Origin of the sequence: Sphingomonas sp. GC_Shp_5, assembly GCF_026540855.1 — a bacterium.
Taxonomy (GTDB): Bacteria; Pseudomonadota; Alphaproteobacteria; order Sphingomonadales; family Sphingomonadaceae; genus Sphingomonas.
Map to the genome: position 1 here is coordinate 1 of NZ_JALNUP010000023.1, position 53,928 is coordinate 53,928.

The following is a 53,928-nucleotide window of genomic DNA, read 5'->3' on the forward strand; positions in this document are numbered from 1 at the left end:
CCGCCGTTGCCACCGAAATCGTCATTGCCGCCGGCCCAATCGTCGCCGCCGCCGCCACCGCCGCGATTACCGCCGGCGCCACCCTGGCCACCGTTCGGGCCATCGAGCATGGTCAGCACCGAATTGAAGCCCTGCAGCGTGATCTCGGTCGAATAGCGGTCCTGGCCCTGCTGATCCTGCCACTTGCGGGTGGTCAGCGCGCCCTCGATGTAGACCTTCGATCCCTTGCGGAGGAACCGCTCGGCGACGTTGGCCAGACCCTCGTTGAACACCTTCACGGTGTGCCACTCGGTCTTTTCCTTGCGCTCGCCGCTGCTCTTGTCCTTCCAGGACTCGCTGGTCGCGATCCGCAGTTCGACGACCTTGCCGCCGTTCTGGAAGCTCCGGCTTTCGGGGTCGCGCCCCAGGTTGCCGACGAGAATGACCTTGTTGACGCTGCCCGCCATGAATGCCTCGAAATCAGAGGCCGGCGAACACCGCCAGCCAGTAGGTTATGCCGGCCATGATGTAGGCGGCGGCGAACAAATAGCCAACCATGAACAGCGGCCACTTCCAGCCGTTGGTCTCGCGGCGGGTCACCGCGATCGTCGAAATGCACTGCGGCGCGAACACGAACCACATCAGGAAGGCGAGTGAGGTCGGCAGCGTCCAGCGGCCGCGGATCTGGTCGGTGATCTTGCTCGTGCCGGCATCGTTGGTGTCGTCGATCGCATAGACGGTGCCGATCGCAGACACCGCCACCTCGCGTGCCGCCATTGCGGGGAGCAGCGCCAGCGCGATGTCGCGGTTGAAGCCGATCGGCTTCACCAGCACCTCGATGCCGCTGCCGATCCGCCCCGCGATCGAATAGCTCACCGGCGAGATGCCTGATCCTTCCGGCGGCTTGGGGAAGCTCAGCAGCAGCCACAGCACCACCGTGGTCAACGCGATGGTGGTGCCGGCGCGCTTGAGGAACACTATCGCGCGCTGCCACAGCCCGATCAGCACATCGCCCGCCCGCGGCCACTGGTATTTGGGCATCTCCATCATGAAGCCGGACGAGACGCCCTTGGTCACCGTCCGCCGCAGCAACAGCGCCGCCACATAGGCGCCGGCGATGCCGATGATCAGCAGCCCGAACATTACCAGCCCTTGCAGGCCCACGCCCGGCAGCACCCGGGTGTTGGGGATCATCGCGCCGATGATCAGCGTGTACACCGGCCAGCGCGCGCTGCACGTCATCAGCGGCGCGATCAGGATGGTGGTCAGCCGGTCCTTCTCATCCTCGATCGTCCGCGTCGCCATGATCCCCGGCACCGCGCAGGCAAAGCTCGACAGCAGCGGGATGAAGGCGCGGCCGGAGAGGCCGACGGTCGCCATCAGCCGGTCCATCAGAAACGCGGCGCGGACCATGTAGCCCGACGATTCGAGCACCAGGATGAACAGGAACAGGATGAGGATCTGCGGCAGGAACACGACCACCGCGCCGACACCGGCGACCAGCCCGTCGGTGATCAGCGAGCGCACGAAGCTGTCGGGCATTGATGCCTTGATCAGCCCTTGCAGGTCGGCAAAGCCGGCGTCGATCAGGTCGGCGGGCACAGTCGCCCAGCTGAACACCGCCTGGAACATCAGGAACAGAATGGCGACCAGCACCAGCGGCCCGGCCACCGGGTGGAGCGCGACCGCGTCGAGCAGATTCGCCCAGCGCCGCCCCGCAGTCTCGGACACGGTCGCCGCCGCGGCGATCTGGCGCGCGCGGCGCTGCAGCCCGGCCATGTCGGCGCCCGCCTCGATCGGCCGCGCCGGGGTGCGTACCACGCCGCCACCGCCGACCGCGTCCGCCACCGCGCCGCGCAGCGCATCGAGCCCGCGCTTGCGCACCGCGACGGTCGGCACCACCGTGACGCCGAGTTCGCGTTCGAGCACCGCGGGATCGAGCACCAGCCCGTCGCGCTCGGCGAGGTCGACCATGTTGAGCGCGACCACCACCGGTATCTCTAGCGCAATCAGCTGGAGGGTGAAGCGCAGGTGATTGTCGAGGTTGGCGGCATCCACCACCACCACCAGCGCATCCGGCCGCCGCTCGAGGCTGCTGGTGCCGGTGACGACGTCGCGGGTGACGCGCTCGTCGGGGCTGGACGGATCGAGGCTGTAGGCGCCGGGCAGGTCGATCAGCTCGACCGGGCGACCGTCATCGAGCACGAGTCGGCCCGAATGCCGCTCGACGGTAACACCGGGATAATTGCCGACCTTCTGGCGGGCGCCGGTCAGGGCATTGAACAGCGCGCTCTTGCCGGCATTGGGATTGCCGACCAGCGCCACCAGCGGTGCTGCGTTCATTCTATCCGGCGAAAGCGACGGTAGCAGCGGGGGTGGCGGGATCGACGTGGATCGCGCTGGCGACCGCGCGGCGCAGCGCCACCGTCATTCGCCCGATCCGGCAGGCGATCGGCCCGTTGCCGAGCGAGGCGCGATGCAGCACCTCCACCGCGACGCCCTCGTCGAAGCCGAACTCGCGCAGCCGGCGCGCCTCGGGCACCGCGAGCAGCGCCCAGTCGATCGCGGCGACGGTCGCCTGCTGTCGACGCGGAAGCGAAACCAGGCTGAGTTCGGGCACGACGTGGCGGGACATATCCATGATGCGACTGATTATCATTTACTGATCGCCGAGTAAATGCATTCTGCCGCATTTGCGGAAGCGCTGAGCGGCAGCGTCGGGTGCCGCCGCGCGCCCTCACACCACTGGGTAGCGCAACCGCCCGATGAACCGCGAGAGGCTCGGCATATGCCCGGTTCGCCGCACGAACCCGGCCTTGGCCTTTTCGAAGCGCATGATCCCGTCGATCCGCCGGGCGAGAAAGGCGCGGGTGTCGGCCCAGTCGTCGCTGTCGTCGTCGAGGAACACCGTCACCGTCGCGGCATAGACGCCGAGCAGGATGGTGCGCTTGGTATAATGGTTATAGTCGGTCGCGGTATCGCCGGCGCGAGCCCAGATCTCGTCCACCGTCCGCCAGCCGAGTCGCGCGCCACGCGCGAGGTGCTGCGGCATGGCGAGGATGGTCAGCGCGCGGCGCAGTGATTCGCGCGAGGTCGCGACCGCGGCGAGGCGGGCTTCCACCAGTGCGGCGATGCGGCCGCGAATCTTCATTGCCGCCAGTTGCTCAGGGGGCAGCGCCGCTGCCATTGCCGCGTCGACGCTGGCGAACCAGGCATCGATCATGTCCACCGCCCCGCCAGGGAACGCGAGCGCCGCGATGCCGCGGTCGATCCCTTTTGCATCGGCGGCCATGTCGCGCGCGGCGTCGCTCCAGCCGTCGAAGGCGGCATTGGCGGCGATCCCCGGCGCGAGCGCCACGCGGATTTCGTCGAGCGTCAGATCCTCGGTCATCACGAATGCTCCTGCGCTTCTCGCGCCGCGGGTGCAACCACCGGTGTCGCCGCGGTGTCGCCGCGCCGCACCAGCACCAGCGCCAGGCAGACGAGGGCGACGCCGATGAAATCGGGGCCGTGCAGCCGCTCGCCATAGTCGATCCAGCCGATCGCGCCTGCCACCACCGGCTGCACCAGCAGCGCGACCCCCACCACCAGCGGCGATGCCTTGCCGAGCGCATAGATCATGCAGCCCTGGCCGATCAGCTGGCTCACCACCGCCAGGCCGATCAGCGGCGTCCAGTCACCGGGCATCACCCGCTCGCCGAGGATCAGCGCGAACACCAGCAGCGGCGCGACGCTGGCCATCGTCGACAGCGCCAGCGCCGGCAGCGGCGCCATGGTCGTGCGCACCCGCGCCATCAGCACGAAATAGAGTGTGTAGAGCAGCCCGGCGAGCACGCAGAGCAGGTCGCCGGCGAGGTTTCGCGGGTCGAGCTGGTACGATCGCCCCATCAGCAGCGCCGCGCCGGCAAAGGCGAGCCCGAGCGCGAGCGCCTGGGTGCGGTTGGGCCAGGCCCGCGCGATCAGGAAGCCGTAGATAGGGAAGATCAGCGTCGCCGAATTGCCAAACAGCGTCGCATTGGCAAGCGTGGTGCGCAGGATGCCGAGGTGCCAGGTGCCAAGGTCGAGCGCGAAGGCGACGCCGCCGGCGGCCAGCATCACCCACATCCACCGGTCCATCCGCCGCGGTCGTGCCCCGCTCGCCAGCGCCAGCACCACCAGGAAGGGCAGGGCGATCGCCATCCGCCAGAAGGCCGCCGCCACCGGCCCGGTATCGGCAAGCCGCACGAACCAGCCCCCGAAGGCGAGCGCGACATTCCCGATCAGCAAGGCGACGAAGGCGCTCGCCGGGGTCGCGGCCGGCACGGCGGCGGTTGGCGGCGGAACAGAATTTATTGGGGGCGTCGCGGCGTGCATGCCGCGGTGTAGCTTCCTATCTGCGATCCGTCAGTGAAACAAAAGTTGGAGCCCTGCATGCCGAGCCTGTTCGATCCCGTTACGCTGGGCGATATTCCTGCCGCCAATCGCGTGCTGATGGCCCCGCTCACCCGCGGCCGCGCCACCGATGGCCACGTCCCTACCGAGATCATGATCGACTATTATCGTCAGCGCGCCGGCGCCGGGCTGATCATCACCGAAGGCACCGGGGTCAGCCGCCAGGGCATGGGCTGGCCGAACGCGCCGGGGCTGTGGACCGAGGAGCAGATCGAGGCGTGGAAGCCGATCACCGCCGCGGTGCACGAGGCGGGCGGGCATATCGTCGCGCAGATCTGGCACATGGGCCGGCTCGCGCGCCCCGACGTCACCGGCGTCACCCCGCTGTCGTCCTCGGCGACCCGCGCGCCCTATCACAAGCCCGAGAACCCCTATGTCGAGGCCCAGGCGGCGACGCTCGACGACATTGCGCGCGCGCAGGACGAATATGCCGAGGCCGCCCGCGCCGCGCTGCGCGCCGGGTTCGACGGTGTCCAGCTCCATGGCGCCAATGGCTATCTGATCGACCAGTTCCTGCGCGATGGCACCAACTTCCGTGATGACGAATATGGCGGCAGCCCGGAAAACCGGGTCCGCTTCATGCGCGAATTGGTCGCGCGGGTGGTCGATGCGATCGGCGCCGGGCGCACCAGCATCCGCCTGTCGCCCAATGGCGAGACCCAGGGTGCGGACGACAGCAACCCCTTGTCCGTCTTCATCCCCGCCGCTCAGGCGCTCGACGATCTCGGCATCGCCTTCCTCGAGCTGCGCGAGCTCGGTCCCGACGGCACCTTCGGCAGCACCGAGGTGCCCAAGCTGTCGCCCGAGATCCGCAAGGTGTTCAGCGGCCCGCTGATCCTCAACCAGGATTATACGCTGGCCGAGGCGCAGGCCGATCTCGACTCGGGGCTCGCCGACGGCATCGCCTTCGGCCGTCCGTTCATCGCCAACCCCGATCTGGTCGAGCGCCTGCGTACTGGCGCGCCGCTTGCCAAGGACGATCAGCCGACCTGGTACAGCAAGGGCCCCGAGGGCTACACCGACTATCCGGCGCTCGAGACCGCGGCGGCGTAACACCGCGAGCGGCGGCCCTCACCCTGCCGGCGGTACGGGTGAGGGCCGCTAGGCGTTTTCCCGATCGACCCGGTCCAGCCACCGGGTCGCCGCCGCGCGCAGCGGCTTGCGGAAACTGCCCTGCAGCAGCGGCACCAGCACCAGCAGCACCCACGGCCAGGCGAGCGCCGCAACCGCCAGCGCCATCCCGAGCACCGCGGCAGCGATCCGCACCCGCGCGATCAGTGCCGCGCTGCCGCCATCGAGCTGCAGCGTCCGCGGGCCCTTGGCGTCGTAGAAGGGATGGGTGGTGAGCGTTCCGCCGCCATCGAACCGGGTCTGCTGCGGCCGCAGCGATTGCAGCGCCCCGGTGAGGCGCCCGGGCCCCGGAGCGGCGTTGCCCGGTAGCTCATGCTGCGCCACCGCCTTGCCGCTCAGCCGGTCGATCACCTCCAGCCGCCGCCCGCGCTCGACCACCTTCCAGCGCGAGGGCGGGACGTCGGTCACCGGATCAGCCGAACCGCGCCGCCAGCGCCATCATCGCCAGCGCCGCCTTGGCCGCGCCGCCGCCCTTGTCGAGCTCGGTCGGCCGCGCCCGGACCAGCGCCTGCGCTTCGTCCTCGGTGGTGAGGATGCCGTTGCCGATCGCCAGACCATCCATGGTCAGCGCCATGATCCCGCGCGCGCTCTCGTTGGCGACGATCTCGAAATGATAGGTCTCGCCGCGGATCACCACGCCCAAGGCGACGAAGGCATCATATTGGCCGCTTTCCGCCGCCATCGCGATCGTGCCCGGCACCTCGAGCGCCCCCGGCACGGTGATCGTCTCGTGGCTGTGGCCCGCGGCCTCGATCGCGGCGCGCGCGCCCGCCACCAGCAGGTCGTTGAGATGGTCGTAGAAGCGCGCTTCGACGATGAGGACGTGGGCCATCAGTTTTCCGTTTCAATGCGGCGCTCGCCGACGATCGACAGGCCATAGCCGTCGAGCCCGATGAGCGTGTGGTGGGTGTTGGTGAGCAGCACCATTTCCTCGACGCCGAGTTCGGTGAGGATCATCGCGCCGACGCCATAGTCGCGCAACTCCTCCATGTCGGTCTCGGCGAGGGTGCCGGCGCGCGATTGCAGCGCCAGGGTGAACTGGTCGGCGCGCGGCTTGTTGATCACCACGATCACCCCCGCGCCCTCCGCGGCGATCATCTCCATCGAGCGGCGCAGCAGCCCGCCGCGGCAGCCGTCCTCGCCGAAGATGTCGGCGAACGGCGACAGCGCATGCATCCGCACCAGCGTCGGCCTGGTCGGGTCCACCTTGCCCTTGACCAGCGCGATCTGCTCGGTGCCGGTCGCCTTGTTCCAATAGGTCAGCGCGGTCCATTCGCCGCCCCAGTCGCTGGTGAACTTGGCCTCGGCGCGCTTTTCGACGAGATGGTCGTAGCGGCGGCGATAGGCGATCAGGTCTCGGATCGTGCCGATCTTGAGGTTGTGGAACTGCGCGAAGGTGACGAGGTCGTCGAGCCGCGCCATCGTCCCGTCCTCGTTCATGATCTCGCAGATCACGCCCGAGGGGTTCAAGCCGGCGAGCCGCGACACGTCCACGGCCGCCTCGGTATGGCCGGTGCGCACCAGCACCCCGCCATCGCGCGCGACCAGCGGGAAGACGTGGCCCGGGGTGACGATCTCGTCCTTGCCCTTGGACGAATCGATCGCCACCGCCACCGTCCGCGCCCGGTCCGCCGCCGAGATGCCGGTGGTCACGCCGTCGCGCGCCTCGATCGAGGTGGTGAAGGCGGTCTCGTAGCGGGTGCCGTTGTTGCGGCTCATCAGCCCCAGGCCGAGCTCCTCGACGCGCTTCTTGGTCAGCGCCAGGCAGATCAGCCCGCGGCCATGCTTGGCCATGAAGTTGATCTTCTCGGGCGTCGCCATCTGCGCTGGGATCACCAGGTCGCCCTCGTTCTCGCGGTCCTCGTCGTCGACCAGGATGAACATCCGGCCGTTCTTGGCCTCGTCGATGATCTCTTCCGGGCTCGACAAAAAGGCGTGGCGCAGGCGCGAGAGCTCGGGCTTAAGCGGCTGGGTGGGCACGATAATGCTCCATGCGTTGGAGGTAGCGGGCGAGCACGTCGATCTCGATGTTGACCGCCTGGCCGGGCTTGATGGCGCCAAGCGTGGTCATCGCCTGCGTGTGGGGAATGATGTTGACCGCGAAATCGGTGCCCTCGGCATGATCGGTCACCGCGTTGACGGTGAGCGACACGCCGTCGACCGTGATCGAGCCCTTGGTGGCAAGGAACGGCGCCAGCGCCGCGGGGACGCGGAAGCCGATCCGCCGCGAGTCGCCGTCCGCCACCAGCTCGGTGACGGTGGCGACACCATCGACATGACCGGTGACGATATGGCCGCCGAGCTCGTCGCCGAGCTTCATCGCGCGCTCGAGGTTCAATCGCTGTCCCTGATGCCACTGGCCCGGCGCGGTGCGGCTCAGCGTCTCGTGGCTGACGTCGACCGCGAACCAGCCCGGCTCGCCGGCGGCGGCCTTGTCGACCACCGTCAGGCACACGCCCGAACAGGCGATCGACGCGCCGAGCTCGATTCCGCCGGTGTCATAGGCGGTGCTGACGACCATCCGCGTGTCGCCGCGCGCCTCCACCGAGGTGATGGTGCCGATATCGGAGATTATGCCGGTAAACATGGCCCGTGCCCGTAGACCTCCAGCCGGTCGCTGCCAAGTTGGCGCGCATCCTCCAGCCACCAGCGGCCATGTGCCAATGCGAGATCGCTAAGCCCGATGTCGCCGAGCGAGCGTCTGCCCGCCCCGATCAGAATCGGCGCGCGGTACAGCAGCAGCCGATCGACTAGTTCTGCGCGCAGGAACGCCGCCGCAGTCTCGGCGCCGCCTTCCACCAGCAGGTGGTCGACGCCGGCGAGTCCGGCGATGGCTTCAGGGGCGGCGATGGTCAGCCAGTCGCCAACTCGATCATACTCGCCATGGCCGTCACCCAAGCGCACGCTGGGGTCTTTCGCGGCTCCATCCGTGTGCGCCTTGACGAGATCCCAGCTTCCGCTGGGATGACTAGTTGAGGCAATCACGTCCTCCTGCGCCACGTCCGCTCCATCCCCGCCGCGCGTCAGCATCACGCGAACCGGGCTGCGCGCTTCCAATCCCGCCAGTCGAACATCCAGCCGCGGCGCATCCGCATCGACCGTGCCGCGCCCGACCAGGATCGCCTCGTGGCGGCTACGCTCGAGATGCGCATGCGCGCGCGCCTCGGGTCCGGTGATCCAGCGACTCGTGCCATCCGCCAGCGCGATGCAGCCGTCGAGCGACGTGGCGAGCTTGAGGGTGACGAACGGCCGCCCCAGGCGCAGCCGGGTCAGGAACCCCGCCATCGATGCCGCCGCCGCGGCCGCGCGCACGCCGGTGGTCACCGCGATCCCGGCGTCGCGCAGCCGTGCGAGTCCCGTGCCATCGGTGCGCGGATCGGGATCACCCATCGCCACCACCACCCGCGCCACCCCGGCCGCGACCAGCAGCGTCGAGCATGCCGGCCCGCGCGGCGAACGATGCGCGCACGGTTCCAGCGTCACATAAGCGGTCGCGCCGCGCGCACCATCACCCGCCTCGGCGAGCGCCATCGCCTCGGCATGCGGCCGTCCGCCGGGCTGAGTCCAGCCGCGGCCGACCACCCGGCCGTCGCGGACGATCACGCAGCCGACATTAGGGTTGGGTGCGGTGCGCCCGCGGCCGCGTGACGCTAGCGCCAGCGCCGTGTCCATCCGGCGACCGTCGTCGGTCACGCCGGCGTGAGGACTGCTCAGAGCCCCCACTTCGACAACGATTGATCGAGCTTGCGATAGTCCGCCTTGACCTTGGCCTCCGCCGCCTTCTGGTCGGCGATGCGCTTGTCCTGGTCCACCTTGTCGATCGCCTGCTGCGCCTTGATCTCGGCATCGGTGCGGTCGGCGCGCCATTGCTGCACATAGATGATGTGCGGCTGATAGACCGGCGGCACATAGTCGCTGCGCATGAACGCGTAGAGGAAGAAGCCGGTGACCGCGAGCGCGGCGGCCAGGAAGCCGAGCTCATAAGGGTGCCGCTGCGCAAGGAAGAAGCGCAGATCCTTATAGGCGCGAACCGGTGACAGGCGGGCGAAGAACTGCATGGCGCCAAGATAGGGAAGCGGGGCGGCCGAAGCCAGCCCCGCCGCAGGCAAGCAGATTCGCGCCTGCTTGACATGTTGGAAAATGTTGCTCAAATGTTCCGGTCGCCCATGGGGAGAGGCGGCATGATCATAGAATCCGAAACTGATCGGCGGCGGCTATTTGCAGCCTGGCTACGCACGGGCAAACTGCCCCCGGTGCGCGGCGCCGACGGGCTCGAACTTAAGTTCAATCCCTATCACGATCCGCGAGACGGGCGGTTCACCTTTGCGCCGGGCGGTGCGCGAGCAACGTACGATGGAGCGTCGGCGAGAGCGCAGACGCAGGCGAGACTTGCGCCAGCGCCCGAACCTCCGGTCGTCGGACGAGGGGGAAACTCACGCGCGTTCGAAGACCCGATGACCCTCCGCCAATCTTTTCCGCAATGGCGTGGCACGCCCGGCGGCGCGGTCTTCGCTGTCGCTGACAATTTGTTCGACCTCACCGGTCCCGCGGAAGCAGCAAAAGCAGAGTTGCTGCAGGGTCATGCCCGGCAGCTCATGGCTCAGATCAAGGCGATGGATCCTGCGTGGCATTATGACGAGATCGTGCCCACGGATGCGACCGGTAACCCGATCCAGACGGTTGCTGGGCTGACGGCCAAGGTGAACGACCTGCGCTTCCAGCGCGCGGCGATGATCGCGCGGATCAAGGGTAATTACGAGCCGCTACAGGTGGAGACGCTGCGCTTCCTACAGGAAAGCGTCGATGTGGCTTATGATCAAGGATTGGTGCTGCTAAGAAATGGTCGGCTTAAAACCAGGCTGTCTAACCAGGAAGCGTTGGGCAATTACATCGACAGACAAGTTCGCACTAACCTTCTAAGGCAGTACAACCGGTTAGGTATCATATCTGACGGAGCGGGACCCGTGCGCGTCAACCGCAGGGAGTATAGCGACACGGATGGAGATCGTACCTATCGGCGGCCAGATGCGCGGGTGGATGACATCGCAATTGACGTGACGCTTACCCGTAAGACACTTGGCACCTCACAGGTGCGAGGGTTCTTCAATGCCGATTTCCGACCGCGGCTCGTGATTATTGTTCGTCCGCGGCAGGTCGGAGCCGATCACGCTTACGCTATTTCACGCCCGGAGAGAACACAATGAGCCAGCCTAGTTCCTATTTCAGTGCGAAGCCTTATGTGCCCTCATCACTGAGCGAGATCTATGACCTGTTGGGTTCGATGATCCTAGGAGCTCCGACTTTTGCGTCCGGCACAAGCTACCTTCCCGGCATCAATATCAATACCGAGTTTACTGCACTGACTGAAGGTTTCGCCGTCGTTCGCAAGAAGCTTGGCGAAGAGCGCTATGCAGCGCTGCTCGATCTCGCGGCCCGCGCCAAACTGCTGTTCGCGGAGGATCAGGACGACACCAACGGCAAGACCGACCAGGGGCGCGCGCTGTTGTTCGAGATCGAGGATCTGCTGAACGACGTGCGCAGACGCCGCGTCGAGGCCAAGCTTCCCGATGAAGAGGGTGAAGTTAACGGCGACTGACCAGCGTGCAGGGCCGTCAGCCTGTCGATGCGGTCACATCGGCTAAGTGATGAAACGTTCGAAGTTGAGAGGTGCATTGTGCATGACAACTTCACTCAACTTGTGCCCGATTCTACCGTAATCGCCGCAGGTTTGCGCGCGACTCGGCTAGCCCTGCAGCCGGGCCACCGCCCGTGTCTCGCCGATCAGCGGCAGCAGCGCCGCCATGTCGGGGCCATGGTCGAGCCCGGTCAGTGCCTGGCGCAGCGGCAGGAACAGCGCCTTGCCCTTGCGACCGGTCTGCTCCTTCAGCCGGCTGGTCAGCGCGTGCCAGGGATCGGCGGACCAGTCGATCGCCGCCGCCGCGGCGGCCGCCTGGGCCAGATAATTCCGCGTCTCGTCGTCGGCGCCGGGTGCCTCGATCGGGCCCTCGATCACCCGCCACCAATCGGCAGCCTCGGCGACTCGCGTCAGGTTGGGCCGCACCGCATCCCATTCCGCCGCGGTCATCCCGGCCGGCAGCCGCTCGGCGACCGCGGCATGGGGCAACTGGTGGACAATCCGCGCGTTGAGCTGCGCGAGCTCCGCCTCGTCGAACCGCGCCGGCGCCCGGCCGAACCGCGCGAAGTCGAAGCCGGCGATCAGCGGCGCGGGCGTCGGCACCGGCTCCACCGGATCGCTGGTCCCGATCCGCGCGAGCAGCGCAATCACCGCCTGCGGCTCGAGGCCCTCCTCGCGGAAGTGATCGACGCCGAGCGACCCCAGCCGCTTGGAAAGCTTGCCCTCGGCGCCGGTGAGCAGCGCCTCATGCGCAAAGCGCGGCGGAGTCGCCCCTATCGCCGCGAACATCTGCAGCTGCAGCGCGGTGTTGGAGACGTGGTCCTCGCCGCGGACCACATGGCTGATCGCCATCTCGGCGTCGTCGATCGCCGAGGGCAGCATATAGAGCCACGAGCCGTCGGCGCGGCGCACCACGGGGTCGCTCATCGTTGCCGCATCGAACTTCTGGGCTCCGCGGATCAGATCGTCCCATGCGATCGGCACGTCATGATCGAGCTTGAAGCGCCAGTGCGGGGCGATGCCTTCGCCCTCCAGGCTGGCCCGCTGCGCGTCGCTCAATGCCAGCGCGGCGCGGTCGTACACCGGCGGCAGCCCGCGGCCCGCGGCGATCTTGCGCTTGAGGTCGAGCTCCTGTGCCGTCTCGTACGCCGGGTAGATCCGCCCCGCCGCGACCAGCGCGTCGAACCGCGCCTGGTACAGCGCGAACCTTGCCGACTGCCGTTCCTCGCCGTCGGGCACCAGGCCGAGCCAGGCGAGATCGGCGCGGATCGCGTCGACATGGCGTTCCTCGCTGCGCTCGGCATCGGTATCGTCGATGCGCAGGACGAACCGCCCGCCCTGCTGCTGTGCGAACAGCCAGTTATGCAGCGCGGCGCGGATGTTGCCGACGTGAAGACGCCCGGTGGGCGAGGGGGCGAAGCGGGTGACGACGGTCATAGCCCGGCCTTACGATCCAGGGCTGGGACGGGCAAACCCCTTCCGCTGGCAGGGTGCCGCGACTAAGGCGACCGGATTCGAAGGGGCTTCGCGATGAAACTGTTGACCGGCAATTCCAATCTCCCGCTCGCACGCGAGATCGCCGATTATCTCGAGATCCCCCTTACCGATGCGCTGGTACGCCGCTTCGCCGACGAGGAGATCTTCGTCGAGATCCAGGAGAATGTCCGCGGCGAGGACGTGTTCGTGCTCCAGTCGACCGGCTTTCCGGCCAACGACAACCTCATGGAGCTGCTGATCATCATCGACGCGCTCAAGCGTTCGTCGGCGCGGCGGATCACCGCGGTGGTGCCTTACATGGGCTATGCCCGGCAGGACCGGAAGCCGGGGCCGCGCACGCCGATTTCGGCCAAGCTGGTCGCCAATCTGATCACCGTCGCCGGTGCCGACCGGGTGTTGTCGGTCGATCTCCACGCCGGCCAGATCCAGGGCTTCTTCGATATCCCCACCGACAATCTCTATGCCGCGCCGGTGATGAGCGCCGACATCCAGGCGCGGTTCCGCGGCAAGAATCTGATGGTGGTGTCGCCCGACGTCGGCGGCGTGGTCCGCGCCCGCCAGCTCGCCAAGCGACTCGACAATGCCCCGCTCGCGATCGTCGACAAGCGCCGCGAGCGCGCCGGCGAATCCGAGGTGATGAACATCATCGGCGATGTCGAGGGCCGCTTCTGCGTGCTGATTGACGATATCGTCGATTCGGCCGGCACCCTGTGCAATGCCGCCGCGGCGCTGCGCGAGGCGGGCGCCGAGGACGTCGTCGCCTATGTCACCCATGGCGTGCTGTCGGGCGGCGCGGTGGCGCGGGTCGAGGGGTCGGCGCTGCGCGAGCTGGTGATCACCGACACCATCGGCAATCACGAGTCGATCGGTGCCGCCGCCAAGATCCGCCACCTGCCGATCGCCCCGTTGCTGGGCGAGGCGATCAAGCGCATCGCCGACGAAACCAGCGTCTCCAGCTTGTTCGACTGAGTCGCCGCGTCACCATCGGGATCAGAGATACTCGTCCCAATGGTGATACACCGGCTCCTGCGCCAGCCGCGGCCGGTCGGCCTGGTCGAGGGTCATGTACGGTGCCGCCTCGATGTCCTCGCGTTTCACCGCCAGGCAATAGCCGCGCTGCGCCTGATCATAGGTCAGCATCGACCAGGGCAGCGGATAGGCCCGCGAGCCGAAGCCGAAGATCCCGCCGAAGGTCAGCACGGCATACGTTGCCTGGCCGCTGCGCTTTTCGATCATCACCGCGTGGATCGATCCGATCTTGTCGCCGCATCGGTCGAATACCGGCGTGCCCTCGATCCGGTTGGATGAAATCAGGCGGTGCGCGGCGTCGCTGACATCCTCGTCAGGAGCGCTGGCGGCAGCAACGGCTTCTAACATGGTAGGCCTCCATCTGCCCCCCACGACTTGCCCCGGCGTGCGGTGTTCCCGCAGGCCCGTTCCCGATCGTTGTTATGCGCCTTTTCAGGCGGATTCGCCAGCCCGTCAGCGCTGGCTGAGCGCGACGATATGGTCGAACACGGCCGGATGGAGCGGCTTGGCGAAGGCGCAGCCATATTTGAACTTGTCGCGCCAGGCGACCATCGCCTCGAGGCCCGCGAGCCCCGGCAGCGTCAGCCACACCACCGTGCCCGGCCACAAGGTAAAGCTGGTTTCGGCACGGAACCCGGACATCGACAGGTCGGTGACCTCGATTTCGAACCGGGTCTGGCCGCGATCGCGCAGATGGGCACGCATCTTCACGGCCTTGCGCAGCGCCTGGCGATGGTCGTCGCCTGCGGTCATCGGCTCGAACGGGGGCGTGAAGGATGGCTGTTCCATGGCGCCGAGTCCTGCCACGCAATGGTTACTTTTCTGCCAACGACGAGCGCCGCACCCCCGCGCGCCCGCGACGCTTCAGTTCAGCCTTCAGCGCCTCGGGTTTGGGTGCGACCAGAAAGCCGAACGAGACATTGCCTTCGCGGGTTTCGACCACGTGATGCAGCCGATGCGCCTGGACGATTCGCTTCATATAGCGTGATTTGGGCAGGTAGCGCGTCGGGATTCGCTGGTGGACGATGATGTCATGGAAGCCGAAGTAGATCGCACCATAAGCGGCGATCCCGGCACCGATCCAAGCCCAGCCCGGCCACCAGCCGAGCTGGACCCCGCCGAGCAGCAGCACGAACGACGGTACCGCGAAGATCGCCGCATAGAGGTCGTTTAGCTCCCACGCGCCGTCGCGCCGACGGTGATGGCTGGCGTGGAGGAACCAGCCCGGCCCATGCATGATCCAGCGGTGCGCGGCATAGGCGAACACCTCCATGCCGATCACCGTCGCCAGAAACAGAAGAATGCCGATCGGCCAGGACATGATCGCTCCAGATAATGCGATGCGTTTGCAATAACTGCGCCCCACCGTTTTTCGTGAGGGGTGGATTCGTCAGCCAGCCTGTGCTTTAGGCCGTGCAAATCCCCTTAGTATCAAAAGGCGAGGACGGCCATGAACATCCACGAATATCAAGCCAAGGAATTGCTGGCGAAGTTCGGCGTGCCCGTTCCCGCGGGCTATGCCGCGCTTTCCGTCGACGAGGCGGTCGAGGTCTCCAAGAAGCTTCCCGGGCCGCTTTACGTCGTCAAGGCGCAGATCCACGCCGGCGGGCGCGGCAAGGGCAAGTTCAAGGAACTCAGCCCCGAGGCCAAGGGCGGCGTCCGCCTCGCCAAGTCGGCCGACGAGGTCCGCGCCGCGGCGCAGGACATGCTTGGCAACACGCTGGTGACGATCCAGACCGGCGATGCCGGCAAGCAGGTCAACCGCCTCTACGTCACCGACGGCGTCGACATCGCCAAGGAATTCTACCTGGCGCTGCTCGTCAACCGCGCCACCGGCCGCGTCTCGATGGTCGCCTCCACCGAGGGCGGCATGGACATCGAGACCGTCGCGCACGACACGCCCGAGAAGATCCACGCGATCGACATCGACACCGCGACCGGCTTCATGCCGCACCACGGCCGTGCGGTCGCCGCGGCGCTCGAGCTGACCGGTGATCTTGCCAAGCAGGCCGCCAACGTCGCCTCGAAGCTGTACGATGCCTTCCTCGGCACCGACGCCGAGCAGATCGAGATCAACCCGCTCGCCGTCACGGAGGACGGCAAGCTGATGGTGCTCGACGCCAAGGTCGGCTTCGACGGCAACGCCATGTTCCGCCACAAGGACTTGATGGAGCTGCGCGACGAATCCGAGGAGGATCCGGCCGAGCTCGAGGCGTCGAAGTACGACCTCGCCTACATCAAGCTCGATGGCGACATCGGCTGCATGGTCAACGGTGCCGGTCTTGCCATGGCGACGATGGACATCATCAAGCTCAACGGCATGTTCCCCGCCAACTTCCTCGACGTGGGCGGCGGTGCCACCACCGAGAAGGTGACCGCGGCGTTCAAGATCATCCTCGGTGATCCGAACGTGAAGGGCATCCTCGTCAACATCTTCGGCGGCATCATGCGCTGCGACATCATTGCCGAGGGCATCGTCGCCGCCGCCAAGGAAGTGAATCTCCAGGTGCCGCTGGTCGTTCGCCTCGAAGGCACCAACGTCCAGCAGGGCAAGGACATCCTCGCCAATTCCGGCTTGGCGATCGTCCCCGCCAACGACCTGGGCGACGCCGCGCAGAAGATCGTCGCCGAGGTCAAGAAGGTCGCCTGATCGCGACGTTCGCCGGGCCAGCCGGCTGAAAAAAGGATTGGGCCCGGGCGAAAGCCTGGGCCCGATTCGTTTGTGGCGCGTTGGCTTGGGGATGGCGGCGCCGCGTCGCCGTTACGGCAAGCGCGGGTTTCCGTACCCGACTTGCGAACACGCCGCGGAACAGCCATGTGAGCCGCCGACGAGATACCTCAAAAGGTGTCGCGAGACAGATTTGGAAGGACGCTGATGAAGGTGCTGGTGCCGGTCAAGCGCGTGCTTGATTACAATGTGAAGCCCCGCGTGAAGGCAGACGGGACGGGGGTCGACCTCGCCAACGTCAAGATGAGCATGAACCCGTTCGACGAGATTGCCGTCGAAGAGGCGATCCGCTTGAAGGACAAGGGCGTCACTGAGATCGTCGTCGTGTCGATCGGCGAGCCCAAGGCGCAGGAGACGCTGCGCACCGCGCTGGCGATGGGCGCCGATCGTGCCATCCTCGTCACCGCGGATCAGAAGGTCGAGCCGCTGGGCGTCGCCAAGATCCTCGCCAAGATCGTCGAGGAGGAGCAGCCCGATCTCGTCATCCTCGGCAAGCAGGCGATCGACGACGACAACAACCAGACCGGGCAGATGCTCGCCGGCCTGCTCGGCTGGGGCCAGGGCACCTTCGCGTCCAAGGTCGAGCTGACCGCGGACACGGTGACGGTGACCCGCGAGGTGGACGGCGGCCTCGAGACCGATTCGTTCAAGCTCCCCGCGATCGTCACCACCGATCTGCGCCTCAACGAGCCGCGCTACGCGTCGCTGCCCAACATCATGAAGGCCAAGTCCAAGCCGCTCGCCAACAAGACGCCCGCTGATTACGGCGTCGACGTCACGCCGCGGATCACCACCCTTAAGGTGGTCGAGCCCGGGAAGCGCTCGGCCGGCATCAAGGTCGCCGATGTTGACGAACTCGTGATGAAGCTGCATGCCATGGGGATTGCCAAGTGAAGACTCTCGTCTGGGTCGAGCATGACGGCCAGGCCGTCAAGGATGCCACGTTGTCGGCGGTCACTGCCGCGGCCAAGCTGGGCGAGGTCCATCTCGTCGTCGTCGGCCAGGGCGTCGGCGCGGTGGCGGAAGCCGCGGCCAAGATCGCCGGCGTCGGCAAGGTCCATGTCGCCGACGATGCGGTCTATGCGCACGCGCTCGCCGAAAATGTCGCGCCGCTAATCGTCGAGCTGATGGGTCATCACGACGCCTTCGTCGCGCCGTCCACCACCCACGGCAAGAACATCGCGCCGCGCGTTGCCGCGCTGCTCGACGTCATGCAGATCTCCGACATCCTGTCGGTCGAGAGCGAAGACACTTTCACCCGGCCAATTTATGCGGGCAACGCGATCGCGACGGTGCAGTCGTCGGACGCCAAGAAGGTGATCACCGTTCGTGGCACCGCCTTCGAGAAGGCGGCCACTGAGGGTGGCAGCGGCACGGTGGAGGCTGTCGCGTCGACCGGCGACAAGGGCCTGTCGAGCTTCACGGGCGCCGAGATCGCCGAGAATGCCCGCCCCGAGCTGACCTCGGCGAAGATCATCGTCTCCGGCGGCCGCGCGCTGCAGAATGGCGAGAACTTCACCAAGCTGATCGAGCCGCTCGCCGACAAGCTTGGCGCTGGCGTCGGCGCCAGCCGCGCCGCGGTCGATGCCGGCTATGTGCCCAACGACTATCAGGTCGGGCAGACCGGCAAGATCGTCGCGCCCGAGGTCTATATCGCGGTCGGCATCTCCGGCGCGATCCAGCATCTCGCCGGCATGAAGGATTCGAAGGTCATCATCGCCATCAACAAGGACGAGGATGCCCCAATCTTCCAGGTCGCGGACATTGGCTTGGTCGGTGACCTGTTCACGCTGGTGCCGGAACTGACCGAGAAGCTGTAGGGCGATCGCGGTGTTGTCTCGTACGGCACCGCAGCCCACCCGGCGGCGTGACCTGCTCGTCCGGTCGTCAGGGCTCCACCGGCGCCGTCGCCGGCGTTTCCGGCAATGGCAGCGGCGGGATCATGCGCAGTACTAGGCCGATGGCCAGCGCCAGCGCGCCGAGTAGGAAGCAGAAGAGCGCGACGCCGTTCCACCCCGCCCGGCTCCACGCGATACCGCCCGCCGAGCCGAGCACGCTCGAGCCCAGATAGTAGAAGAACAGGTAGAAGGCCGACCCCTGGCCGCGGTTGGCGAGCGCACGGCGCCCCACCCAGGCGCTGGCGATCGAATGAGCGCCGAAGAAGCCGATGGTGACAACCGCAATGCCGCCGATCACCAGCCACAAGGGCTGCGCGGCGGTCGCTGCGACGCCGACGATCAGCAGCATGATCGGCCACCAGAACACGTTGCGCCGCCCGAGGCGCCCGGCCAGCGCGCCAAATCGCGCCGAACTCACCGAGCCGAGGATGTAGAGCAGGAACACGCCGCCCACTGCCGCCTGGCTGAGGCTGTAGGGCGGCGCTAGCAGCCGAAAGCCGGCATAATTGTAGACGGTGACGAAAACCCCCATCAGCAGGAAGCCCTCGGCATAGAGCAAGGGCAATGCCCGATCGGCGAACAGCGCCTTGATCCCGCTCAGTGCGCCGCCAGCGCCCGCCTGGCCGATGAAGAAGCGAGATGGCGGGGCCAGCTGGCGAAACGCCTCGGCCATCGCGATCCCCGCCACGCCGACGCTGCCGAGCGCCCAGCGCCAGCCGGCGACATCCGCGACCAGGCTCGCGACCAGCCGCCCGCCCATGCCGCCGATCGCGCTGCCGGCGATGTACAGCCCCATTGCGGCGCCGACCGAGGGGACGTCCACCTCTTCGGCGACATAGGCCATTGCCACTGCCGGCACCCCGGCGAGCGCGATTCCCGTCAGCAGCCGCAACGCCAGCAGCCCGTTCCACCCTGGCACCACCGCCGCGGCGAGCGTCAGCACCCCGGCGGCGAACATCGCCGCCACCATCAGCGGTCGCCGCCCGACGCGGTCGCTGAGCATCCCCGCAAACAGGATCCCGATCGCCAGCGGCCCCGTCGCCAGCGACACCGCAAGCGAGGCCGCCTCGGCGCTGAGGCCGTAATCAGCCGCGAACAAGGGTAGCAGCGGCTGCACCGAATAGAGCAGCGAAAAGGTCGAAAAACCGGCAAACAGCATCGCCAGGGTCAGCCGGCGATAGGCCAGGCTGCCCTGGCGCAGCGGCGCTTCCTGGTGCGGCGATATCATGCTCGTTTCCCCGCCAGCGTCAGTACCGTGGCGCCGGCCAGCGCGGACAGGATCGATCCCGCCAGCACCGCGATCTTGACCGCCTCCAGCCGCTGCGGATCGGCAAAGGCAAGGCCGCCGATGAACAGGCTCATGGTGAAGCCTACACCAGCGATCAGCGCCATGCCGTGGAGCTGCGCCCAACTCACGCCCGCCGGCCGCCGCGCGATGCCGAGCCGCTGCGCAGCCCAGACTGCGCCGAAAATGCCCAGCTGCTTGCCGACGAACAGCCCGAGCGCGACGCCGAGCACCAGCGGCTCAGCGAGGGTCGCGAGGCTCGCATCGCGCAGCGACACGCCGGCATTGGCGAAACCGAACAAGGGCACGATCGCATACGCGACCCAGGGGCTCAGCGCATGTTCGAGCCGGTGGAGCGGCGAGGCAGCATCGTCCGGGGCGCCAGGCGAGCGCTTGAGCGGGATCAGTGCGGCGGTAAGCACGCCAGCAATGGTGGCGTGGACTCCCGAGACCAGCACCAGCAGCCACAGCAAGGCGAAGCCGGCGAGATAGGGCCACAGCTTCATCACGCCACGGCGGTTGAGCGCGAACATTCCTGCCAGCACCAGCGCCGCGCCGGTCAGCGCGAGCCAGTCGATGGCCTGGGTGTAAGCGACCGCGATGATCGCCACCGCGCCCATGTCGTCGACGATTGCGACCGTAGTCAGCAGCAGCTTGAGCGACGAGGGGACGCGCGATCCCAGCAAGGCGAGCACGCCGATCGCGAAGGCGATGTCGGTGGCGGCGGGGATCGCCCAGCCCGGCCGCAGATCGGCGTCGCCGCCCGCGATCAGCAGGAACACCAGCGCCGGCATCGCCATCCCCGCGATCGCCGCGATGATCGGCAGGCGGCGGCGTTCAGCGCTCGCCAGGCTGCCTTCGAGCAGCTCGCGCTTGATCTCCAGTCCAACCAGCAGGAAGAACAGCGCCATCAACCCGTCGTTGATCCACAGGTGCACGCTCATCGGCCCGAGCGTCGGCGACAGGGTGGGACCGGTATGGAAATCGAGCAGCGCGACGTAGAGCCTGGCAGTCGCCGGCAGGTTCGCGGCGATCATCGCCAGCACGGCAGCGACGATCAGCACGATCCCGCCGAAGGCCTCGCTGGTCAGGAAGTCGCGGAGCGCAGACCACCCGCCGCGTCGCGGATGCGCACCGGTCATGCTAACCGACTAAAGGTTCGGACGAGCGGGGCAAGCGTCCTCGTGCCGCGACCAACGAGATCGCCCAGATCAGCAGGCCGCCGAGCGCGAGCGCGCAGCCGACATAGCCGGTGGAGGTCCAGCCGTAGCCGGCGCTGATCGCCAGGCCACCGAACCAGGGCCCGATCGCATTGGCGACGTTGAATGCCGAATGGTTGAGCGCCGCGGCAAGCGCCTGGGCGTCGCCGGCGACGTCCATCAGCCGGGTTTGCAGCACCGTCGCCAGCGCACCGCCGAAGCCGATCGCGAGCACGTCGACGGCGACGGTCCAGATGTTGCCGGCGGCGAGCGGGAACAGCGCCAGCGCCACCGCAGCCCACACCAGCAGCGCGCCGGCGGTGGGCATCAGCGCACGATCGGCAAAGCGCGGCACCAGCAAATTGCCGAGCGTCATGCCGATGCCGAAGGCGGCGAACACCAGCGGAATCGCCTTGGGGCCGATGCCCGCCACGTCGTGGAGCGTGACGGCGAGATAGGTGTAGACCGCGAATAGCCCGCCGAAGCCGACCGCGCCGGTCGCCAGCGTCAGCCACACCTGGCTGCGCCGCAGTGCGCCGAGTTCGCGCAACGGGCTGGCGTTGCCGTCGGGCTGATCGATCGGCACCAGCAGCGCGACCAGCACGGCGGTCAGCAGCGCCAGCAGCGCGACGACGCCGAACACCAGCCGCCAACTCGCGATCTGGCCGAGCAGCGTTGCCAGCGGTACGCCGACGATCGTCGCCACGGTGAGCCCGAGCATCACCCGCCCGACCGCGGTGGTGCGCTTGTCGGCGGGTACCAGCGACGCCGCGACCAGCGAGGCGATGCCGAAATAGGCGCCGTGCGGCAGGCCGGCGAGGAACCGGAAGGCGATCATCCAGCCATAAGAGGGCGCCAGCGCCGACAGGCCGTTGCCGACCGCGAACAGCGTCATCAGCACCATCAGCAGCGTCCGCCGCGACATCTTGGCCGACAGCACCGCGATCGTCGGGGCGCCGATCACCACGCCCAGCGCGTAGGCGCTGATGATGTGCCCGATCGCTGGCGCATCGACGCCGAGACTGCGGGCAAGATCCGGCTCGAGGCTCATCGCCGCGAATTCAGTGGTGCCGATGGCGAAGCCACCCACCGCCAGCCCAAGGTGGACGAGGCCGGGGTGAGCGGCGGCGGTATCTCTCAAGCTCATCGATCTTCGGTACGCATCATGCTGCGACGCAACAAGGCGCGATGTCTTTAGCGGCTGGAAGAGAAGCCTGCCGCAACCGGGGCTTGCCGGTCAGGTCTGCCAAAGCGTTTGCCGCTCAACCGACCTTGGCGAGCGCCTCCGCGATCAGCTTGCGGCTGTTGGCGATCCCGTACAGCGCGATGAAGCTGCCCATCCGCGGCCCCTGGCTGGAGCCGAGCAGCGTCTCGTATAGTGCCTTGAACCAGTCGCGCAGCTCAGCGAAGCCGCCACTCTTGCCGATCTCGTAGACGATGTTCTGGATGTCTTCGGCACTGGCCTCGGCCGGCAAGGCGGCCAGATCGGCGTCGAGCCGCTCGAGCGCGGCGATCTCGACCCCCTCGGGCGCGCGGCGGTGCAGCGTCGGCGCGACGAAGTCACGGGCGTAAGCGAGCGCATAGCCGATCAGCCGATCGAGCTCGGGATAAGTGTCAGAGGTCGCATTTGGCACGTAATTGCCGAGGTAGCCCCACACCTGCTCCTTGGTCGCCTCGCCCATCACGCCGACGAGGTTGAGCAGCAGGCCGAAGGTGACCGGCAGTGTCTCCGTCGGCACCTTGCCGTCGTGGATGTGGTGCACGGGGTTGCCGAGCTGCTGCGGCAGCGCCTGGCCGGGATAGTTGCCGCGGAACTGCCAATAGTCGTCCACCGCGCGCGGGATTACGCCCATGTGCAGCTGCTTGGCCTTCTTGGGCTCGCGATAGGCGTAGAAGGCGAGGCTCTCGTCGGGGCCATAGGTCAGCCACTGGTCCATGGTCAGGCCGTTGCCCTTGGACTTGGAGATCTTCTCGCCCTTTTCGTCGAGAAACATCTCATAGTTGAAGCCCTCGGGCGGGCGGCCGCCGAGCACCCGGGCGATCTTGCCCGACTGCGTCACTGAATCGATCAGATCCTTGCCCGCCATCTCGTAATCGACGCCCAGCGCGACCCAGCGCATCGCCCAATCGACCTTCCACTGCAGCTTGGAGAGGCCGCCGAGCGCCGATTGCACCACGCGTTGGCCGTCATCCTCGAACGCGATCAGCCCGGCCTCGGCATCCACCACCTCGACCGGCACCTGAAGGACGATGCCGCTGGTCGGGCTGATCGGCAGGATTGGCGAGTAGGTGGCGCGGCGCTCGGCGCGTAGCGTCGGCAACATGACGTCCATAATGCCCTGATAATGGCGCAACACGCCCCTCAACGCCTCGTCGAACCGGCCGCTGGTGTAATAATCCGTCGACGACGCGAAGTCGTAATCGAAGCCGTAGCGATCAAGAAACTCGCGCAGCAGCGCGTTGTTGTGCGCGGCGAAACTGTCGTGGGTACCGAACGGATCGGGAATGCGGGTCAGCGGCTTGCCGAGATGCGCGCGCAGCATGTCACCGTTGGGGACGTTGTCGGGCACCTTGCGCAGGCCGTCCATGTCATCGGAAAAGGCGATCAGCCGGGTCGGCTGGTCGCTCAGCGCATGAAAGGCGTTGCGGACCATGGTGGTGCGCAGCACCTCGTTAAAGGTGCCGATGTGCGGCAGCCCCGACGGGCCGTAGCCGGTCTCGAACAGGATCGGCGCGGGCTGGCCGTCGACGGCGGGCTTGCCGTTAGGGTAACGCTTGAGGAGCTTGCGCGCCTCCTCATAGGGCCAGGCCTTGGATTCGAGCGCTGCGGTGCGGAGTTCGGTGGTCATGATCGCTGCGCCCTAGCGCATGGGAGGCGAGGGAGACAAATTCGTCTTAGGGGCGCGGCGAGCGATAGCCGGTCATCGCGGCATGAGCCGGATGCGGTTGCCATTCTGTTCCACGCCATTAAGTCAAGCCCATGGCCCCGCTCCCTTACCCCGCGCTCCACGCCAGCCACGGCGGCATCTGGATCGCCACCGCAGAGGGCACGCGCGGGGTAGGACGCGGCGAGGCGATCCGGATCGCGGCCGATACGCCGGTAATCATGCTCAACGCAGCCCTGATCGGCCAGCGGCTGGGCTATGCGGAACTTTCGGGGCTCGATCTGCTCGAATTGTTCGCGTTCTTGCACCCGGCACGGTTCGCAGTGCCAACGCCCAAGGGGCTGGCGCGTGCGATCGGCGTGGAACCGCCCGCCCGCGACGAAGACGTCGCCGCCTTCCTGCTCGCCTCGACCGCGGCGCTGCTCGCGGTGCCGGCGGGGGACTGGCCCGAGCGCGAGGGTGCCTGGACCGCGGCGCAATCGCTGTTGCGGCTGCGCTGGCCGTGGGGGCCGGTGATCGACGAGCGGCTCGCCAAGCCCGCCGTCAACGAGCGCTGGCTGTTCAGCACGCTACCTGAATGGGAAGAGCAGCCGCCGCGCCCGGCACCGCGCACGATCACGCTGGAGCCGGGTGAGGCGGAGGCACGCCTGGTCGATCTTACCGGCCATGGCGCCGAGGAGCGGCTCGGCCAGCGCGCCTTTGCCGCCGCCGCCACCGCGGCGTTCAGCCCGCGGGCGATGCGCGACGCGCCCAATCTGGTGCTCGCCGAGGCCGGTACCGGCATCGGCAAGACGCTCGGCTATCTCGCCCCCGCCTCGCTGTGGGCGGAGCGCGCCGGCGGCGCGGTGTGGATCTCCACCTATACCAAGGCGCTGCAGCGCCAGCTCGGCAAGGAAACCGAACGGGTATTTCCCGATGCGGCGATCCGCAAGCAGAAGGTGGTGACCCGCAAGGGCCGCGAAAATTACTTGTGCCTGCTCAACCTCGAGGACGCGTTGCAGGGCGGCTTTGCCGGGCGTGCCGCGATCCTCGCGCATCTCGTCGCCCGCTGGGCGGCATATAGCGCCGATGGTGACATGGTCGGCGGCGATCTGCCCGGCTGGCTGCCGACCCTGTTCCGCCGCAACGGCCCTGCGGCGCTGACGGATCGCCGCGGCGAATGCGTCTATGCCGGCTGCCCGCATTACCGCAAATGCTTCATCGAACGCGCGGCGCGGGCGAGCGCCGAGGCCGATGTGGTGATCGCCAACCATGCTTTGGTAATGGTCAACGCGGCGCGTGGTCGCGAGTTGGCGACGCGCCCCACCCGTTATGTGTTCGACGAGGGCCATCACCTGTTCGAGGCGGCGGATTCGATGTTCGCCACGGCGCTCACCGGCGGCGAGACGATCGAGCTGCGGCGCTGGATCCTCGGCCCCGAAAGCGGCGGCCGGGGCCGTCGTCGCGGCCTGCAGGCACGCTTGTCCGATGTCGCCAGCTATGACGAACAGGGCGGCATCGCCATTCAGGACGCCGTCGAGGCGGCACGCCATCTCGCCAGCGATGGCTGGCTCGGCCGGCTCGCCGAGGGCGCGCCATTCGGGCCGATCGAGCATCTGCTCGCGGCGGTGCGCGGGCTCACCTATGCGCGCGCCGAACAGCCCGGCGACGCAGGCTATGGGCTGGAGACAGAGCTCGCCGAGCCCAGCCCTGAGCTGATCGAGGCGGCGGCGCCGGCGGCGGCGGCGCTCGACGCCCTGGTGCGGCCACTGGTCACCCTCGGCCGGCGGCTGGAGGCGGTGCTCGCAGAGGCGCCCGACTGGATGGATGCGCCGGCGCGGGCACGGGTCGAGGGCGCGATCGCCTCGATCGGCTGGCGGGCCGAGACGGTGGCGGCGTGGCTGGCGCTGCTTGCGCGCGTCGGGGGCCCGATCGATCCATCCTTTGTCGACTGGCTCGCCGTCGACCGGGTCGAGGGCCGCGAATATGACATCGGGCTGCATCGACACTGGCTCGATCCCACCCGCCCCTTCGCCGAGATCGTGCTCAAGCCCGCCCATGGCGCGCTAGTGACCTCGGCGACCCTGACCGGTGGCGGCGCCAATCGCGACGAGGGCTGGGACACCGCCGAAGCCCGGGTCGGCGCGCCGCATCTCGGCCGCAGCCCGACCCGGTTCGAGGCGGCAAGCCCGTTCGATTATCCGGCGCAATCGGAGGTGCTGATCGTCACCGACGTCAAGCGCGGCGACGTGCCGGCGCTCGCCAATGCCTATGCCCGGCTGATCGTCGCTGCGGGCGGCGGCACGCTGGGGCTGTTCACGGCCATCCGCCGGCTGCGCGGGGTGCATGGCCGCATCGCCGACCGGCTGGCGCGCGAGGGGTTGCCGCTCCACGCCCAGCATGTCGACCCGATCGACACCGGCACGCTGGTCGACATCTTCCGCGACGATCCGGCCGCCTCGCTGCTCGGCACCGATGCGCTGCGCGACGGCGTCGACGTGCCGGGCGAATCGCTGCGGCTGGTGGTGATGGAGGGCGTGCCCTGGACCAAGCCGACCGTGCTGCACGCGGCGCGGCGGCTGGCGGGCGGCGGCCCCGCCTATGACGATCGGCTGATCCGCGCGCGATTGGCGCAGGCGTTCGGCCGGCTGATCCGTCGCGCCGACGATCGCGGTGCGTTCGTGATGCTGTCGGCGGCGATGCCGTCGCGGCTGCTTACCGCCTTCCCGCCCGGCGTGCCGATCGTGCGGGTGACGCTCGACGAAGCCGTGGCGCGGGTCGCGGCACGACTCGCACCGGGGCGGACCGGAGCGGCGCCGCTTTCCTTGCCGGTGGCGTTGGGGCATGAGGCGCCCTCCGAAGCCTGAGGGAGCGCCCCGAGTGAAGACGTTGACGCTGCTGCGCCACGCCAAGTCCGGCTGGGACGATCCGGTGTCGCGCGATTTCGATCGGCCGCTCAACCCCAAGGGCCGGCGCGCCGCAACCTTGATGGGTCGCCACCTGCGCAGCCTCGGCGTCGACTTCGATCATGTCGTCGCTTCGCCGGCGGTGCGAGTGGAGGAAACCCTCGACGGCTTTGAATCGGGTTATGGGCGCACGTTGGCGCCAAGCTGGGACCGGCGAGTCTACCTTGCCTCGTCGGCGACGCTGCTGGATGTCGTCCATGATCTGCCCGCGACGGTGGAGCGGGTGCTGCTGGTCGGCCACAATCCCGGGCTCGAGGACCTGCTGCTGATGCTCGTCCCCGAAGAGGCCGATGGCCTGCGCGGGCTGGTCGAGCAGAAATACCCCACCGCCACCGTCGCCGAAATGGACCTCGGCGTCGATGCCTGGGACGAGGTTCGCGCCGGCACCGCCACGCTCAATCGCTTCGTCCGCCCGCGCGATCTCGACCCCACCCTCGGCCCCGACGAGCGCTGAGCGTCACTTCTTCTCGAGCAGCGACTTGAGGCCCGACAAGGCGGTCACCGGCTTGAACTCATCCTCGGCGATCACACCAGCCTCTTGCAGGGCGGCGGCGGCACGCGGGCTTCTCGGAAATGGATCAAGCGCCAGCGCCAGGGTTTCCGCGGCGGCCTCGCCAAGATCGATCGCCCCGCCCTCGATCTCGATGGTGTCGAGCGCATCCTCGCCGAGCTCGACCTCCTCCGCGCCATCGAGCGACTCGACGAATTGGAGCGCCACCGGCTCGTCCATCGACACCGGCAGCGGGTCGCCGGTGATCGAGCAGGCTTGGGTCACCGTAGCGCTCACCGTGCCGCGCACCTCGATCCCGCCGTTCTGGCGTCGCACCGCCAGCGTCGCCTCCAGCCGGTCGATGGCGAGCAGCCCGAAGCGCGCGGCGACCGCGGCGCGCTCGGTGGCATCGGCGGCGATCGTGATCCGGCGTTCACCGTCGCCGATGGCGTCGATGCGCTCGGGGCGGCTGAATTCAGGGGTCATGGCAGGTCTCCGGCGGTAAGCTGGTCGAGGGTAAGCGGCGCCAGTGCGGCGCTGAACGCGGTCAATGCCGTTGCGACGTGCGACAGAGCGGCGGGTGGCGCCGGGGTGCCGCGGTAGAGGTTGCGGAGCAGCGCCGGCGCAAGATCACCGGCGGCGAGACCGTCGCGGTAGGCACCCAGGCGACCGCCGAGCATGCTCATCATCTGCCCGATGTGCTTGCCCACCACGACATCGCCGATCCCGAGCTGGCGGAGCTGGCCATCCATGTCGTCGACGAATCGTTCGGTGAGCCGGGCCGCGAGCATGGCCCCGGCACACTCGGCTTCCAGCCGCAGCAGCACCATCGCCAGCACCGCCGCAATCATGTCGAACCGGCCATCGACGGTGTCGGGCACCGCGCCGGCCACATACCAATGCTCGGCCCGGCCGTGCGCCACCACCGCATTGTAGAGCGGCAACGCTCGATCATCGCCGCCGCCGAACAGCCTTTCCCACCAGCTCACGCGCGTCCATCTCCCCACGCGGCTTGATGCACCGCGCATCCTCGCATATCGAGGCGATCGGCGAGCGATGCAATCGGCCGATCCCGCGCGCGCCTTCGGAGATAGTGATGAGCGTATCCATTGCCCGTGTCAGCCTCGTTGCAGGCCTCGGGCTTGCCGTCCTCGTTGGGGGCTGTGCCCCGTTGCGCTCACACCAGGGCTATATCATCGACGCGGATCTGGTGAATTCAGTGCAGCCGGGGGTGGATAATCGCCAGTCGGTAGCGCAGGTGCTCGGGCGGCCTACCATTGCCAGCCAGTTCGGTCAGGCGGACTGGTATTATCTGGCGCGCGACAGCCGCAACCTCAACTTCCAGAAGCCGCGGGCCAAGGACCAGATCACGCTGAAGATCAGCTTCGATACTGCCGGCACGGTGACCGGCATTACCCGTACCGGGCTCGACCAGGTCGCGAGCGTCAACATGTACGGCAAGACCACGCCGACGCTGGGCAGGAAGCGCGGCTTCTTCCAGGATCTGTTCGGCAACATCGGCACCGTTGGGGCGATGGGCGGCGGTGCTGGTGGGCCCGGCGGCGGCGGTGCCGGCCGCGATACGCCGTAATATTCGCGTCCGTTGTTTCCGGCCGGTTCTCCTACTGGGCCGGTTTCATGCTTGACCTTTCCTCGGCCGCGCCACCTCCAACACAGTGGCGCGGTTTTTGCCATGATTGACCGGCATAGTCCGACGGACAAGCCGCAGCTTCTACGCCAAGGTAATTGATAAACAGCTGGATCGTTGGCGCCTACATCAACGATGATCATGCTGCTCATTCATTATCCGCAGGTGGATCGCTGTGCGCATCAGATCAAGTCACGTCGTCACAACCTAATTCTTTGCCTTCGAAGAACGGGTCGCATGATTGCCGCGCAACTCAGTTAGCGATATTTTGTAAGTAGTTGCCGAGATCCGTCTCTGAAATCGTTCATACTGAACGCCCTCTTGCGCGAATCGGTTAGCTGACCAATGATGTCATCCGCACGACGGGGGAGTCGATGTGGAACCGATATTGTGGGGCATTGACGCGCTGGCGCGCGAATCCATGATGTTTGCCGCTGCCGGGCTGATCGTCGGTGGCGTCGACGATCTATTGGTCGATCTGTTCTTCATCGTGCGGCGGCTGACCTGGCATGGCCGGCGCCGCTACGCACTCGCGGACCTGCGCCAGCCCTCGGCGCCGGGACGGCTGGCGGTGTTCGTTGCCGCTTGGGACGAAGCCGCCGTGATCGGCGGCATGCTTGCGACCGCGCTCGATCGGTTCGACCATCCGGATTACCGGATTTACGTCGGGCTTTACCCCAATGATCCGGGCACGATCACTGCCGTTGCGCGGGTCGCCGCCGCCGACTCGCGGATCGTCATGGTGATCGGCAGCAAGGATGGCCCCACCACCAAGGCCGATTGCCTCAACAATCTCTGGCGCGCGCTGATCGACTCCGATCGGCATGATGTTCAGTCGACCAAGGCGGTGGTGCTGCATGATGCCGAGGATGTCGTTCACCCAGGCGAATTGCGGGTGTTCGATGCCCTGATCGAGGGGCGGGCGGTGGTGCAATTGCCGGTGCTGCCGCTGATCAGGCCGGGCTATCTGGTCTCGGGCCATTATGCGGACGAGTTCGCCGAAACAAAATGTGCGTTACCGCACCTGTTGATGCTGTCGACAGGTGCGGCGCGTTGACAGTTGGTGGCATGCCATTGATGCAGCATGCATGAAACTGCCGGTCGAACTCGAACGCCTCCTGGTTGCCGCCTTGGTAGTGTCGGAGGGCGATCTAGACCGGAGGTTAACCGCTCACGCGTTGTTGAAGCGATACAGCTTCGGGCGACAGCCATCCGGCTGGATCATCGACGGGGTTAAGGAGCTTGGATCGCTAGGCCTTCTGGTCGATTACAATCGCGACGGGACTGACGAGGATCAGTTTGTACAACTGACAAGCTCAGGCGCTGCCAAGGCACTTCGGCTCGTGAACGCCGGCTTCACGCTTCGAATGACAACGCCGCACAGCGATGGCAGCACTTTTTCTGACGGCTCATCTTATGCTACAGAGGTGCTTGCGTCGGAGCTGCTTACAGGTGCCGATCAGACGGCCTATCGAGATACAGACACGCTGCGCGCAGATCTGGACAGCGAGGCGTATCAAGCAATTTCGCGTAGCTTCTCCGAGGCGATTGAGAAGGTAGCGGCAGATAACGCTGTTGAAGGCAGAGAGCTAATCCTCACTGACCTCCGCTATGCCCAGTCGCTGTGGGAGCGAGGCGAGTTTAAGCGCATCCAATTTAAGGCGGCAATCGCGCTCAACGTGGAGCTCGCGTGCGAGAAGATTGTGGAAGGCTACAGCTCCCTCGCTTTGCACGCCCTACTAACCCTCCTACAAAGTTTTGCCGCAACAGCGTGGGGCATACATTTCTAAACCCTGCAACGAGCCTGGTGCTGAGCAAACCAGCGCTTTAGCCGTGAAGCCGGAATGTCGTTCTTTATCAACACTAATTGCCGGTTTTGGCCGACGAACCCGCCCATTGTAGATCAATGACTTACTGGGACCGGGGCATCTCGGTGAGCGACCAACCACGTCTTAAGGGTGCGCCATCATCGGTAGAATGCGGCCACTTGCACTGGAACGTCACCGGAGCGGCTAGGGTTCGCCCCACCGGTTACTTGTGGGCGATTGCAACGTGCGTTAAAGAAACTCGCTGCGGCGCCGTTAACATACACGAATGTCCTGCAATTATAGATTCCTGATCGATGAGCCGAACCGCTGTGTCCGCGTTCAGAGCGGAGGGATCTGGTGCCCTGCGGACGTACATCATTACACCCGGGAGTTCCGACGCCACGTTTTTCTCGCTCGGCGGCGGTTCGGTGACGTGAGGGTGCTTGTTGACGCCAGGGAGGCCGTCACAGACGCCCCTGGGGTGGCTCGCGGCCTTGCCGCGCTTGGAGCGCTGTTCGACAACCCCGGCGACCGCTTTGCCGTTGTCACACCGTCGAGCCTCAGAAAGCAGCAGGCGACCGGCGCAAAGCTGCCGACCACTGGCATGGCCTTCATTTCGCTCAACGCCGCCGAAACTTGGCTATTCGCTCACGATTGACGCAAAATAGCTACAGCCATGCTGCGTTTCGCAGCTCCCAGCACCGAGCTAATAGCTCGAGTTCATCGCCCGCAAACCTGTTCGGCTTGGCACGTCGATCGGGGAGAGATATTGTTAAAGTCTCCAACGGCCAATTGCCCGACCGAACCGACTCTACCAATGCGGACAACGCTCCCGAAGAAAGTACTTCCCGCTCCAGGCCATGCTCGGAGCGCCACGCCCGCACTAGCACGCCTTCTTCTCGCCAGGGAATGTTGCGAGCCTGCGCCGCCACGATCGCATCAACCGCGCGCTTCGCCATTCTTGGGGATCCTACCGATGTAACACGACGAGCTCGACCAACTGAGCTAATCGTTCCCTCGCGGGAGAGCCGCGTAATATCGGCATTTTGGACCGCGGCAAGGGGCCGTCTCACGGGCTTTGCAGGGCCAAAGTGAGGCGGCGGGACACGGGAGTCCCGCACAACGAATTTTGCCGCTTTCCTCCTCCACCGGCGCGTTGCAGATCAATGAGTTACAGCTGCTCGGGCAACCCCGCGGCCGCCGTCAGCACTTGTCACCGTTCGAATGCTGTTGCGGCAGATCCAGTGACGCGGTTATCGACGCTTTCTCTACAAGGGGGTTTGAACATGAAGAAGGTTTTCGCTCTAGCCGTCTCGACGGCCCTGCTGTCGCTCGCAGCCTGTCACACGAGCCCGCGCGAGCAGGCGGCTGACAACATCGAAGCCAACACCGAGGCCGTTGCAGACAACCTTGAGGACGCTGGCGACGCCGCGGGCAACTCGACTGTCGAGGACATGCTGGACAACCGGGCCGACGCAGTGCGTGCGACCGGCCAGAACCAGGCAGAAGATATGCGGACTCACGACGCAGACACCAATCTGTCGAACGGCATCTAACACCGCCAATACTACTGTCTGCCAAGGTCGCTCCCTAGAGCACCTTCAACTGAAAGGCGTCCGAGCTATTCGGGCGCCTTTTTTATGAGTGGTGATTGGCGCCGAAGCTCCAATAGGCCGTGGGCTCACTGGCTACCTGGCGTTTTCCTCCGCTTTTTGGAAAACGCTTCAAGATGGTGAGCTGTCGCTTCAAGATCGGCAGCAAGGCGCTCTAGTGCTCGCTCGGCGCCCAAGCGTTCAAGGCCGTCCCGCTCGTCGACCGTACGAGGAGGCTTGGCCCTCATCCTCGCGAGCCGCGCGGCCATACGAAGAGTTTCTGGATCAGGATCGGCCATGCTGCTGTCGTACCACAATCTGCAGCGGCATGGGTGACGTTCCGACCGGGACCTTGGAAAGCATGACTTTCTGCGGCTCTCCAGTGTCTAACCTGCTCGAAAGCCGCCACGACAACCCGAGGCGTCCAGGCACCGGTGTCTACCCAGACCGTCGTAGAGTCGAATGTCGTTTGCTCCAATGCCAGTTGCCCCTTCCGACCATCAGTCCGTGCCTTTCCAAATCAATGGCTTACGGGCCGAGCGGGCAGCTCGAAAGCTTCCATCTGTCGCAAATCTTTACATCTCGGTAGACTTTGGCCATTAAACCCCCGAGAGGCCAAACCTCATTTAGGAGATCAACATGATCCGTAAGTACCTCGCAGCCGTCGCTGCCACTGCACTCGTCGCCACCCCGGTCGTCGCAGCTCCGGCCAAGCCCGCTGCCAACCTTTCGGTTTCGAAGTCGGTTCGCGCGTCGGCACCTTCGGCGCAGAAGAGCAAGATTGGTGGCGGTAGCGCCCTGATCGCTGTGCTCGCAGCGGCTGCTGTTGGTGCAGGCATTTACGTTGCCGTCGACAAGAACGACGACGACGCAGACAGCAACTAAGAGACCCGGCCAGCGTCGTTGCAACTCCCAAGACGCCGTTGAAGCTGGCTAGGAAGCACCCCGAAAGGTGAGTGCGCGCAAAGGGGGCTACGGCCTCCTTTGTTGTGTCTGTCCAAGCGGGACGGCCATAAGTCGCCGGACGACTTCGACCGGGATTATGGAAAGCGGAGCTTTCTGCACCTCTCCGGTGTCTAACCTGCTCGAAAGTGTCGACGGAAAAGCTGCGACGTCGAACACCGACCTCTAACCGGATGGGTAATTGGTATCGGATGGCGATTTTCTCTCGCAGTTTCAGCCTTTGTGGTTCAGACTTTCGATATATCGCCATCTTTCAAACAGCTCTGTTCGTTACGGCCTGACAGCACCGGGCCGAGAGGGTATACGTCGCACATGAGTAGCCTGACTATCACCATGGTGACATTTGGGGCAGCATTGATCGCCGGCAGTTTTATCGGCTATCGAAGACGCCCGCGCTGAGCTTCGCTCGTGGCCACGGCTACGCGCTGAATATGTTTGTGCCATGATCGAGAAGGACATGGGCCAAGATGACGAGAGCTAAATAGGCCAGCCTTCGATGGCGAACTTCACGATCAAGATGCCGGCAGTCGCCGCAGCGGCGCACAGGCCCGCCGTTGGCCATCCAGCCTGCCTAGAAGCAAAAGGCATGGCCGCAGCGAGGATCAAGAAGCCGGCAATCTGAAACCGGCTTTCAAAGTGCTGCAGCATTATCCTGCACACCATGCCTGCGAAAAGGAATGCAACAGGGAGCAGCACGGAGGTTAACGAGCGCATTCACCGCGCTTAGCGGGCTATTGCCGTTGGGCGACAACATGTCGCTCACCCCGCGATAGTAATCTGTCGTGAAAGCGACCCGAGGGCTTCAGCACCGTCACGTCGATGAAGCCGACGCCCGGCCGGCCGCCTTTCAGCCATACCGTCCGCCGGGAGTCATTGGACGATGTGCCCCGCTCGATGTCGGCGATCCTGCCCCCGCCAGGCTTCAGCCGGATGCGCCTGCGAGCATTGGCTCAGCGTGTCCGAGCGCGCCCTTGGGTCCGCGAGCTATAGGGGGGGGGCTGTGGCTGATCGCCGTCGCCGCCGGATCGCCAACAACCAAGAAGCATTGGTCACCTCAGGCGCAGTGTTGCCATGAAGCAACGCTACCTGTGCTTTCTCTGTCGCGGCGGAAACCGTTGAAGCTCTGCAGGGTTACCTACCGCGAAGACCAGCCCAGACGGGGCGGTCGTTCGAGTGAGGTTGTGTAAAATGAAGAAGCTGCTTTTCGCGGTGGCCGCTGCCGCTTCCCTGATCCCTGCTATGGCTTGCGCGCAGGAGACCACCCAGGATGGTTCGCGCGCGTTCGGCATCGATCCCTACGTAGGTGTCATGGGTGGCTACGAGGGCTTCGACAGCGATCCAGGTCACGGCATCCCCTTCTCGCCCGCCGGTAATCGCCTGAAGGGCGGCCTGGTCGACGGCGTTGCTGGCGTCAACGTGCCGCTCGGCTCGTTCTTTGTCGGTGTTGAAGGCAATGCTACCAAGGGTTTCTCGGGTGACATCGACTGGGAGTATGGCGTGCATGGCCGGGTGGGCGTGCGTGCAGGTGAGACCGGGCTGTTCTACGGCAAGGTAGGCTATCGTTGGGTGAACTTCGATCGCTACGGCCGTGACAGCGGCGATTACGGGCGCATCTCCTATGGCGTTGGTGGCGAATTCGGGCCCAAGGCCATCGGCCTTGATGGCCTGGTGAAGAAGGAGGGCGTGCGCTTCCGCACCGAGGTGTCCACGACGGGGAACTTCGACACGGTGCGCCCGATGTTTGGCATCGTCGGCCACTTCTAACCCACAAGCACGAACCGTCTGAATGGAAGGGCTCCGAACCATTGGTTCGGAGCCTTTTTTATTCTTTGCGGCGGCGGCCAGACGTCGCTGGGTGGGTGGCGACGGTCACGCGGGGCGCGAAGCTTATGCGCGGAGCGTTCGGGCCGAGGGTGCCGATCGAATAAGATGCCGGTCAGAGTGACGACAAGCATGATAGCCCGGCAGGTCGCATCATCGGCTACAAGGTTGATGATCCGCCTTTGGTGATCGTGATCCAGAACAGCTCGGCAAAGATACCGATGATGAAGCCTATCTCGCGGATCATGCTGTTTTCCGAAGCTGTTTTAAGTCGGGGCTGAGTGGCGTGCGCTCCACGTATCTCGGGCGGCATCAGTGCGGGCAATCCTCCGGAGCCGAGCCGGTCGAGATCAGCGCCGAGGTGCATCGCCGTTCGAGCTTCACGCCGGCCGCGCGATTGTTGCCGCGCTCGACGGCCGCAACGGCCGATGCAGTCAGCTCTAGCAGTTCGCCTAGCCAACCGCGATCGACCGTCACCAGTTCGCCCGTCTTCCTGGCGGACAGCGCTGGCAGGCGTTCCGTCTTGGTCAGCTCAGGGGACAGCGTCGGCCGCTCGGTTCGCGCGAGCGATGCCGGCGTTGAGGCTGTCGCGCAGGCCGTCGACAGGAGCGGCAGGGACAGGAGCGCCAGCAGGTGCAGGCGGGACGGCGTCGAGCGCATCGCGAAGATCCTTGATCGTGGTCTGGAGGGCGGCGGTGGATAGATCGTCGGCACGGGCGACGTGCTTGGCGATCGAGGCCGCGGCATCTTTGGCGGCGCGCTCGTCGGTCCGGGCGTCGGCCACAGCCGCGGTGTGGCGATGTTCGGTCTTCGCCTCGACCTTGGCGCTGCCGGCGGTCTCGCCATGATGATAGACGCCGTAGGTCGCCGCGAGGATGGCGAGCACGGCTGCGACGATGAGAATGAGGCGCGGGCTCATGCTGCCAGATCCTTGAGGCAGATTACCCGCTCGCGCGCGCGCCGCGTCACCAGCCCCGCCACGACGCGACCGCCCGCCTTGTTGAACAGCGGGAAGCGGTCGCAGCCGGCGCGCCACTGGCCGGCATTCCAGAGCCGGGCGATGCTCGAACGGCAGACTCCGGCCGAGCCGATGTTGAACGACAGGTCGACCGCGGCGATCGCCTGGTTCGGCCGGCCGTAGAGCTTGGGCATGCATTTGATCAGCGGCTCGGCGTGGGCGATCAGCTCCTGCTCCAGCAGATCTTCGCACTGCTGATCGGTGAACCTCATGCCGAGCTTCACGCCCTTGGTGATGCCGTCGCAGGCTGTCGGCACGTTCACGATGTCGAGATATGCAGTAAGATACTGCCGGCCGGCGACATGCTGGACCGTGATCGAGCTGTCGGGCTGGACGGTCGCCTTGACGGTTCGCCCGCTCTCCTCCTTCGGCACCATGACTAACAGGGCGACCGCGGCGGTGACCGAGCCGATCACGCCGGCGAGCGTCTTCTTGCCGACAGGCTTGTTACCGACTGCCATCGCTCGCCCCTTCCGCTGCGGCTTGCGCCTTGGGCTGCGGGATCAGCCGCACGAGGATCACCAGGGCGAACAGGACAAAGCCCACCCAGGTGCCGGCGCGCTCGGGAACGAAGCCGCGGACCTCGGCGGGCATCATGTTCCAGAGCGCCAGCATCTGGTCGGGGAACGCCGCCACGGCACCCCAGAGGATGGAGCCGAGCGCGGAGATGCGCACGGACCAGAGGCGCAGCGCCTGCTGGCGCCAGCCGTCGATCAGTTTCATCGTTGTCTCCGAGAAATGCGGCAGCTCGCCGCAGGGGTAATCTTGGTCAGGGCGCAGACAGGCTCGGCAGCTATGCCCGCGTCATGTTCACCGCACTCGTTGTCTCAGCCGTCGTCATCGCCCTGCTCGGAGCGGTATGGATCCAGCTTCAGAGAACGAGAGGGGCGGAACGTCGAAGGCGGATCGAGGCGGTGAAGCCGCTGGAGCTTACCGAGGTGCTTGAGCAACTCGACGCCGAGCCTCGGCACGACGTGAGGATCCCCGCAAAGCTCCACGTTGTGCGCGGCACAGCTCCTGACTTTCCAGCACCACCTCCGCGGCGGCGGCCAGACGGTCGAGTTCGCGGGCGGGCAACGGGGGCGGGAACGCGGCGCGGAGCGCGGGATCTATGACGACGGTCTTTGCCCAACGGCGGTGAGCTACAAGGCGCGCCGCCGGCGAGGCTGCCATCGCCAACACGGCAATGATGAGCAGCACCAGCCCGCCGTCCGCGTTCATGGCGCCTTGTCCTTCTCAGGCGCCATCATTTCCAGCTTCACCTCGATCCGCGCCAAGCGAAGATCAAGCTGCTGCAGCATTTCGGTACGGGTTTTGGCGTCGGTTCGGGCGTCGCTCTCCAGCTGCTCGATCCGACGCGTGTTGTCCTTGACCTGCCCGCTGTAGCCACCCCCCGTCCAGATCAGGCCGGCCACGACCAGGGCGAGCGAGATTGCCGGCAGAAAGTCGATCCAGCGAGGGCGCGGGGCGGCTGGCGTGGTCAAGCGCCACCCTCTCCCGCGACCGTCCGGACCGCGAAGCTGCTATCTTTCATGATTGTCTCCGATGGACTTGCTGCTGCATCGCGGCGAAAAGCCGGGAATGTTCAAACTCGTGCTTGCCTGGGAGGCGTTCAAAGATTGGCTCAGCACCACGGTACACCTGACCCATTGGGGTCTGCATGTGGTCGTCGGGCTGGTGCTGCTGGTGGTGTTCGGCCGGCTGATGCGAAGGCCGCTACGGTCGTTCCTACCTCTCGCGCCTATCGCGGCACTGGAGGCGCTGAACGAGATCTCGGACTTTACCCGATACTATGTGTCGGACTGGCCATGGACGCCGACGGCAACCGCGATCGAGGTAGCCCTGACGCTGGTTCCGCCTACGATCGTCATCGTGCTGGCAAAGTGCTGGCCGCTGTTCGAAGAGGCGGCTGCGTCGCTCTGGTTCCGGCTGCGCTTTCCGCCGAGGCGCGAGCACATTTACGTACGCACACGTCGGCAGAAGCGGCTAAAGTAGACGTGCTGCCGCTATGGACAGCTCCACTGTCGACGTGGCGGTCAGGCGATCCGCTCGACCTCGAAGGTCGCGCCCGGCTGGATCTCGCCGGCGTTCCAGCCCTTCACCTGCAAGGAGTAGGTGCCGGTCGCGATGATGACCGCCTCCAGGCGGAACGGGTACTTGTTCACGAGCTCACCCGGCTCGATCCTCACGGTCGAGAACTGGTCCTGCTCGGCGAAGCTCTGGAGCGCGACGATCCGCTCGGCCCCGCCGGTCGAGCCAGCGTTTAGCGCGGTCATGATCCGGCCCTGGCCGGCCACCGTCAGCCCGCCATCACCTTAGGCGGCGAAGCCGACGCCCGGGCTCTCGCCCCCGCCGTTCGAGACCGCGCGGATTTGGCCGGTGACGACGACCCGGTAGCTGGCGCCCGGCGTCGTGGTGAAGAGCATCGCCGCGGGGGTGCCGTCGCCGATGATCGAGCCGAAGGCATTGTTGTGAGGGGCGGTGAGCATCGTCCGGACCTTGCCGCCGATGCCGCCCGGCGCCGCGCCGCGGATCGGGCCACGGCCGTAGGCATCCCGCCCGAAAGTGACGCCGGTCGTATAGACACGGCTCGGAAAGGCGGTGACCTCGCTCCCGGCGTCACAGTCGTACCACAGGTGCCCGCTCGACATGTCGATCATGCTGGTCGCATCGCCCAGGAGCGGCGTTACGGAGGCGCCTGCACCGGTAGCGGTGACCGGCCTCGACGCACAGGTGAGAGGTCACCGGCGCCTCGCCGACCAGCCGCTCCAGATCGCGCACGACGTCGATGGGCGCGAAGCATTCGGCATCCGCCGGCGCCAGCGAATAGTAGCGGGCGAGCGTGCTCTTGCCGACGCGGCAGAAGCCCTCGGCCGCCTCCAGCCCACCCGCCATGGCGACCAGCTCACCGAAGCGGATCTTCAGCTTGCGGCCGTGCAGCGCGGTTGACGGGGCGGCGCTCACGAGCGCTTCTCACGATAGGTGCGGATCGCCCAGCGGTAGACGAAGGGCGCAAGCGGGAGCCCGAGCCACAACCCAAGCATAGCGGCCGAGTTCACGCCGCCACCTGCTGGGAATCATCACCGATGTTTCCCGATGACGTCTGGTCCGCCTCCCCAATAGGAGGCAACTCGACGCCGTACTCCGCGGCAATGGCTTCAACGTTCACCGAGGGACATTCGTCTTGAGCTATCCGGCGCAGATGATCCAACCGCGAAGGGGACAGGCCAGTTCGCCGCCAGTGATGTACAGTCGAAACACCCGTACGGGCGCGCTGAGCGGTCGCGGTCGTGCCGCCGAGGGCGTCGATCAATGCGTTGGCGAAATCGTCCATAAACAGCAATCTGCCAAAATGGCATCTCAGGCGCAAGGTAATTATTGCCGTAATGGCATTTGCCATATTGGCAGACCTGCGGTCCTAGATTGCTGCATGGACAGCGAAGACATCCGCGCTCGCATGAAGGAGCGCGATTACAATCAAGCCGATCTAGCGAGCTTGCTGGGCATCGACCCAACAGCAGTATCGAAGCGGTTGACGGGTAAGCGTCCGTTCAAACACGCAGAGATGGTCAAGATCGAGCAGTGGCTAGGCTACGAGGCCGCCACACCTGAACTAAACGCCACCGAAGTACGAATCATTCCGATCATCGGCCAGGTGCCCGCTGGGACGATGAAGGAAGCCATTCAGCAGCCGCTGGGGCATCTACCCGTCCCGGCGAGCACACCGAAAGACGCCATCGCTCTACGGGTTGATGGTGACTCGATGGACTTAGAGATTGCTGATGGCGGTACAGTCATTGTCGACCCGAACGATAAGGCTCTATTTCCCGGCCGTCTTTACGTGGTCTTGAACGGAGAGCATGAGTCCACTTTCAAGCAGTTCGAGCTAGACCCCGCGCGCCTTGTGCCCCGTTCGACTAATCCTGCCCACACAACGATCATGATTGGAGACGGTCAGCCGTTTAGCGTGTTCGGCCGCGTAACGGCGCTGCACCGATCCCGCTAGCTGTTCGGCTTCGGCGAGGTCCATCCACTCGGCTTTTCGCTCGATACCGCCAGGCACCGTCACGAAGAAAATGCCGTCAGGGTCATAGGACCCGAGGCCTTCTGCCATCAGATCGCGCCTCGCTCCGCTTAAGCCGAAACGCCACGGTCCTATAGCCTTTCCGAAGCTGACGGCCCTGCACCAGTGCACCACCTTGCGACTCACGACTCTCCCCTCAACGACTTATCAATGGAACATACGAAGAACATCAACAAGTCGGCTTCAGGGTAAATGCCAATGCGGCATATTTGGGATTGACTGAACATGCCATAATGGCAGATATGAACCCCATCAGGGCACCCCGCCCGATGGGAGCACGCCGTGCACAACTCCTTCTACCCTGCGGACGCCGTCGCCTTTGGCCGCCTCCGCCGTGACGAGCCGGGCAACGAGCTCGACCTCTCCGCCTATCCCAAGCCGCGCTCGCTAGGTCCGACGCCGCGCGAGTTCTTCGCGCCGTACACGCCGCTGGCGGGCAAGCCGGTGCACAAGGGCCTGTCTCGCGCCGTCCGCCGTTGGCGCCGTGCCGAGGCTCCCGAGGCGCCGCGTCCGATCGAGCGCATCCTATCCATGGTGACGGACCTCCCGGACCGCCTTGCCAACTGGCTCACCGCAGGCGCGATCGGCGTAGGCGTCATTTGGATAGGTGTGCCGGTTGCGCTGGCTGCTTTCGCAGGAGCGCTCCATTGATCCGGCCGCTGCCCGAGCGCCCCAGCCGCCGCACGTTGCGTCGCCAGTGGCGCCGCCGCTTCGTGCCGCTCGCCGTGCTGCATGTCGAGGACGTCGGCACTGCCATCATCACCTGGCAGACGCTAGAGACACGCTGGAGCGAGACCCACGGCCGCCGCCTGTGGAGGGTCGCGCAGTGAGCAAATCCAAGCGTACCCGAAAGCACGAACGCAGCGCGTTTTCGCGCCTCTGTCGCTGCCACATCGGCACCTGCGGCGAGAACGACATGGTCATGGTCGAGCGCGCCATCCAGCTCGCGCTGATCCTCCGCCCGGTCTCTGTCGAGATGCTCGACGCGATCGATCACCTGGTGATCCGCGCCGGCGTGGAGTTCGCCCGCGATGCGGTCCCATTCGTTGATGACAAGGTGCCATTCTGATGACCGACTTGCGCATCAAGACGGCCAAGGGGCCGACGATCTACCTCCAGAGCGGCGTGTACTTCGACCTGCTCGATCCGTTCGCTAGCGACTTCACGATTCAGGACATCGCCCATGGGCTGTCGCTGACGTGCCGGTTCGCAGGCCAGTGCCGCGAGTTCTACTCGGTCGCCGAGCACAGCTGGCATGCCAGCCACCTGGTGGCCGACGAGTTCAAGCTCGCCGCGCTGATGCACGACGCCGCCGAGGCCTTCCTCGGCGACGTCACCCGGCCGCTCAAGTCGCTGCTTCCGGAATACAAGCGGATCGAGAAGAACGTCGAGGCGGCGGTCGCCAGTCGGTTCGACATCGGCGGCATGGACGGCGACGCGGTGAAGCGCGTCGATCTCGCCCTACTCGCGGCGGAGCAGGAGGCCATGATGCCGCCTCACGCCGACGCGTGGGCGGTGCTCTCCGGCACGATCCCGGCACCCGTGAACTTCCGCTACTGGACGCCGGCGGTCGCCCGCGAGGCGTTCCTCGGCCGTTTCGTCACCCTTACGCGGGGCTATGAGTTCAACGAGCAGATCGTCTATGATCGCGGCGGGCCTCGCTGATGCTCCCCGCGACGCGATCGAACATCGTTGCACGTCGCGACGATACGGTGACGCTCGCCGACATGATCGTAGTTTGGCTTGAGTTTCGGGCCGGAGCATCGGTCAACTTCGTAGCGCATCGGCTGCAGCGACCTGTGCCTCAGATCCGCATGATCCTTTGGGGGGCACGTTGATGACCGCGCGCTGCCAGATCTGTGGCCGCCGCAAAGCCGTTCGTGCGGTTAACATGATCCGCGCGCACTACTACCGTGGAGGCTTTTGCGCGGGTTCCGGGGCGGCACCTTATGAGATTAGCAGTGACGCGCTCGCGGCTGCGGCTGCGCATTGGAGGGCAGTGTCGGATCGCTACATCAAGATCCAGCTAGATCACGCCCGCCGCCGATTGAATGAACCACTCAGCACCGGCTTCTTCTTGGCGTCAGCCGCAGCCGCTCGGGAGGCGTCTCGTCTAACAGGGCGTCTTTATCGCCGAACATACGGTCGGGAGTTTGCGCCGCGATGACGCCGGCCGCCTCCATCAATCAACAAGACCGCCGCGATTTCGTCGGGCTCGCTACGATCGCCGAGCATCTGCGCGATGCTCGCGCGGCCGGCGATCGCCAGCTCGTGGCGGAGGGCCGCATGGCCGAAGAGGTCGCTGCCGACCGGCTGCGCATTGCCTCGGCACTGGCGGCGAACTGGCGGCGCGTCGCCGACATCGCGCCACCCCAGGCGGAGACTGCTAGCCCGACCGAGATCCTCGCCATGCTGGAGAAGGTGCTGCCGGCCGCCGTCGCGCGGCGGGACCGCGCCTATCAGGCGCTCGTCAACCACGCGCCGCAGTACCGGCACTACGAGCTTGCCGAGCTTTGGGCACTGTCGAACCGCATCGGTGCATTCAGCGAGGGTGTGCAGCAGGACATCGAAGACTACGTGCGGCCGCGGCTCAACGCCGAGAGCATCGACGCCGGCGTCGCCGCCATGCTCTGGTGGCAGCAGCGCACCGGGTGCGGTTCAATCCACTGGCTGATCGACACGACGATCGCGCTGCGCGAACAGGCGCGCTCCTCCAGCATCGCCTCGGTCGCCGAAGCAGCCTGATGGCCAGCCGCGCCCATCGTTCCGTATATACGCCGGACCCGGACGTCATCGCGTTCGTGGAGGCCCTTGCACGTGCCCACGTGACGCGGGACATTGCAGCCGCCCGCAAGGAACATGCTCGTGCGAACCCTGATCTACGCCCGCTACTCTAGCCAGCTGCAGAACCCCCGGTCGATCGAGGATCAGATTGCCGCATGCCGCGCCCGCGCCGAGCGCGAGGGTTGGCAGATCGAGGGCATCTTCCACGACCAGGCAATCAGCGGCGCCGCCGGCATCAATGAAGCGCAGCGGCCCGGCCTCCATGCGATGCTCGCCCGCGTAGAGCAGGGCGGCATTGGCCAGATCCTCACTGAATCAACCGACCGCATCGCGCGCCACCAGGGCGACGCCTTCACCGTGCGCGAGCGCCTCCAGTACGCCGGCACCCGCCTGTTCACCCTCATGGATGGTGAGGTCGATGACATCACCGGTACCATCAAGGGCCTGTTCGACGCGCGCATGCGCAAGGATCTCGCCCAGCGGGTCAAGCGCGGCCACCGCAGCAATATCTCCGAAGGCCGAGCCGCTTCCGGGGTGGCGTTCGGCTATCGCCGCGTGTCGAAGTTCGACGAAAAGGGCGAGCCGGTCCGAGGCCTGCGCGAGATCGATCCGGAGCAGGCGGCGATCGTACTGCGATGCTATCGGGAATATGCCGCCGGGCAGAGCGCGCTGGCGATCGCCTCGCGGCTGAACGCCGAGGGCGTGCCCCCGCCCAAGCGCGGGATCTGGCGCGGCTCGGCACTGATCGGCGCTCGCAGCTCGGGCTTCGGCATCCTGTGCAATCCGATCTACGTCGGCGTGCTTTCCTATGGCCGCAGTAAGGGCGTCGTTGATCCCAAGACGCGATTGCGCTCATCACGCCCCGGAGACGGTGACGTCCACCAGGGCGCCGCCCCTCACCTGCGCATCATCGACGACGCGCTATGGACCGAGGTTCAGGAGCAGATCGCGCGCCGCAGCTCGCCGCGCCCGGAGACCCAGCGCCGTCCCAAGCACATCCTTTCCGGTCTCGGCGTCTGCGCGGTGTGCGGCGGCAACTGGATCATGGCCCGCACGGGCTGGTGGGGTTGCGGCCGGGTCACCGGGGGCAACGCCTGTACCAATCGCCGGCTGATCAAGCCGGCCGAGTACGAGCGCCGCGTGCTGGACGAGCTGAAGGACCAGATGCTCGCCCCCGAGATCGTGTCCGCCTACCTGCGCGAATATCATCGCGAGCACGCCCGGCAGACGAACGAGCTGAGCCGCGATCGCGATCGCATCCAGCGCAAGCTGGACGCAGCCAGCCGCAAGGTGGAGCGCCTGGTCGCGGCGATCGCGTCGGGCGGTGCGGAGTTCGCCGAGATCCGCGAGGTGATGAGCGCCGCGCGCGATGAGCGCGATCGGCTTGCCCGGGAGATCGCCGGCATGGATGCGTTGCCGGTGCTGACGCTCCATCCGGGATTAGCGGATCAGTACCGCCGATCGATCGAGGAGCTGGACCAGGCGCTCGCCGGCGAAGAGACACGGCTCGAGGCGGTGCCGAAGCTCCGGAAGCTGATTGCCCGCATCGTCGTCACGCCGAGCGCCGCATCGAGAGGCGTGGATCTGAAGGTCGTGCGCCATATAGACGAGGTGCTCAACCTCGCCTCGGTTCCGAGGTTAACAGCGGTGAGGCGTTAGCTGGACCCGAATTGGCCTAATGCCTCAAATCACTCATTTTAAATCGAGCCGTTGAAGCGCCACGACTCTGTCGAATGGGTGGATCGTATAGTAGATGCGGAGCCTTGGCCGTCTCGGAACAGACGGGCTTTCGTAGAGCCAGTGTTCCACGAAAGGGGCGTCGTCGGAATCATGCCTGAATCGCATTCCGACCAATTTTGGCTCAATCGATAGGCGCTCATAGACACGCCTTAGCTCATCGCGCGCGATCGGATTATTGGCGATCTTCGCCGAATAAGCTTGCTCGGAAAGCTCGCTGACCCTCAGCGTCCAAATATCGGGGGGAGGAAGCTTCAAGGTCGTCTGCCAATCCCTCTGCCCAATTTAGTGCGTCTTCAGACGGCCTCATGTAGCAATTCCACTCCGAAAGAATAGCCTCCGCTGGGATCATGCTACTCTTCGGACCTTGCTGATAGTGGCGCTCCCATGCACCGCCTTGCCGGTGGGTGTATGCGATTAGCTCGCTGGGCGACATGTGCTGCATCATCGAGTAGGCATCGGCGATTGCGAAAGCCTCAGTAGAGCCCCACGGGAAAGTTGTTGGAGCATCTATGTTGGGGATGATGTCCCTCTCGTGGCGCTTGAGCGCATGGTAGAGCTTCGGCACAACTGGGCCGTAGTCCCACGCCTGAAACTCCTCTGCGATGAGCGGCTTACCAGTGCGGCCTAGGTGCAGCATCTGCGCGACGTAGAGCACCTTCTGCATGACGAGGTTGGACAGGGACCAACCACTCTCTTGCCCGAGGGTTCGGGCAGCAACAAGAACCGACATGTAAATGCTCCAGACCCGAAGCAGCTCTTATCACGCGTACTTGGATCTGTCGAACGAATCGTAAGCGCAGTCGGGCTCGCACAAGGAGTCAACCGGATTCGGCTAGTTGCGATATCGCATAGTTCGTTGAGGCTCATATCATCCAGATGGTGGTGCGGCGCTCGCTCGGCGCAGCGATGCCACTGGCGGGTACCGGCTGCGCGATCGCCACCGAGATGCTCGCGACCATCGCCGCCGAGCGTGGCGGCTTTCCGTTCGACGCGACCAGCCTCACCGAAGATTACGAACTCGGTCTGCGCATCGCCGAACTCGGCGGCCGCAGCCTGTTCGCACGGGTCGCCGATGGCAGCGACGGCGGCGTGGTCGCGGTGCGTGCCTATTTCCCCGACAGCGTCGCCGCCGCGACCCGGCAGAAGGCGCGCTGGATGACGGGAATCGCGCTGGCGGGGTGGGATCGCACCGGCTGGGGTCAGCATCTCGCTTTTACCGATCACTGGATGCGGATGCGCGACCGGCGTGCGCCGCTATCGGTGCTGGTGCTCGCGGTCGCCTATGCCGCGGTCATCCTGTGGGGGCTCCGGCTGGGAGGGCACCTGATGCAGGGGGCACTGCCGCCCCCCGATGGCCTCGCGCCCTGGGTGCTGCCGGCGACGACGTTGCTGCTCGGCTGGCGGCTAGCGATGAGGATGACCTGCACCTGGCGCTGCTATGGCTGGCGCGAGGCGATGTGGTCGGTGCCGCGCTTCTTTGTCGGCAACCTCATCGCGCTGATCGCCGCGCCGCGCGCGCTGGCGCGATACCTTGCCATGCTGCGGGGCGAAGCTCTGGTGTGGGACAAGACGCGCCACGACTTTCCCGCGCTCGAGCAGGGGCGTTGACCGGCGGCAGACCGCTTCGCTTCCTGTTCATGCTGCTCGGGGGCTGGACGGCAGCGCGCGTCGTCCTGCTCTGGCCGGTACCCGGCCCCGTCGCCGATCTTGGCAAGATTGCCGGCCTGCCCGCGGCGGCGGCCACCCTGCCTTACCGAATAGATGGTGCGGCAGCCGAGGGCCCGCCTGCGCCGTTCAAACGCGAACTTGTGGATGTCGCCGCCCCCTTACCGACGCCCCAGCCGCCGATGATTGCGCCGCCTCGGCTTGCGGCTGCCGATCCGCTGGCGGTGGCATCGCCGCTCGAGCAGACGCCGCGAACCATCATCGTGCCCACGCCGCTCCTGCAGCCTCTGCAAGTAGCCGCTGGGCAGGACGTTCGGGACGATCGCTGGGCGGCCAGCGCCTGGCTGATCGCACGTGGCGGCTCACAGCAGACGCTGCTCGGCGGCCAGCTCGGCGCGTCGCAAGGCGGGGTGCGTGTTACCTATCTGCTGGACCGCGCGCGACGGATCGCCGCCGCGGCGCGGGTCGCCACCCCGCTGCGTGGACGCGGCGCGGAAACCGGGATCGGGGTCGACTGGCAGCCAACCCGCGCGCCGATCCATCTCGTTGCCGAACAACGGCTGTCGCTCGATGGCGGCCGCGGCGGCCCGACGGTGGAGGTGATTGGCGGCTTCGGCCCGACCGAGCTGGGCGCCGGCATTCGCGGCGAAGGCTATGGGCAGGCCGGCGCGATCGCGCGTGACGGGGTCCAGGCGTTCGCCGACGGGGCGGTGCGCCTATTCCATCCGCTCACCCCCGGTCGCGTCCGGATCGATCTCGGGATCGGCGCCTGGGGTGGTGCGCAGCCAGGCGTCGCGCGGCTCGACGTCGGCCCGTCGCTGGCGGTGAGCGTGCCGGTCGCCGGCAAGGCGATCAGGCTGACGCTCGACTGGCGCGAGCGGGTCGCCGGCGCCGCCAGCCCGGGATCGGGGCCAGCCTTGTCGATCGGCAGCGATTTCTAGCGCGCGTCGGCCTCCGCGGGTTGCACCCGGCTGGCACAGCGGCTAGGGGCCCACCTCCCAAGCGCCCGTAGCTCAGCTGGATAGAGCATCAGACTACGAATCTGAGGGTCGGACGTTCGAATCGTTCCGGGCGCACCACGTTCCTTTTGCGACTTCGGGCATGATCGGCGTCGCACGCGCTAGCCGCGGCCGTCACCTTGGCTATAACCCCGGGCCGTGGATCTCTACCTTCCCATCGCCAATCTGTCGGTCAACGCGCTGGTCATCATCCTGCTGGGCGGCGGCGTCGGCTTGTTATCGGGCATGTTCGGCGTCGGCGGGGGCTTTCTCACCACGCCATTGCTGATTATTTACGGCATTCCCCCTACGGTCGCCGCCGCCTCCTCCGCCAGTCAGGTAACCGGCGCCAGCGTCTCCGGTGTCTTCGCGCATTTTCATCGCAAGGGCGTGGACGTGAAGATGGGCGGCGTGCTGGTCGCAGGAGGCATCGTCGGCAGCTTCGCCGGCGCGTGGATTTTCCGGCTGCTCCAGGAGAGCGGCCAGATCGATACGGTGATCGGCATCGTCTACGTGCTGATGCTCGGCTCGATCGGTTTGCTGATGGCGCGCGAATCGCTGGTCACGATCGGCCTGTCGCGCAGCGGGCGGCCGCCACGGCCGCGCAAGCGGCGCCACCACCCGCTGGTCGCGGCGCTGCCGCTGCGCACGCGCTTCTATGCGTCCGGCCTGTACATCTCGCCGCTGGCGCCACTGTTTCTCGGCTTCTTCACCGGCATCCTGACGATCCTGCTCGGCATCGGCGGCGGCTTCATTCTGGTGCCGGCGATGATCTACCTGCTCGGCATGGCGACCAGCGTCGTGGTCGGCACCTCCTTGTTCCAGACGCTGTTCGTCACCGCTGTGGCGACCATGGTCCATGCCACAACCACCAAGGCGGTGGATATCGTGCTGGCAGGGCTGCTGCTGCTCGGCTCGGTAGTGGGCGCGCAGGTCGGCGCGCGGTTCGCCACCAAGGTGCGCCCCGAATATCTGCGGCTGGCGCTGGCGATCATGGTGCTGCTGGTCGGCGTGCGGATCCTGCTCGGGCTGGTGTGGCGGCCCGAGGAGATCTTCTCGGTGGAACTGCTGTGAAGCGCTGGGCCGTGCTCGCTGTGCCGGTGCTGATGGGGCAGGCGGCGCCGGACACGAGCAAGCCGGTGCTCGTTCCGGATGTTTCCCAGCGCAATATCGAGATCGCGTACAGCTTCACCGGTGCCGAGCTGCTGCTGTTCGGCGCGATCCTCTATCCCGGTGGGCGCCTGCCGCGCGGCGAGGCGCGGACCGACATCGTCGTGGTGGTGAAGGGCCCGACCCAGCCGATCCTGGTCCGCGAGAAGGAGAAGATCGGCGGCATCTGGGTGAATGCGGCGCGGCTGCGCTACAGCTCGGCGCCGTCCTTCTACGCGGTGGCGTCGTCGCGACCGATCGGACGGATCGTCGATGCCCGGACCCGCGCCATCTACGAACTCGGCCTCGATTCGCTGCAGCTGTCGCCCGGCTCCAACGCCCCCGCCGAGGTCCAGGACCGGTTCCAGCAGGGACTGGTCGACCTCAAGCGGCGCAGCGGGCTCTATTTCGAGGCACCGCGCGCGGTGGAGATCACCGATGGCGTGCTCTACCGCGCCCGCGTCACCATCCCGGCGCGCGTGCCGGTCGGGCGGTTCACCGCCGAAACCTTCCTGATTCGCGACGGTCGGGTGCTGGCGGCGGCGGTGCGCGACATCGAGATCCGCAAATCGGGGTTCGAGCGCTTTGTGGCGCGCGCGGCGGACCGATCCGCGATCTGGTATGGCCTCGCCGCGGTGGCGCTTTCGGTGCTGCTCGGCTGGGCGGCGGGGCAAATCGCCCGGCGGCTGTAAGGTCGACCCGGGCGGCGGCCAGGCGCACCGACGCCACACCCGATGTTAACCCTCTCCTCCGCATAGCCATGGTTCACATGGCCAGGGACCGAGCTTCATGAACGACATGCCGGGCGCGCACGCATTCGCAGGGGCGACTCCGCTGGCGGCGGCGCCGATCATGGGCAATGCGGCCGGGCTGCTACCGATCGGTTGCGTGCTGTCGATCGGCGGCGCCGGCAGCCGGGTGCTGCTTGATCGCGCCGCGCTCGAACTGGTCGGCCAGGATGCCGACCCCGTGGTCGCATCGGCCGGGCAGGTCGGCGGCCAGCTCAAGATGCGCGTCGGCGGATCGTGGCTGATCGCCAACATACGCAGCCTGATGCTGGAGGATGTCGGCAACGACTGGGTCGCCGCCGAGATCGATTTCCTTGGCGAAGGCGACGAGGAGCGGCTGACCGGCAAGCTTTACCGTTTCCGTCGCGGCGTGACGCGTTATCCGATTCCCGGCTGCGAGGTGTTCCCGATCGCTACCGCGGATCTGCGCCAGATCTATTCGGCCGCCGACCAGCCGCATATTCAGATCGGCACCGTCTACCCGACCCGCGACGTGCGCGCCGCGCTGTATGTCGATGCGATGCTCGGCAAGCATTTCGCGCTGGTGGGATCGACCGGCACCGGCAAGTCGACCAGCGCCGCGCTGATCCTTCACCGCATCTGCGAGCTCGCACCGCAGGGCCATGTCGTGATGATCGATCCGCACGGCGAATATGCCGCCGCGTTCCGCGGCAATGGCGCGATCTACGACGTCACCAACCTGCAGATGCCTTATTGGCTGATGAACTTCGAGGAACATTGCGAGGTGTTCCTCACCACCAGCGGCAGCGAGCGCCAGGTGGATGCCGACATCCTCGCCAAATGCCTGCTGATGGCGCGTGCCAAGAACCGGCTGGGGCAGGAGATCGCCAAGCTCACCGTCGATGCGCCGACGCCCTATCTGCTCAGCGACCTCACCAGCCTGATCCAGCTCGAAATGGGCAAGATGGACCGTGCCGGCGACACCGCGCCCTATCTGCGGCTCAAGACCAAGATCGACGAGATCAAGGCCGATCCGCGCTACGGCTTCATGTTCTCAGGGATGCTGGTGGCCGACACGATGGCGAGCTTCCTCGCCCGCGTGTTCCGCATGCCGGGCGACGGCAAGCCGATTTCGATCGTCGATGTCTCGGGCGTGCCGTCCGAAATCACATCGGTGGTGGTCGCGGTGCTGAGCCGGATGACCTTCGACTTCGCGATCTGGAGCCGCAACGAGCCGCAGCGGCCAATCCTGCTCGTCTGCGAGGAGGCGCATCGCTACATTCCCAGCGGCCGGACGGGCGACAGTTCGTCGGTCGGCAAGATCCTCAGCCGGATCGCGAAGGAAGGCCGCAAATATGGCGTGTCGCTGGGGCTGATCACGCAGCGACCGTCCGACCTCGAAGAGGGCGTGCTCTCCCAGTGCGGCACGATCATTGCCATGCGGCTCAACAACGAGCGCGATCAGGCCTTCGTCCGTGCCGCGATGCCGGAGGGCGCGCGCGGCTTCCTCGATGCGATCCCCGCGTTGCGTAATCGCGAATGCGTGGTGTGCGGCGAGGGCGTGGCGGTGCCGATCCGGGTGAGCTTCGACGCGCTGGAAGAAGGCAAGCGGCCGGCGTCGGGCGATCCGTTGTTTTCGCAGCTGTGGCGCGATGCCGGCGGCGAGGAAGGGATCATCCAGCGGACGATCCAGCGCTGGCGCGCGCAGGGCAAGTAACGCGTCTCCCATTCTACCACGGTCACTCGGCGAAAGCCGGGTCTGCGGGGGCGCATGCTCCAGCAACTGGGAGATCCCGGCTTCCGCCGGGATGACGAATCTTGGTTGGATCGCCGCTCCTTAACCGTCGCGCCGCCAACAATCATTATCATACCGAAACGAGTTCGGGATGACGGCGCTTGAACGATCAGGCGCCCGGCTTCACCGCGAGCAGGCTCGCCACCCGCGCCTTGAACTGGCGGAGCTTCTCGCCGGACAGGGTGGCGACGCTGGCGAAGGTGATCGAGCGCGGATCGACCGTCTGGCCGTTGCGCCACACTTCCCAGTGCAGATGCGGCCCGGTCGACATGCCGGTGGAGCCGACATAGCCGATCACCTCGCCCTGGCGGACGCGCTCGCCGGGTGACACCGCGATCCGGCTCATGTGGCCATAGCCGCTGGCGAGGCCGCTGCCGTGGCCGAGCTTGACGAAATTGCCATAGCCGCCCGACCGCCCCGCCATCTGCACGACGCCGTCGAGCACCGCATAGATCGGCGACCCGTAACGCGCGCCGATATCCAGGCCTTTGTGCATGCGCATGAAGCCGAGCAGGGGATGCATGCGCATGCCGAAGCTCGAGGTGATGTGGCCGGCGACGGGCATGCCCATGAAACCGCGGCGTTCGGTCTGCCCCTTGGCATCGAACCAGCCGCCGTTATCGGAATCGGCCTGATCGCCACCGTCCCAGCGGACGAGCTCCACCTTCTTGGCGCCCTGGTCAATCCCCGCGAACAGCAATTGCCCGAGCTTGACCTCGCCGGTCGCGGCGCGCTCGCGCTCGACGATCAGATCGAAGCTGTCGGCGGCACCGATGTCGCGGCCGATCGCGAGGCGGGTGGCAAGCGCCTTGATGTAGCTTTCCACCGCCCTGGCCGGCGCGCCGGCGGCCCGCGCGGAGCGATAGAGGCTCGAGCCGACCAGCCCCTGGATGCGCAGCGGCGTGGCATCGATCGCGATCGGCTGGCGGGTCATCACCAGCCCGCCGCCGGCGCGGTTGAGCGTCACCGCGAGATCGAACCGCGCGCGCAGCGCCAGCTGCTCGAGCGGGCGCGGCACCGTCTTCACCGCGCGGCGGCCGAGGGTGAGGGCGATCCGGGTGCCGGGCTTGATCTCGTCGATCGGGGCGGCGCTGCCGACCAGGCGCTGCGCGGCCTCGGCATCGCTGCGACCAACACCGGCGCGTTCGAGTACGGCGCCGAGCCGGTCGCCTTCGCCGAGCGTGGCGGACAGTTCGATCGCCGGGCGTTCGGGCGCCTCGGCGAGCGGCGCGACCAGATCGTTGGCGGCCATCCGCCGGCCGGTGTCGGCACTCCAGGCGAGCGGCGCGATCGACTGGGCGCGGGTCTCGTCCCAGGCGCTGCCGGCGAGCGGCGCGGGCGCGGCGCCGATGATCGGGTGAAAGCCAGGTGCGAGCATCCAGGCGGCGCCGCACAGACCGGCAAAGGTGGCCACGCCGCGCCACCAGCCGCGGCTGCCGATGTTCGCGCCAAGATCGGGTACCCAATCGATGTCACCGAGGCGCTGGCGCAGGCCGTCGAGCGGCACGGCGGCCGGCGCGGCAGCGAGGGCGCGCGCGAACGGCCGTGCGGCGGTGCCGCCCGCGAGCTCGAATTCATGATCGTTACGCAAGAACAAGCGAAGACGCCTCGTGTCGTGCCGCCGCATACCCCCCGGCGATGAAGCCAGCGTTGTGAAGCATACGCCCTAATGTCAAATTAACCGCCGAGCCCGCCGGCCGGGGCTGCGGCGAGACGGTTTGCCCATGCGCTCAGCGGTTTGCCGCGCAAGGATCCCGGCCAATCGACCGGCGGTACGACGGATCGGCATTGCGCCGGCGGGCGCGACATCCGATGTTGGCACGATGAAAGCCGCCGTCACCGCGGTCCTCGGGCCCACCAATACCGGCAAGACCCATCTCGCAGTGGAGCGCATGTGCGGCCATTCGAGCGGCATCATGGGCTTTCCGCTGCGGCTGCTCGCGCGCGAGGTGTATGATCGCGTGGTGAAGATGAAGGGCGCCGACCAGGTCGCGCTGGTCACCGGCGAGGAGAAGATCACGCCGCCCAACGCGCGCTGGTTCCTGTGCACCGCCGAGAGCATGCCCGAGCATGACGCCGCCTTCGTCGGGCTCGACGAGGCGCAGCTCGGCACCGACGCCGAGCGCGGCCATGTCTTTACCGACCGGTTGCTGCGCCGGCGCGGGCGCGAGGAGACGATGATCCTCGGCTCAGAGGCGCTGCGGCCGATGATCAGCGCGCTGGTGCCCGATGCCGATATCATTGGCCGGCCGCGCTTCTCGCGGCTGACCTATGCGGGTGCCAAGAAGATCAGCCGGCTGCCCAAGCGCTCGGCGATCGTCGCCTTCTCGGCCGAGGAGGTCTATGCCGTCGCCGAGATGCTGCGGCGGCTGCGCGGCGGTGCCGCGGTGGTGATGGGCGCGCTCAGCCCCCGCACCCGCAACGCGCAGGTGGCGATGTTCCAGGCCGGCGAGGTCGATTATCTCGTCGCCACCGATGCGATCGGCATGGGGCTCAACATGGATGTCGCGCATGTCGCCTTCGCCGGGCTGCACAAGTTCGACGGGCGGCGCAACCGCCGGCTGACGGTGGCGGAGATGGCGCAGATCGCCGGCCGCGCCGGTCGCCACCAGCGCGACGGCACCTTTGGCGGCATCGTCGAGGAGGGGCCGGGCGCCTTCCTGCCCGAGGAGGTGCTCAACATCGAGGAGCATCGCTTCCCGCGGATCGAGCAGCTCTACTGGCGCAACGGCGAACCGGATTTCTCCAGCGTCGACGCGCTGATCGCGAGCCTCGAGCAGCGCCCGGCGCCCGGCGTGCTGCTGGCGGCGCCGCAATCGATGGATCTTGCCGTGCTCAAGCGGCTGGCTGACGAACAATGGGTGCGCGATCGCACCAGGCCGCCGTCGATGGTCAAGCGGCTGTGGGCCGCGTGCGGCATCCCCGATTTCCGCAAGCTCGGGCTCGATCCGCATGCGCGCTTCGTGTCGCGCGTGTTCGGCT

The 53,928-nt window shown here is 66.5% G+C and carries 65 protein-coding genes and 1 tRNA gene (1 of these 66 only partly in view); 31 read left to right on the plus strand and 35 right to left on the minus strand.

Annotated features, from left to right (window positions below; translation table 11 throughout):
- The 5 genes from ssb to OXR60_RS15935 form a co-directional block, all read right to left on the minus strand.
- Positions 1 to 446, minus strand: a 446-nt coding sequence (gene ssb / locus OXR60_RS15915) for a single-stranded DNA-binding protein (protein WP_267396923.1), incomplete at its 3' end; no start/stop codon positions are given.
- Between the two features lie 13 nt (positions 447 to 459).
- Positions 460 to 2,322 (minus strand): ferrous iron transporter B, encoded by a 1,863-nt coding sequence (locus OXR60_RS15920; RefSeq protein WP_267396924.1) that lies wholly within the window; start codon positions 2,320 to 2,322, stop codon positions 460 to 462.
- Between the two features lies 1 nt (position 2,323).
- Positions 2,324 to 2,620 carry a FeoA family protein gene (locus OXR60_RS15925; protein ID WP_267396925.1) on the minus strand — a complete coding sequence of 99 codons (297 nt, stop codon included), beginning with the start codon at positions 2,618 to 2,620 and terminating at the stop codon, positions 2,324 to 2,326.
- A gap of 96 nt (positions 2,621 to 2,716) precedes the next feature.
- Positions 2,717 to 3,370 carry a COQ9 family protein gene (locus OXR60_RS15930; RefSeq protein ID WP_267396926.1) on the minus strand — a complete coding sequence of 218 codons (654 nt, stop codon included), beginning with the start codon at positions 3,368 to 3,370 and terminating at the stop codon, positions 2,717 to 2,719.
- Positions 3,370 to 4,332 carry a DMT family transporter gene (locus OXR60_RS15935; RefSeq protein ID WP_267396927.1) on the minus strand — a complete coding sequence of 321 codons (963 nt, stop codon included), beginning with the start codon at positions 4,330 to 4,332 and terminating at the stop codon, positions 3,370 to 3,372. Before OXR60_RS15935 ends, OXR60_RS15930 begins: the two co-directional genes overlap by 1 nt.
- 57 nt (positions 4,333 to 4,389) lie before the next feature.
- Between OXR60_RS15935 and OXR60_RS15940 the strand changes: the two genes are divergently transcribed.
- Complete coding sequence (locus OXR60_RS15940) at positions 4,390 to 5,463, plus strand: alkene reductase (RefSeq protein WP_267396928.1); 1,074 nt, start codon at positions 4,390 to 4,392, stop codon at positions 5,461 to 5,463.
- Between the two features lie 48 nt (positions 5,464 to 5,511).
- Here OXR60_RS15940 and OXR60_RS15945 read toward each other — a convergent pair whose 3' ends face one another.
- The 6 genes from OXR60_RS15945 to OXR60_RS15970 are packed head-to-tail and all read right to left on the minus strand — an operon-like array spanning position 5,512 to position 9,599.
- Positions 5,512 to 5,949: a hypothetical protein gene (locus tag OXR60_RS15945; RefSeq protein WP_267396929.1), complete on the minus strand. Its 438-nt coding sequence runs from the start codon at positions 5,947 to 5,949 to the stop codon at positions 5,512 to 5,514.
- 4 nt (positions 5,950 to 5,953) lie between these two features.
- Entirely contained in the window at positions 5,954 to 6,373 is a 420-nt protein-coding gene (gene ribH, locus OXR60_RS15950) for a 6,7-dimethyl-8-ribityllumazine synthase (RefSeq protein ID WP_267396930.1), read from the minus strand.
- Positions 6,373 to 7,521, minus strand: coding sequence for a 3,4-dihydroxy-2-butanone-4-phosphate synthase (gene ribB, locus OXR60_RS15955; protein WP_267396931.1), 1,149 nt, complete (start codon positions 7,519 to 7,521; stop codon positions 6,373 to 6,375). The genes ribH and ribB overlap by 1 nt, the downstream gene beginning before the upstream one ends.
- Entirely contained in the window at positions 7,502 to 8,128 is a 627-nt protein-coding gene (locus tag OXR60_RS15960) for a riboflavin synthase (RefSeq protein ID WP_267396932.1), read from the minus strand. Before OXR60_RS15960 ends, ribB begins: the two co-directional genes overlap by 20 nt.
- Positions 8,113 to 9,213, minus strand: coding sequence for a bifunctional diaminohydroxyphosphoribosylaminopyrimidine deaminase/5-amino-6-(5-phosphoribosylamino)uracil reductase RibD (gene ribD / locus OXR60_RS15965; RefSeq protein ID WP_267396933.1), 1,101 nt, complete (start codon positions 9,211 to 9,213; stop codon positions 8,113 to 8,115). Before ribD ends, OXR60_RS15960 begins: the two co-directional genes overlap by 16 nt.
- A gap of 38 nt (positions 9,214 to 9,251) precedes the next feature.
- Complete coding sequence (locus OXR60_RS15970; RefSeq protein ID WP_267396934.1) at positions 9,252 to 9,599, minus strand: hypothetical protein; 348 nt, start codon at positions 9,597 to 9,599, stop codon at positions 9,252 to 9,254.
- A gap of 123 nt (positions 9,600 to 9,722) precedes the next feature.
- Here OXR60_RS15970 and OXR60_RS15975 point away from each other — a divergent pair, with 123 nt between their 5' ends.
- Together OXR60_RS15975 and OXR60_RS15980 are read left to right on the plus strand one after the other, a co-directional pair.
- Positions 9,723 to 10,745 (plus strand): hypothetical protein, encoded by a 1,023-nt coding sequence (locus OXR60_RS15975; protein WP_267396935.1) that lies wholly within the window; start codon positions 9,723 to 9,725, stop codon positions 10,743 to 10,745.
- Entirely contained in the window at positions 10,742 to 11,137 is a 396-nt protein-coding gene (locus OXR60_RS15980; protein ID WP_267396936.1) for a hypothetical protein, read from the plus strand. Before OXR60_RS15975 ends, OXR60_RS15980 begins: the two co-directional genes overlap by 4 nt.
- A gap of 147 nt (positions 11,138 to 11,284) precedes the next feature.
- Here the strand turns inward: OXR60_RS15980 and gltX are convergent, their stop codons facing one another.
- Entirely contained in the window at positions 11,285 to 12,613 is a 1,329-nt protein-coding gene (gene gltX, locus OXR60_RS15985) for a glutamate--tRNA ligase (protein ID WP_267396937.1), read from the minus strand.
- A 93-nt stretch (positions 12,614 to 12,706) separates the two neighbouring features.
- Here gltX and OXR60_RS15990 point away from each other — a divergent pair, with 93 nt between their 5' ends.
- Positions 12,707 to 13,642 carry a ribose-phosphate pyrophosphokinase gene (locus tag OXR60_RS15990; protein ID WP_267396938.1) on the plus strand — a complete coding sequence of 312 codons (936 nt, stop codon included), beginning with the start codon at positions 12,707 to 12,709 and terminating at the stop codon, positions 13,640 to 13,642.
- A gap of 21 nt (positions 13,643 to 13,663) precedes the next feature.
- On the opposite strand, the gene OXR60_RS15995 is transcribed toward OXR60_RS15990, so the two are convergent.
- The 3 genes from OXR60_RS15995 to OXR60_RS16005 form a co-directional block, all read right to left on the minus strand.
- Entirely contained in the window at positions 13,664 to 14,050 is a 387-nt protein-coding gene (locus OXR60_RS15995) for a PRC-barrel domain-containing protein (RefSeq protein WP_267396939.1), read from the minus strand.
- Between the two features lie 105 nt (positions 14,051 to 14,155).
- Positions 14,156 to 14,491 carry a pilus assembly protein PilZ gene (locus tag OXR60_RS16000; protein WP_267396940.1) on the minus strand — a complete coding sequence of 112 codons (336 nt, stop codon included), beginning with the start codon at positions 14,489 to 14,491 and terminating at the stop codon, positions 14,156 to 14,158.
- Positions 14,492 to 14,516: 25 nt separating this feature from the next.
- Positions 14,517 to 15,023, minus strand: a complete 507-nt coding sequence (locus OXR60_RS16005) for a sterol desaturase family protein (RefSeq protein WP_267396941.1) — start codon at positions 15,021 to 15,023, stop codon at positions 14,517 to 14,519.
- A gap of 129 nt (positions 15,024 to 15,152) precedes the next feature.
- Here OXR60_RS16005 and sucC point away from each other — a divergent pair, with 129 nt between their 5' ends.
- From sucC to OXR60_RS16020, 3 genes are all read left to right on the plus strand, one after another.
- Entirely contained in the window at positions 15,153 to 16,352 is a 1,200-nt protein-coding gene (sucC, locus tag OXR60_RS16010) for an ADP-forming succinate--CoA ligase subunit beta (RefSeq protein WP_267396942.1), read from the plus strand.
- Positions 16,353 to 16,577: 225 nt separating this feature from the next.
- Positions 16,578 to 17,324: an electron transfer flavoprotein subunit beta/FixA family protein gene (locus OXR60_RS16015; RefSeq protein WP_267396943.1), complete on the plus strand. Its 747-nt coding sequence runs from the start codon at positions 16,578 to 16,580 to the stop codon at positions 17,322 to 17,324.
- Positions 17,321 to 18,250: an FAD-binding protein gene (locus OXR60_RS16020; protein WP_267396944.1), complete on the plus strand. Its 930-nt coding sequence runs from the start codon at positions 17,321 to 17,323 to the stop codon at positions 18,248 to 18,250. Before OXR60_RS16015 ends, OXR60_RS16020 begins: the two co-directional genes overlap by 4 nt.
- A gap of 67 nt (positions 18,251 to 18,317) precedes the next feature.
- On the opposite strand, the gene OXR60_RS16025 is transcribed toward OXR60_RS16020, so the two are convergent.
- The 4 genes from OXR60_RS16025 to OXR60_RS16040 all read right to left on the minus strand — a co-directional run bounded on the left by OXR60_RS16025 (position 18,318) and on the right by OXR60_RS16040 (position 23,661).
- Positions 18,318 to 19,556: an MFS transporter gene (locus tag OXR60_RS16025; RefSeq protein WP_267396945.1), complete on the minus strand. Its 1,239-nt coding sequence runs from the start codon at positions 19,554 to 19,556 to the stop codon at positions 18,318 to 18,320.
- The gene (gene nhaA, locus OXR60_RS16030) at positions 19,553 to 20,755 is read right to left on the minus strand and encodes a Na+/H+ antiporter NhaA (protein ID WP_267396946.1); all 1,203 of its coding nucleotides are present in this window, start codon (positions 20,753 to 20,755) and stop codon (positions 19,553 to 19,555) included. Before nhaA ends, OXR60_RS16025 begins: the two co-directional genes overlap by 4 nt.
- 1 nt (position 20,756) lies before the next feature.
- Positions 20,757 to 21,959, minus strand: coding sequence for an MFS transporter (locus OXR60_RS16035; protein ID WP_267396947.1), 1,203 nt, complete (start codon positions 21,957 to 21,959; stop codon positions 20,757 to 20,759).
- Between the two features lie 115 nt (positions 21,960 to 22,074).
- On the minus strand, positions 22,075 to 23,661 hold the full coding sequence (locus OXR60_RS16040) for a lysine--tRNA ligase (protein WP_267396948.1): 1,587 nt from the start codon (positions 23,659 to 23,661) through the stop codon (positions 22,075 to 22,077).
- 131 nt (positions 23,662 to 23,792) lie between these two features.
- Between OXR60_RS16040 and OXR60_RS16045 the strand changes: the two genes are divergently transcribed.
- Entirely contained in the window at positions 23,793 to 26,543 is a 2,751-nt protein-coding gene (locus OXR60_RS16045) for an ATP-dependent DNA helicase (protein ID WP_267396949.1), read from the plus strand.
- A gap of 13 nt (positions 26,544 to 26,556) precedes the next feature.
- Entirely contained in the window at positions 26,557 to 27,096 is a 540-nt protein-coding gene (locus tag OXR60_RS16050; RefSeq protein ID WP_267396950.1) for a histidine phosphatase family protein, read from the plus strand.
- A gap of 3 nt (positions 27,097 to 27,099) precedes the next feature.
- Here OXR60_RS16050 and OXR60_RS16055 read toward each other — a convergent pair whose 3' ends face one another.
- Both OXR60_RS16055 and OXR60_RS16060 read right to left on the minus strand, forming a co-directional pair.
- A complete protein-coding gene (locus OXR60_RS16055; protein ID WP_267396951.1) occupies positions 27,100 to 27,618 on the minus strand; it encodes a DUF177 domain-containing protein in 519 nt (172 codons plus the stop codon).
- Positions 27,615 to 28,160, minus strand: coding sequence for a ubiquinol-cytochrome C chaperone family protein (locus OXR60_RS16060; protein WP_267396952.1), 546 nt, complete (start codon positions 28,158 to 28,160; stop codon positions 27,615 to 27,617). The genes OXR60_RS16055 and OXR60_RS16060 overlap by 4 nt, the downstream gene beginning before the upstream one ends.
- A gap of 68 nt (positions 28,161 to 28,228) precedes the next feature.
- Here OXR60_RS16060 and bamE point away from each other — a divergent pair, with 68 nt between their 5' ends.
- The 5 genes from bamE to OXR60_RS16085 all read left to right on the plus strand — a co-directional run bounded on the left by bamE (position 28,229) and on the right by OXR60_RS16085 (position 32,144).
- The gene (gene bamE, locus OXR60_RS16065) at positions 28,229 to 28,723 is read left to right on the plus strand and encodes an outer membrane protein assembly factor BamE (protein ID WP_267396953.1); all 495 of its coding nucleotides are present in this window, start codon (positions 28,229 to 28,231) and stop codon (positions 28,721 to 28,723) included.
- Positions 28,724 to 29,156: 433 nt separating this feature from the next.
- Positions 29,157 to 29,837 (plus strand): glycosyltransferase, encoded by a 681-nt coding sequence (locus tag OXR60_RS16070; RefSeq protein WP_267396954.1) that lies wholly within the window; start codon positions 29,157 to 29,159, stop codon positions 29,835 to 29,837.
- Positions 29,838 to 29,868: 31 nt separating this feature from the next.
- Positions 29,869 to 30,570, plus strand: a complete 702-nt coding sequence (locus OXR60_RS16075; protein WP_267396955.1) for a hypothetical protein — start codon at positions 29,869 to 29,871, stop codon at positions 30,568 to 30,570.
- 304 nt (positions 30,571 to 30,874) lie between these two features.
- Positions 30,875 to 31,246, plus strand: coding sequence for a hypothetical protein (locus OXR60_RS16080; RefSeq protein ID WP_267396956.1), 372 nt, complete (start codon positions 30,875 to 30,877; stop codon positions 31,244 to 31,246).
- Positions 31,247 to 31,874: 628 nt separating this feature from the next.
- The gene (locus OXR60_RS16085; protein ID WP_267396957.1) at positions 31,875 to 32,144 is read left to right on the plus strand and encodes a hypothetical protein; all 270 of its coding nucleotides are present in this window, start codon (positions 31,875 to 31,877) and stop codon (positions 32,142 to 32,144) included.
- Between the two features lie 125 nt (positions 32,145 to 32,269).
- Here OXR60_RS16085 and OXR60_RS16090 read toward each other — a convergent pair whose 3' ends face one another.
- Positions 32,270 to 32,479, minus strand: coding sequence for a hypothetical protein (locus tag OXR60_RS16090; RefSeq protein ID WP_267396958.1), 210 nt, complete (start codon positions 32,477 to 32,479; stop codon positions 32,270 to 32,272).
- Between the two features lie 340 nt (positions 32,480 to 32,819).
- On the opposite strand from OXR60_RS16090, the gene OXR60_RS16095 reads away from it, so the two are divergent.
- Positions 32,820 to 33,065 carry a hypothetical protein gene (locus tag OXR60_RS16095; protein ID WP_267396959.1) on the plus strand — a complete coding sequence of 82 codons (246 nt, stop codon included), beginning with the start codon at positions 32,820 to 32,822 and terminating at the stop codon, positions 33,063 to 33,065.
- A 555-nt stretch (positions 33,066 to 33,620) separates the two neighbouring features.
- Here OXR60_RS16095 and OXR60_RS16100 read toward each other — a convergent pair.
- The gene (locus OXR60_RS16100; RefSeq protein WP_267396960.1) at positions 33,621 to 33,857 is read right to left on the minus strand and encodes a hypothetical protein; all 237 of its coding nucleotides are present in this window, start codon (positions 33,855 to 33,857) and stop codon (positions 33,621 to 33,623) included.
- A 474-nt stretch (positions 33,858 to 34,331) separates the two neighbouring features.
- On the opposite strand from OXR60_RS16100, the gene OXR60_RS16105 reads away from it, so the two are divergent.
- Positions 34,332 to 34,907, plus strand: coding sequence for an opacity protein (locus OXR60_RS16105; protein ID WP_267396961.1), 576 nt, complete (start codon positions 34,332 to 34,334; stop codon positions 34,905 to 34,907).
- 217 nt (positions 34,908 to 35,124) lie between these two features.
- On the opposite strand, the gene OXR60_RS16110 is transcribed toward OXR60_RS16105, so the two are convergent.
- The 6 genes from OXR60_RS16110 to OXR60_RS16135 form a co-directional block, all read right to left on the minus strand.
- Positions 35,125 to 35,277: a hypothetical protein gene (locus OXR60_RS16110; RefSeq protein ID WP_267396963.1), complete on the minus strand. Its 153-nt coding sequence runs from the start codon at positions 35,275 to 35,277 to the stop codon at positions 35,125 to 35,127.
- Positions 35,277 to 35,441, minus strand: coding sequence for a hypothetical protein (locus OXR60_RS16115; protein ID WP_267396964.1), 165 nt, complete (start codon positions 35,439 to 35,441; stop codon positions 35,277 to 35,279). Before OXR60_RS16115 ends, OXR60_RS16110 begins: the two co-directional genes overlap by 1 nt.
- A 55-nt stretch (positions 35,442 to 35,496) precedes the next feature.
- A complete protein-coding gene (locus OXR60_RS16120; protein ID WP_267396965.1) occupies positions 35,497 to 35,883 on the minus strand; it encodes a hypothetical protein in 387 nt (128 codons plus the stop codon).
- On the minus strand, positions 35,880 to 36,443 hold the full coding sequence (locus OXR60_RS16125) for a lysozyme (protein ID WP_267396967.1): 564 nt from the start codon (positions 36,441 to 36,443) through the stop codon (positions 35,880 to 35,882). Before OXR60_RS16125 ends, OXR60_RS16120 begins: the two co-directional genes overlap by 4 nt.
- Complete coding sequence (locus OXR60_RS16130) at positions 36,430 to 36,705, minus strand: hypothetical protein (RefSeq protein ID WP_267396968.1); 276 nt, start codon at positions 36,703 to 36,705, stop codon at positions 36,430 to 36,432. Before OXR60_RS16130 ends, OXR60_RS16125 begins: the two co-directional genes overlap by 14 nt.
- Positions 36,706 to 37,199: 494 nt before the next feature.
- Entirely contained in the window at positions 37,200 to 37,466 is a 267-nt protein-coding gene (locus OXR60_RS16135; protein WP_267396969.1) for a hypothetical protein, read from the minus strand.
- A 61-nt stretch (positions 37,467 to 37,527) separates the two neighbouring features.
- Between OXR60_RS16135 and OXR60_RS16140 the strand changes: the two genes are divergently transcribed.
- A complete protein-coding gene (locus OXR60_RS16140; RefSeq protein WP_267396970.1) occupies positions 37,528 to 37,977 on the plus strand; it encodes a hypothetical protein in 450 nt (149 codons plus the stop codon).
- A 41-nt stretch (positions 37,978 to 38,018) separates the two neighbouring features.
- On the opposite strand, the gene OXR60_RS16145 is transcribed toward OXR60_RS16140, so the two are convergent.
- The 4 genes from OXR60_RS16145 to OXR60_RS16160 form a co-directional block, all read right to left on the minus strand.
- A complete protein-coding gene (locus OXR60_RS16145) occupies positions 38,019 to 38,279 on the minus strand; it encodes a hypothetical protein (protein WP_267396971.1) in 261 nt (86 codons plus the stop codon).
- Positions 38,280 to 38,297: 18 nt separating this feature from the next.
- Positions 38,298 to 38,642 carry a hypothetical protein gene (locus OXR60_RS16150; protein ID WP_267396972.1) on the minus strand — a complete coding sequence of 115 codons (345 nt, stop codon included), beginning with the start codon at positions 38,640 to 38,642 and terminating at the stop codon, positions 38,298 to 38,300.
- Positions 38,602 to 38,946 carry a hypothetical protein gene (locus OXR60_RS16155; protein ID WP_267396973.1) on the minus strand — a complete coding sequence of 115 codons (345 nt, stop codon included), beginning with the start codon at positions 38,944 to 38,946 and terminating at the stop codon, positions 38,602 to 38,604. Before OXR60_RS16155 ends, OXR60_RS16150 begins: the two co-directional genes overlap by 41 nt.
- Positions 38,947 to 39,037: 91 nt before the next feature.
- Entirely contained in the window at positions 39,038 to 39,316 is a 279-nt protein-coding gene (locus OXR60_RS16160; protein ID WP_267396974.1) for a hypothetical protein, read from the minus strand.
- Positions 39,317 to 39,412: 96 nt separating this feature from the next.
- Here OXR60_RS16160 and OXR60_RS16165 point away from each other — a divergent pair, with 96 nt between their 5' ends.
- The 7 genes from OXR60_RS16165 (at position 39,413) to OXR60_RS16195 (ending at position 44,509) form a co-directional block, all read left to right on the plus strand.
- Positions 39,413 to 39,988, plus strand: a complete 576-nt coding sequence (locus tag OXR60_RS16165; protein WP_267396975.1) for an XRE family transcriptional regulator — start codon at positions 39,413 to 39,415, stop codon at positions 39,986 to 39,988.
- A gap of 360 nt (positions 39,989 to 40,348) precedes the next feature.
- A complete protein-coding gene (locus OXR60_RS16170; RefSeq protein ID WP_267396976.1) occupies positions 40,349 to 40,717 on the plus strand; it encodes a hypothetical protein in 369 nt (122 codons plus the stop codon).
- Positions 40,714 to 40,896 (plus strand): hypothetical protein, encoded by a 183-nt coding sequence (locus tag OXR60_RS16175; protein WP_267396977.1) that lies wholly within the window; start codon positions 40,714 to 40,716, stop codon positions 40,894 to 40,896. Before OXR60_RS16170 ends, OXR60_RS16175 begins: the two co-directional genes overlap by 4 nt.
- Entirely contained in the window at positions 40,893 to 41,135 is a 243-nt protein-coding gene (locus tag OXR60_RS16180; protein WP_267396978.1) for a hypothetical protein, read from the plus strand. The genes OXR60_RS16175 and OXR60_RS16180 overlap by 4 nt, the downstream gene beginning before the upstream one ends.
- Entirely contained in the window at positions 41,135 to 41,731 is a 597-nt protein-coding gene (locus OXR60_RS16185; protein WP_267396979.1) for a hypothetical protein, read from the plus strand. The genes OXR60_RS16180 and OXR60_RS16185 overlap by 1 nt, the downstream gene beginning before the upstream one ends.
- Positions 41,732 to 42,229: 498 nt before the next feature.
- Positions 42,230 to 42,811 (plus strand): hypothetical protein, encoded by a 582-nt coding sequence (locus OXR60_RS16190; RefSeq protein WP_267396980.1) that lies wholly within the window; start codon positions 42,230 to 42,232, stop codon positions 42,809 to 42,811.
- A 120-nt stretch (positions 42,812 to 42,931) separates the two neighbouring features.
- Positions 42,932 to 44,509, plus strand: coding sequence for a recombinase family protein (locus OXR60_RS16195; protein WP_267396981.1), 1,578 nt, complete (start codon positions 42,932 to 42,934; stop codon positions 44,507 to 44,509).
- 253 nt (positions 44,510 to 44,762) lie between these two features.
- On the opposite strand, the gene OXR60_RS16200 is transcribed toward OXR60_RS16195, so the two are convergent.
- Positions 44,763 to 45,320 carry a Panacea domain-containing protein gene (locus OXR60_RS16200; protein ID WP_267396983.1) on the minus strand — a complete coding sequence of 186 codons (558 nt, stop codon included), beginning with the start codon at positions 45,318 to 45,320 and terminating at the stop codon, positions 44,763 to 44,765.
- A gap of 140 nt (positions 45,321 to 45,460) precedes the next feature.
- Between OXR60_RS16200 and OXR60_RS16205 the strand changes: the two genes are divergently transcribed.
- The 6 genes from OXR60_RS16205 (at position 45,461) to OXR60_RS16230 (ending at position 50,868) form a co-directional block, all read left to right on the plus strand.
- Complete coding sequence (locus OXR60_RS16205) at positions 45,461 to 46,198, plus strand: glycosyltransferase family 2 protein (RefSeq protein WP_267396999.1); 738 nt, start codon at positions 45,461 to 45,463, stop codon at positions 46,196 to 46,198.
- Entirely contained in the window at positions 46,195 to 47,196 is a 1,002-nt protein-coding gene (locus tag OXR60_RS16210; RefSeq protein WP_267396984.1) for a hypothetical protein, read from the plus strand. Before OXR60_RS16205 ends, OXR60_RS16210 begins: the two co-directional genes overlap by 4 nt.
- 61 nt (positions 47,197 to 47,257) lie before the next feature.
- Positions 47,258 to 47,334: transfer RNA gene (locus OXR60_RS16215), tRNA-Arg, on the plus strand.
- 78 nt (positions 47,335 to 47,412) lie between these two features.
- Positions 47,413 to 48,327, plus strand: a complete 915-nt coding sequence (locus OXR60_RS16220) for a sulfite exporter TauE/SafE family protein (protein ID WP_267396985.1) — start codon at positions 47,413 to 47,415, stop codon at positions 48,325 to 48,327.
- Positions 48,324 to 49,094 carry a TIGR02186 family protein gene (locus tag OXR60_RS16225; RefSeq protein WP_267396986.1) on the plus strand — a complete coding sequence of 257 codons (771 nt, stop codon included), beginning with the start codon at positions 48,324 to 48,326 and terminating at the stop codon, positions 49,092 to 49,094. Before OXR60_RS16220 ends, OXR60_RS16225 begins: the two co-directional genes overlap by 4 nt.
- Positions 49,095 to 49,191: 97 nt before the next feature.
- Positions 49,192 to 50,868: a DUF87 domain-containing protein gene (locus tag OXR60_RS16230; RefSeq protein ID WP_267396988.1), complete on the plus strand. Its 1,677-nt coding sequence runs from the start codon at positions 49,192 to 49,194 to the stop codon at positions 50,866 to 50,868.
- Positions 50,869 to 51,055: 187 nt separating this feature from the next.
- Here OXR60_RS16230 and OXR60_RS16235 read toward each other — a convergent pair whose 3' ends face one another.
- The gene (locus OXR60_RS16235) at positions 51,056 to 52,543 is read right to left on the minus strand and encodes a M23 family metallopeptidase (RefSeq protein WP_267396989.1); all 1,488 of its coding nucleotides are present in this window, start codon (positions 52,541 to 52,543) and stop codon (positions 51,056 to 51,058) included.
- A gap of 226 nt (positions 52,544 to 52,769) precedes the next feature.
- On the opposite strand from OXR60_RS16235, the gene OXR60_RS16240 reads away from it, so the two are divergent.
- A protein-coding gene (locus OXR60_RS16240; RefSeq protein WP_267396990.1) for a helicase-related protein crosses the window boundary here: on the plus strand, positions 52,770 to 53,928 show its 5' end (the start). 1,337 nt of this gene lie beyond the right edge of the window; 1,159 of the gene's 2,496 nt are visible here — the first part of the coding sequence; its start codon is at positions 52,770 to 52,772; the stop codon falls past the right edge of the window.

Bases quoted from the DNA above. Each gene is read 5' to 3' on its own strand.
- OXR60_RS16165 (WP_267396975.1), top strand. From the start codon at position 39,413: ATGGACAGCGAAGACATCCGCGCTCGCATGAAGGAGCGCGATTACAAT.
- OXR60_RS16150 (WP_267396972.1), bottom strand. From the start codon at position 38,642: ATGATCGACATGTCGAGCGGGCACCTGTGGTACGACTGTGACGCCGGG.
- OXR60_RS15990 (WP_267396938.1), top strand. From the start codon at position 12,707: ATGAAACTGTTGACCGGCAATTCCAATCTCCCGCTCGCACGCGAGATC.
- OXR60_RS16005 (WP_267396941.1), bottom strand. From the start codon at position 15,023: ATGTCCTGGCCGATCGGCATTCTTCTGTTTCTGGCGACGGTGATCGGC.
- OXR60_RS15995 (WP_267396939.1), bottom strand. From the start codon at position 14,050: ATGTTAGAAGCCGTTGCTGCCGCCAGCGCTCCTGACGAGGATGTCAGC.
- OXR60_RS16185 (WP_267396979.1), top strand. From the start codon at position 41,135: ATGACCGACTTGCGCATCAAGACGGCCAAGGGGCCGACGATCTACCTC.
- OXR60_RS15920 (WP_267396924.1), bottom strand. From the start codon at position 2,322: ATGAACGCAGCACCGCTGGTGGCGCTGGTCGGCAATCCCAATGCCGGC.
- OXR60_RS15980 (WP_267396936.1), top strand. From the start codon at position 10,742: ATGAGCCAGCCTAGTTCCTATTTCAGTGCGAAGCCTTATGTGCCCTCA.
- OXR60_RS16000 (WP_267396940.1), bottom strand. From the start codon at position 14,491: ATGGAACAGCCATCCTTCACGCCCCCGTTCGAGCCGATGACCGCAGGC.
- OXR60_RS16015 (WP_267396943.1), top strand. From the start codon at position 16,578: ATGAAGGTGCTGGTGCCGGTCAAGCGCGTGCTTGATTACAATGTGAAG.
- OXR60_RS16125 (WP_267396967.1), bottom strand. From the start codon at position 36,443: ATGGCAGTCGGTAACAAGCCTGTCGGCAAGAAGACGCTCGCCGGCGTG.
- bamE (WP_267396953.1), top strand. From the start codon at position 28,229: ATGAGCGTATCCATTGCCCGTGTCAGCCTCGTTGCAGGCCTCGGGCTT.
- OXR60_RS16045 (WP_267396949.1), top strand. From the start codon at position 23,793: ATGGCCCCGCTCCCTTACCCCGCGCTCCACGCCAGCCACGGCGGCATC.
- OXR60_RS16035 (WP_267396947.1), bottom strand. From the start codon at position 21,959: ATGAGCTTGAGAGATACCGCCGCCGCTCACCCCGGCCTCGTCCACCTT.
- OXR60_RS16085 (WP_267396957.1), top strand. From the start codon at position 31,875: ATGAAGAAGGTTTTCGCTCTAGCCGTCTCGACGGCCCTGCTGTCGCTC.
- sucC (WP_267396942.1), top strand. From the start codon at position 15,153: ATGAACATCCACGAATATCAAGCCAAGGAATTGCTGGCGAAGTTCGGC.
- OXR60_RS16095 (WP_267396959.1), top strand. From the start codon at position 32,820: ATGATCCGTAAGTACCTCGCAGCCGTCGCTGCCACTGCACTCGTCGCC.
- OXR60_RS16130 (WP_267396968.1), bottom strand. From the start codon at position 36,705: ATGAAACTGATCGACGGCTGGCGCCAGCAGGCGCTGCGCCTCTGGTCC.
- OXR60_RS16140 (WP_267396970.1), top strand. From the start codon at position 37,528: ATGGACTTGCTGCTGCATCGCGGCGAAAAGCCGGGAATGTTCAAACTC.
- OXR60_RS15940 (WP_267396928.1), top strand. From the start codon at position 4,390: ATGCCGAGCCTGTTCGATCCCGTTACGCTGGGCGATATTCCTGCCGCC.
- OXR60_RS16105 (WP_267396961.1), top strand. From the start codon at position 34,332: ATGAAGAAGCTGCTTTTCGCGGTGGCCGCTGCCGCTTCCCTGATCCCT.
- OXR60_RS16120 (WP_267396965.1), bottom strand. From the start codon at position 35,883: ATGAGCCCGCGCCTCATTCTCATCGTCGCAGCCGTGCTCGCCATCCTC.
- OXR60_RS16230 (WP_267396988.1), top strand. From the start codon at position 49,192: ATGAACGACATGCCGGGCGCGCACGCATTCGCAGGGGCGACTCCGCTG.
- gltX (WP_267396937.1), bottom strand. From the start codon at position 12,613: ATGACCGTCGTCACCCGCTTCGCCCCCTCGCCCACCGGGCGTCTTCAC.
- OXR60_RS15935 (WP_267396927.1), bottom strand. From the start codon at position 4,332: ATGCACGCCGCGACGCCCCCAATAAATTCTGTTCCGCCGCCAACCGCC.
- OXR60_RS16025 (WP_267396945.1), bottom strand. From the start codon at position 19,556: ATGATATCGCCGCACCAGGAAGCGCCGCTGCGCCAGGGCAGCCTGGCC.
- OXR60_RS16090 (WP_267396958.1), bottom strand. From the start codon at position 32,479: ATGGCCGATCCTGATCCAGAAACTCTTCGTATGGCCGCGCGGCTCGCG.
- ribH (WP_267396930.1), bottom strand. From the start codon at position 6,373: ATGGCCCACGTCCTCATCGTCGAAGCGCGCTTCTACGACCATCTCAAC.
- OXR60_RS16110 (WP_267396963.1), bottom strand. From the start codon at position 35,277: ATGCCGCCCGAGATACGTGGAGCGCACGCCACTCAGCCCCGACTTAAA.
- OXR60_RS16160 (WP_267396974.1), bottom strand. From the start codon at position 39,316: ATGGACGATTTCGCCAACGCATTGATCGACGCCCTCGGCGGCACGACC.
- OXR60_RS15960 (WP_267396932.1), bottom strand. From the start codon at position 8,128: ATGTTTACCGGCATAATCTCCGATATCGGCACCATCACCTCGGTGGAG.
- OXR60_RS16080 (WP_267396956.1), top strand. From the start codon at position 30,875: ATGTCCTGCAATTATAGATTCCTGATCGATGAGCCGAACCGCTGTGTC.
- OXR60_RS16040 (WP_267396948.1), bottom strand. From the start codon at position 23,661: ATGACCACCGAACTCCGCACCGCAGCGCTCGAATCCAAGGCCTGGCCC.
- OXR60_RS16190 (WP_267396980.1), top strand. From the start codon at position 42,230: ATGACGCCGGCCGCCTCCATCAATCAACAAGACCGCCGCGATTTCGTC.
- OXR60_RS15975 (WP_267396935.1), top strand. From the start codon at position 9,723: ATGATCATAGAATCCGAAACTGATCGGCGGCGGCTATTTGCAGCCTGG.
- OXR60_RS16200 (WP_267396983.1), bottom strand. From the start codon at position 45,320: ATGTCGGTTCTTGTTGCTGCCCGAACCCTCGGGCAAGAGAGTGGTTGG.
- OXR60_RS15930 (WP_267396926.1), bottom strand. From the start codon at position 3,370: ATGACCGAGGATCTGACGCTCGACGAAATCCGCGTGGCGCTCGCGCCG.
- OXR60_RS15970 (WP_267396934.1), bottom strand. From the start codon at position 9,599: ATGCAGTTCTTCGCCCGCCTGTCACCGGTTCGCGCCTATAAGGATCTG.
- ribD (WP_267396933.1), bottom strand. From the start codon at position 9,213: ATGGACACGGCGCTGGCGCTAGCGTCACGCGGCCGCGGGCGCACCGCA.
- OXR60_RS16075 (WP_267396955.1), top strand. From the start codon at position 29,869: ATGAAACTGCCGGTCGAACTCGAACGCCTCCTGGTTGCCGCCTTGGTA.
- OXR60_RS16055 (WP_267396951.1), bottom strand. From the start codon at position 27,618: ATGACCCCTGAATTCAGCCGCCCCGAGCGCATCGACGCCATCGGCGAC.
- OXR60_RS15925 (WP_267396925.1), bottom strand. From the start codon at position 2,620: ATGGATATGTCCCGCCACGTCGTGCCCGAACTCAGCCTGGTTTCGCTT.
- OXR60_RS16100 (WP_267396960.1), bottom strand. From the start codon at position 33,857: ATGCGCTCGTTAACCTCCGTGCTGCTCCCTGTTGCATTCCTTTTCGCA.
- nhaA (WP_267396946.1), bottom strand. From the start codon at position 20,755: ATGACCGGTGCGCATCCGCGACGCGGCGGGTGGTCTGCGCTCCGCGAC.
- OXR60_RS16060 (WP_267396952.1), bottom strand. From the start codon at position 28,160: ATGCGCGGTGCATCAAGCCGCGTGGGGAGATGGACGCGCGTGAGCTGG.